Here is a 54557-nt window from a genome sequence, read left to right as displayed (position 1 = left end):
GAACGGGGCCCGGTACCCGAACACGGCCAGGGCGGAGCCCACGATCGGCCCCACGATGTTGCCGATCAGAAAGGCGGACGCGTAGGCGCCCGAGATCCTGCCGCGCATCGTGGGCGGGGACTTCCGGGCCAGGAACGCCATCGCGGACACGGTGAACAGGGTGGAGCCGATGCCGCCGATCGCGCGGAAGAGGATCAGCTGCGGGAAGGTCTGCGCGAAGGCGATCAGGAACATGGACGCGGCCACGATCAGCACGCCCGTCATGTACACGGGCGTCTCGCCGAGCCGGTTCGTCAGCTTGCCGGAGACCGGGGCGAACAGGAGGCGGGTCAGCCCGAACGCGGACACGACGGCGGCCACCCCGACGGCGGACGCGTCGAACGTCGCCGCGTACTGCGGCAGCAGCGGGGCGATGATGCCGAAGCCGATCGCGATGATGAACGCGGCGGCGACGAGGACCTTGATCTCACGGGGCAGGGGGACCCGCGAGGAGCGGGCGGACGACAACGGCATGACCGCCATCTTCGCACGGCGCCGGGTGTGCGACCCGGGGCGACGTCCGCCACGCCTCGTGGGACACTGGTGAGATGGACCACCGGTCTTCCTCCGGCCGTCGCCGGATGTTCCGCGTCTGCGCCGGCCTGCTGGCCGCTGCCGTCGGGTTGGCGGGCTGTGCACCTCACCCTGCCGCGGCGCCCGGCGACGAGTCCGGGGATCCTCCCCAGACAGCTGGCCACCCCATGACCGCCGTCGAACGCGCAAGCCTCTCTCCGTGTCGAGGCTATGGGCAGCTCCAGAGATTCAACACCGTGGAGACCAACGCGCGGGACGTCTACGGGTGGCGCCAGTTCGATCCCGTCGCGGTGGGTGACGGATCGGGTGACATCGACTGGGATGTAGATCCTTACCAGGACGAAGGCTGGCGTCTGTGGCTGTCTTCCCTCAGGTGGATCGGGCCCAGCATCGAAGCCGGCCGGGAAGGCGACGAGGAGGCCCTCGGTGTCGCTGAGCGGGTCATACGCGATTGGCGGGCTGACCACGAGGGCGGATGGGGCGGCGACCATGATGATGCGGAGGCCAACCATCATCGCATGGGGGTCCTCCTCTGCTTCCGTGAAGTGGTCGCCGACCGCGCAGCACGTTCTGCTGAACTTGCCAAGGACGGCAGTCTGCCGGAGGAGTATGCCTGGCTGGATGATCTGATCGGCCAGCACGCAGCGCAGAACATGGCGCGCTACTCGAAGCGGCACAATCACGGGTCGATGGAGAATCTGGCTCTTCTGGGCGCCGGGTGCGTTCTGGGCCGACCGGACTGGATGGAGCACGCCATGGAGCGCGCCGAAGGAGATATCCCCTTCCAGGTGGACGACCAGGGCCTCAGCAACGAAGCGGCACCGCATTACGCGCAATTCAACTATGTGCTCTTCCAAGCCATCGATGAGACGGCAGCCCGATGCGGGGTCGAATCCGGCGCCTTCGAGGATGGGGTGGAAAAAATGGGTCAAGCCCTTCCTCATATGGTTGATTCGACGGGCTCATATTGGCAATACGGGGACAGTGCAGAGTTCCCTGTCAAGCCATTCGACGGCATGAGCGATGAGCTGCGCTACGCGGCCACCGACGGGGCGGAGGGCGTCGCGTCCGCCGACCGTGTCCGTGCTTTTGACTCCGGCCCCGTATTCGGCCGGTCATCCTGGGGAACTCCCGACGACGGCTTCGCGGACGCCGCCGCGTGGATGCTGCGCACGGGCACGGGGCGGGAGACGAAGTCCCACCGCGGTGATCTGATGCAGTTCCTGTACACGGCGCGCGGTCGCCAGATCGTCGAAGACGGGGGACATCCCGGCATCGTCGAGGACAGTTGGCGACCGTGGGGTCTGGGGCCGACTGCGCACAACGTGATCCACATTCCGACGCTCGACGAGTACCCGGGCGCGGGTCCCGCCGAGCGGGGTGATGTGTGGGTGTCGTCGGATGGCTCTGCCGACGGTGCGACGGCGCGCCAGAACCTGGACGTCGGCGGGGAGCGGGCCCGTTCTGTTCTCGTGCTCACCGACCCGGACGTCGCCGTCATCGTGGATCGCACTCGCATCCTCGACGGCCGGACGGACCATGTGGTCGAGACGCTCTGGAATCTTCCGGCGGAGTTCTCGGCAGAGAGGGTCTCCGAGGACACCGTCCGGGCGGTGGACGCAGGCTCCGGCGAATCGACGACCCTGGTGCAGGTGCGCCTGGACGGTGAGCCGGTGCCGCGTGGCGGTGTGCACCTGCGACGGGGCGAGACCGACGTCGAGGGCGGCCACGCCCACCACGGATGGCACTACCCCGCAGAGCAGGAACGGGAGGAGGCGACTCAGGTCGCGTTCCGTTCGACCGGAGCCGAGTCCGCGATCGTGAGTGTGCTCGTCCCGGCCGCCGCGGGCGACGCCGTGAAGGTGGACAGTGAGAGCGCCCCCGACGGCTCCGTCATCCTCACGGTCCGGAGCGAGGATGGGCACGCCCGAGTCGCGGTGCAGCAGGACGGCACCCTCTCCCGCCTGACGTGAACCGTGCGGCCCGGGGCGGGCGACGGCCCGTGTGACAGACTGGGCCCGTGGAAATCGTGCTCATAGTCTCAGTCGTGGCCGCCCTGCTGCTGGGCGGCGTGCTCGTCGGCCTGCTGGACCGGCGCCCCGCCCCGCCGAAGGGGTCGTACCAGGAAGTGCGGGACGCGGACGACCCGCGCCCGAGCCCGCGGCACGCGGCCCCGTCGGGCTCCACCGCCGTCCTGGAACGCCCCGAGGTCGACGAGGCGCCGCCCGTCGTCGCCGAGCCGGAGCCCACCGTCGTCGAGGAGGCGGAGACCGCCCCGGCGAAGCCCGAGTACGAGCGGCCCGAGGCCGCCGGCTCGCGCCTGGCCCGCCTGCGGGCCCGCCTGCTCAAGTCCAACAACGTCTTCGGCAAGGGCCTGCTGGCGCTGCTGTCCCAGGACCGCATCGACGACGACGTGTGGGACGAGATCGAGGAGACGCTGCTGATGGCGGACCTCGGCACCGAGCCCACCCTGGAGCTCGTCGACCGCCTCAAGGCCCGCGTCACGGTCGAGGGCACGCGTGACCCCGAGCAGGTGCGCACCCTGCTGCGCGAGGAGCTCGTGGCGATGGTGGACCCCTCGATGGACCGCCGTCTCGCCGCGACCCGCAAGGGCGACCGCCCCGCCGTGACCATGGTCGTGGGCGTCAACGGCGTCGGCAAGACCACCACCGTGGGCAAGCTCGCCCGCGTGCTCGTGGCGGAGGACCGCACCGTCGTGCTCGGCGCCGCGGACACCTTCCGCGCCGCCGCCGCCGAGCAGCTCGCCACGTGGGGTGCCCGCGTGGGCGTCGAGACCGTCCGCTCCGAGAAGGAGGGCGCCGACCCGGCGTCCGTCGCCTTCGAGGCCGTGGAGCGCGGCATCGCCGAGGGCGTCGACGTCGTGCTCGTGGACACCGCGGGCCGCCTGCAGAACAAGGCCAACCTCATGGACGAGCTCGGCAAGATCAAGCGCGTCATCGAGAAGCAGGCCGAGGTGGACGAGGTCCTGCTCGTCCTCGACGCCACCACCGGCCAGAACGGCCTGACCCAGGCGAAGGTGTTCGCCGAGGTCGTGGACGTCACCGGCATCGTGCTGACCAAGCTGGACGGCACCGCCAAGGGCGGCATCGTGATCGCCATCCAGCGCCAGCTCGGCGTGCCCGTCAAGCTGATCGGCCTCGGCGAGGGCCCCGATGACCTCGCGCCGTTCACCGCCGAGGGCTTCGTGGACGCGCTGCTGGCCGACTGACCCGCCGCGCCGCGCACCGGGCCCCTTCCGACGTCGTCGGGAGGGGCCCGCTGCGTCCCCGGTCACCCCCGGCGGCGCGGCGCGTCACATTGCGTCCGATTCCGTGCGCGCCACCGTGCCGCGCCTCACGCTCCGCTACGCTCCTTGAGCAACGGTCCGATCCTGGACCGGGCGACGACGCCGGACGAACGGCGTCGACGCGGCGGGCGTCCGGCTCAGACCGAGGAGACGCCCATGAACGAGATGACCCTGGACGCCGGAACCGTGTGGATGGTGGTGAGCGCAGGCCTCGTCCTCTTGATGACACCGGGGCTCGCCTTGTTCTACGGCGGGATGACCCGCTCGAAGTCCGCGCTGAACATGATGATGATGTCCTTCGTCTCGATGGGCCTGGTCGGCGTCGTGTGGATCCTCTGGGTCTCCGGCATGACCGGCGGCGAGGGCTGGCTCGGCCTCGTCGGCAGCCCGCTGGCCGACCCCGGCCTCACCACCGCGATGGAGGAGGGCGGTCTGATCGCCGCCGGCTTCGGCGCCACCTTCGCCATCATCACGGTGGCCCTCATCTCGGGCGCGGTCGCGGACCGCGCCCGCTTCCTCACCTGGTGCGTGTTCGTGCCGGTGTGGGTGACCCTGGTCTACGCGCCGCTGGCCTACATGGTGTGGGGCGGCGGCCTGCTCGCCGAGGAGGGCGCCATCGGCTCGCGCCTCGGCGAGGCCCTGGACTTCGCCGGCGGCCTCGTGGTGCACATCAGCGCCGGCGTGGCGGCGCTCGTCCTGGCCCTGATGATGGGCAAGCGCAAGGGCTTCGGCGTGGACCCCGGCCACAAGCCGCACAACGTGCCCTTCACCATGCTGGGCGCCGCCCTGCTGTGGTTCGGCTGGTTCGGCTTCAACGGCGGCGCCGCCGGCGACACGGGCCAGCTCGGCCTGATCTGGATCAACACCCTGGCCGCCGCCGCGGCCGGCATGCTCGGCTGGGTCGTGGTGGAGTGGGTGCGCCGCGGCCGCCCGACCTCGATCGGCACCGCCTCCGGCATCGTGGCCGGCCTCGTCGGCATCACTCCGGCGTGCGCCTTCGTCAGCCCGCTCGGCGCCCTGGTGATCGGCGTGGCCTCCGGCGCGGCCAGCGCCCTGGCCGTGAACCTCAAGTACCGCCTCGGCTTCGACGACTCCCTCGACGTGGTGGGCGTGCACCTGACCGCCGGCATCCTGGGCACCGTGCTCATCGGCTTCTTCGCCCTGCCCTCCGAGGGCCCCGCGGGCCTGTTCTACGGCGGGGACGGCCGTCTGCTGCTGGCCCAGACGGTGGCCGTCGTCGTGGCCGTGGTGTTCACCGCGGTGCTCACCTTCCTCATCGCGCTCGTGCTCAAGGCCACCCTGGGCCTGCGCGTGAGCGAGGAGGACGAGGAGCGCGGCGTGGACCTCACCCTGCACGACGAGTCGGCCTACCACTACGACGTCGGCTTCGGCGGGGTGCCCGTCCCCGCCGAGGCGCGGTGAGCCGCCGCGGACGGGTGAGGCCGGTCGGTTGCTAGGCTTGGCGGGCGCCGCGGTGGATGCCGCGGCGCCCGCGACCGACCGCGTCCGGCTCAGTCGACCCCGCTTCGAAGGATCACACCCGCCGTGTTCAACTCCCTGTCCGACCGCCTCACAGCCACCTTCCGCAGCCTCAAGGGCAAGGGGCGGCTGAGCGAGGCGGACATCGACGCCACCGCACGCGAGATCCGCCGCGCCCTCCTGGACGCCGACGTCGCCGTGCCCGTGGTCCGCCAGTTCATCGCGCAGATCAAGGAGCGCGCCCTCAGCGCCGAGGTGGCCCAGGCCCTGAACCCGGGCCAGCAGGTCGTGAAGATCGTCAACGAGGAGCTCGTGGGCATCCTCGGCGGTGAGACCCGGCGCATCCAGCACGCCAAGACGGGCACCACCGTCATCATGCTCGTGGGCCTGCAGGGCGCCGGCAAGACGACCCTCGCCGGCAAGCTCGCCCACCTGCTCAAGTCCCAGGGCCACACCCCGCTGCTCGTGGCCTGCGACCTCCAGCGCCCGAACGCCGTGAAGCAGCTGCAGGTCGGCGGCGAGCGCGCCGGCGTCCCGGTCTACGCGCCGCACCCCGGCGTCTCCTCCGAGTTCGAGGCCGCCTCCGGCGACCCGGTGCAGGTGGCCCGCGACGGCGTCGCCGAGGCCAACACGAAGTACCACGACGTGGTCATCATCGACACCGCGGGCCGCCTCGGCGTGGACGCCGAGCTCATGCAGCAGGCCGCAGACATCCGCGCCGCCGTGGACCCGGACGAGGTGCTCTTCGTCATCGACGCGATGATCGGCCAGGACGCCGTGGCCACGGCCCAGGCGTTCAACGAGGGCGTCGGCTTCACCGGCGTCGTGCTCACCAAGCTCGACGGCGACGCGCGCGGCGGCGCCGCGCTGTCCGTCCGCCACGTGACCGGCAAGCCGATCATGTTCGCCTCCACGGGCGAGGGCCTGAAGGACTTCGAGGTCTTCCACCCGGACCGCATGGCCTCGCGCATCCTCGACATGGGCGACGTGCTCTCCCTGATCGAGCAGGCCGAGCAGAACTGGGACCGCACCGAGGCCGAGAAGATGGCCCGCAAGTTCGCGGACCAGGAGGACTTCACCCTCGACGACTTCCTCGCCCAGATGCAGCAGCTCAAGAAGATGGGCTCGCTGAAGAAGATGCTCATGATGATGCCGGGCGCCCAGGGCATGCGGCAGCAGCTTGAGCAGTTCGACGAGTCGTCGATCGGCCGCGTCGAGGCGATCATCCACTCGATGACCCCGCACGAGCGCGTGGCCCCCAAGATCATCAACGGCTCGCGCCGTGCCCGCATCGCCCGCGGCTCGGGCGTGAGCGTGTCCGAGGTCAACGGCCTGCTCGAGCGCTTCGCCGAGGCGCAGAAGATGATGAAGCGCATGGCCGCCGGCGGTGGCATCCCGGGCATGCCCGGGATGCCGGGCGGCGCCTCCCGCAAGACGAAGGGCAAGGGCAAGAACGCGAAGCGCGATCGCGTGAAGTCCGGCAACCCGGCCAAGGCCGCGGCCGAGCGCAAGGCGATCGAGGAGCGGCGCGCCCGCGCCGCCCAGGCGCAGGCCGGGGCGGTGTTCGGCCGCGACGGCGCGGGCATGGAGGGCTTCGACCCGTCCACCCTCAACCTGCCGGCGGGCTTCGAGAAGTACCTCAAGGACCGCTGAGCCGCCCGCTGCTCGGTCGCGGCGCGCCGGGTGTGCACCGGCCCGCCCGATCTGGCAGAATGGCACGGTACTGAGCGTGAGCCCGGACGACCCTCTATCCTCCGCTGCGCTCCGTTCCGTGTGCCAGGTCGTCGACGCCCGCTGCCCCCACGCGGCGTCGTGCCCCGGCCCCCCAGATCCACTGAAGGAGAACCACACTCGTGGCTGTCAAGATTCGTCTGAAGCGGTTCGGCAAGATCCGCGCCCCGTTCTACCGCGTCGTCGTCATGGACTCGCGCACCCGCCGCGATGGCCGTGCCATCGAGGAGATCGGCAAGTACCACCCCACCGAGGAGCCCTCGTTCATCGAGATCGACTCGGAGCGCGCCCAGTACTGGCTCTCCGTCGGCGCCCAGCCGACCGAGCAGGTCGCCGCGCTGCTGAAGGTCACCGGTGACTGGCAGAAGTTCAAGGGCGAGTCGGGCGCCGAGGGCACCCTGAAGTCCAAGTCCGAGAAGGAGGCCTTCGTGGCCCCCGAGAAGGGCTCGGTCATCCTGCCGGAGGAGCCGAAGCAGGAGGAGGCCCCGGCCGAGTCCGAGCAGGCCGCCGAGGCTCCGGCCGAGGAGGCCGCTGAGGCGCCGGCCGAGGACGCCGAGAAGTCCGAGTGACCATGCTGACCGAGGCCCTCGAGCACCTGGTGCGCGGCATCGTGGACACGCCCGAGGCGGTCCGCGTGGACGCCCGCTCCCAGCGGCGCGGCGACATGCTGGAGGTCCGCGTGGCCCCCGAGGACCTGGGTCGCGTGATCGGCCGCCAGGGTCGCACCGCCACCGCGCTGCGCACCGTGCTGGACGGCCTGGCCGGCCACCCCGTCCGCGTGGACGTGGTGGAGACCGACCGCCGCTCCTGACGGCCCGTGACGCACGGCCCGGTGGAACAAGCAGATCCTCGTGGTCGGCTTCGCGGAGTCGCCGGACCGCAACGTCGCCGAGACCCTGCGCGGCGCCCAGCTGTTCGCCGTTCCGGCCGTGCCCGAGGAGTCCGACGAGTGGTACGAGGAGGACCTCGTGGACCTCGAGGTGCGGGTCGAGGGCGAGCGCGTCGGCGTCGTCACGGCCCTGACCACCGGGGCGGTCCAGGATCTGCTGCACGTCGCGTTGGACGGCGTCGAGGAGGAGGCCCTGGTGCCCTTCGTCGAGGAGATCGTCCCGGAGATCGACTCCGAGGCCGGCGTGCTCGTGCTGACCCCGCCGCCGGGGCTGCTCGAGCTCGCCACCGGCGAGGACGAGGGCGCCGTAGACGGGCCCGCCGATGCGGATGCGGAGGACTGAGCGGTGCGCTTCGACGTCGTCACGATCTTCCCCGAGTACCTCGCGGTGCTCGACGTCTCGCTGCTGGGCCGTGCCCGCCGCGAGGGCCTCGTGGACGTGCACGTCCACGACCTGCGCGACTTCACCGTCGACCGGCACCGCACCGTGGACGACACGCCCTACGGCGGCGGCGCCGGCATGGTGATGAAACCGGAGCCGTGGGCGCTCGCGCTCGAGCACGTGGCGGCCCAGGGGCCCGTGTCACCGGCCCCCGCCGAGTCGTCGTCGGCGGAGCCGGGGGACCGCCCCGTGCTGCTCGTGCCGACGCCCTCGGGGGAGCGCTTCACCCAGCGGTTCGCCCGGGAACTGGCGGGCCGGGAGCACGTGGCGATCGCGTGCGGCCGCTACGAGGGGATCGACGAGCGCGTCTTCGGCTGGGCCGAGGAGCTCTTCGAGGTGCGGCTGGTCTCGCTGGGCGACTACGTGCTCAACGGCGGCGAGGTCGCGGCGCTGGCGATGATCGAGGCCGTCGGCCGCCTCGTGCCGGGCGTCGTGGGCAACCCGGCCTCGCTCGTCGAGGAGTCCCACGAGGACGGCCTGCTGGAGTACCCGGTCTACACCAAGCCCGCGGACTGGCGGGGCCGTGCGGTGCCGCCCGTGCTGCTCTCGGGCGACCACGGCAAGGTCGCGGCCTGGCGTCGGGCCCAGCAGGAGGAGCGCACGCGCGAGCGGCGACCGGACCTGTGGGCGGCGTACGACTCCGAGGACTGACCCGCCGCGCCCGACGGGCCGGAGGGGCGTCGCGGCGTCATCGGCTGTGGCATAATGGATCCTCGTGTCCGCCGGACGCCCGACCTGCCACAGGGGGCGCGCGTCAACGGATCGGACCCCGGGACCGCACCCCACGTGCGGAGCCCGGCCCTCGGCTCGGGACCCGGCCCCCTCGTCATGCGGACGTGGACGGGCCGTGCGCCCGCATACCACGCGGTTGACCTGTGGCATCCGCCAGGAGAGACGACATGCACATTCTCGACTCGTTCGACAAGAAGACGCTGCGCGACGACATCCCGGAGTTCGCCCCCGGCGACACCGTCAAGGTGCACGTGAACATCATCGAGGGCAAGACTGCCCGCGTCCAGGTGTTCCAGGGCTACGTCATGGGCCGTCAGGGCTACGGCGTGCGCGAGACCTTCCGCGTCCGCAAGGTGTCCTTCGGCATCGGCGTGGAGCGCGTGTTCCCGGTGCACTCCCCGGTCATCGACAAGATCGAGGTCGTCACCAAGGGCGACGTGCGCCGCGCGAAGCTGTACTACATGCGCGACCGCCACGGCAAGGCCGCCCGCATCCGCGAGAAGCGCGCCGACGCCAAGTGATCATCCCGGTCGGCCCCGCCGACCGGTGATCGACCCATGCGCACCTCGGAGCCCCGTGACCCCCGCCGGTCACGGGGCTCCGTCGCGTCCGGGGCCGGCTCCTCCTCGGGCCCGACGGCGGCCCCCGCCTCCGGCACGAGCCGCTGGTGGGCGTGGCTCGGCCTGACCGTGGTGGCCGCCGTCGTGGTGGCCGCGGTGCTGCGAGCCCTCACCGGCCCCGTCTACCTCATCCCCTCCGGGTCGATGGAGCCGACCCTGCAGCCCGGCGACCGCGTGCGGGTGGACGCCGCCGCGGCCGGCGGGCAGGGCCTGCACCACGGCGACGTGGTGGTGTTCGACGGCGCCGGCAGCCTGGCGCCGTACCGTTCGGCCGGATCGCTCGAGCGCGGCCTCGAGGACGTCGCCCGGTGGTGGGGCGTCGGCGCGGCCGAGGACGTCTTCGTCAAGCGCGTGCTGGCCCTGCCGGGGGACCGCCTCGAGTGCTGCGCCCCGGACGGCCGGCTGCTGCGCAACGGCGAGCCGCTGGACGAGCCGTATCTCGGCAGGCCCGTGACCGCAGACGAGCCGGCCGCGGCGGGGACCTGGTCCTTCGAGGTGCCCGACGGGCGCATGGTCGTCCTGGGCGACCACCGCGCCGCCTCCCGGGACTCCCGCGCACTGCTGGGCGCCCCCGGCGGCGGGCTGATCCCGCTCGAGCGGGTCGAGGGCCGGGCCGCGGAGATCGTGTGGCCCCTGTCCCGCCGCGGGACCATGGACGCCCCCTCCGGGGACACGCCGTGACGGGGCGCCGCACCGCGCTGATCGCGGCCGCCGTGACCGTACTCGCCTGCGTGCTGGCGTGGGCCTTCCTGGCGCGCATGTACGCCATCCCGTCCTCGTCCATGGAGCCCGGGCTGCGGGCCGGCGACCGCGTGGTCGCCACGCTGCTCACCCCGGATCCGTTCCCGGTGCGCCGCGGTGACGTGGTGGTGTTCGAAGACACGAAGGGCTGGCTGCCCGGGGGCGGCCACGTGATCAAGCGGGCCGTCGGGCTGCCGGGGGACATCGTCTCCTGGACACCCGGCGAGGAGACGCTGCGCGTGAACGGGGTGCCCGTGGAGGAGCCGTACCTCGCGCCGGGGGAGACGCCCGCGCAGGAGGCGTTCGAGGTGACCGTGCCTGCGGGGCGACTGTGGGTGCTCGGTGACCATCGCTCGGCGTCGGCGGACTCCCGCGCGCACCGCGCCGGGCCCGGGGGCGGGTTCGTGGCCCTCGACGACGTGGTGGGCCGCGCCCGGTTCGTGGTCTGGCCGCTGGACCGGATCGGCGGCGCCGGCACCGACCCCGACGCGTTCGCCACCGTGCCGGACGCGCCCGCGCCGGAGGCTCGCACGTGACCGCCCGCCGGGGCGGTGGCCGGCCGACGGTGCGCGCCGGCCTGGACGTCGAGGCGGGGCTGGCCGCGCCGGCCCTCGCCGCGCGGGGAGCGGACCGGGTGCTGGTGGCGGGCATGGACGAGGTGGGCCGGGGCGCGCTGGCCGGGCCCGTCGTCGTCGGGGTGTGCGCCGCGTGGCTGCCCGCCGCGGGGCAGATCCCTCCGGTGCGCGACTCCAAGGCGCTCACGGACCGACGCCGGCGCGCCCTGGTCCCGCAGATCGAGGACTGGGCGGCCGGGGTGGCGCTGGGCGAGGCCGGCCCCGCGGAGATCGACGCGCTGGGGATCTCGGCGGCCCTCGGCCTCGCCGGGCGACGGGCGTGGGCGGCGCTGTGCGCCGCGGTGGGGCAGGAGCCGGTCGCCCTCGTGCTCGACGGCCGGGACGACTGGCTGAGCCGCTCCGATCCCGACGCCGGCCCCGCGCCCGCGCCGCGCCCGCTGCCGCCCGAGCCCACGATGCTGGTGCGGGCCGAGGACCGGTGCGCGACGGTGGCGGCCGCGTCGATCGCCGCGAAGGTGGCCCGCGACGACGTCATGATCGCCCTCGACGCGGCGCACCCGGGGTACGGATGGGCCGGGAACAAGGGGTACGGCTCAGCCGCGCACCGGGCCGCCCTGGCCGAGCGCGGGGCGAGCGAGCAGCACCGGCGCAGCTGGAACCTCGGGCTGCCGGGCGCGCCCGCGCAGGCGCCGCCCACGCTGTTCGACTGAGCCCCCGGGGCCGGGCGAGGCCGCCCGTTCGACGTGCGACCCCCGGACGGGGGAGGATGGAGGCCGTGCGTGCCCGGACTGTCGCGGGTGCGCGGCGAACACTGAGGAGGCATGTCATGAGCGCAGACGACGTCGAGGACTTCGAGGCCGAGGCCGAGCTGCTGCTCTACCGCGAATACCGGGACGTGGTGGGCCTGTTCCGCTACGTCGTGGAGACCGAGCGGCGCTTCTACCTCGCCAACGACGTGCGGCTGACGCCCCGCCAGGCGGACGGGGACGTGTTCTTCGAGATCCTGCTCGAGGACGCCTGGGTGTGGGACGTGTACCGCACGCAGCGGTTCATCAAGCGCGTGAAGGTGCTGACCTTCAAGGACGTGAACATCGAGGAGCTGCCCACCGAGGACCTGACGGTCCCGCCGGACGGCCAGCTGCCGAGCTGACCCACCCCTGAGCGGTCCAGAGGACGGGACGCAGACGTCCACTCCTGCACAGGCGTCCGGCCCCGCACAATCCCCGCCGCCGCCCACCCCGCGGCCTCGCCCGGGACCACCCTGGTGCCCAGGAGGTGGTCGGGATGACGGGGACCGCGGAACAGATCGGGGCGCAGCCGCCCGGAGAGAGGCGCGCCAGCCGCGCGCACACGGCGCTGGGCCGGTTCGGTGAGGACGCCGCCGCGCGCTGGCTCGCCGAGCGCGGCTACGTGATCGCCGACCGCAACTGGCGGGGCGAGGCCGGAGAGCTGGACATCGTGGCCCACCACGCCGGCTGGTGGGTGGGCGTCGAGGTGAAGACCCGCTCGGGCCTGGCCTTCGGCGACCCGTTCGAGTCGATCGACCGGCGCAAGCTCACCCGGCTGCACCGCCTCACCGCGGCGTGGGTGCGGGCCCACGCCGCGGACCGCCGGGGCACGCCCTGGCGCGTCGACGCCGTCGCCGTGCTGGTGCCGCGCACGGGAGGGATCCGCTTCGACCTGCTGCAGGACGTGCGGCCGTGAGCGGCATCGGACGCACCCGCTCCATCACGCTGGCGGGTCTGCGCGGGGAGGTCGTGCACGTCGAGGCGGACATCGCCCAGTCCCTGCCCGGGTTCACCCTCCTCGGCCTGCCGGACCAGGCGCTGCAGGAGAGCCGGGACCGCATCCGCTCCGCCGCGCGCAACGCCGGACTGCCCCTGACCCGGCGGCACCTGACCGTGAACCTGCTGCCGGCGGGGGTGCACAAGCGGGGCGCCTGCCACGACCTGGCGATCGTCCTGGCGGCCTACGCCGCGGACGGGCGGGTGCGGAACGTCGAGGGGCCCGTGTTCCTGGCCGAGCTCGGCCTCGACGGCGCCCTGCACCGCTCGCCGGAGACCGTGGCGATGGTGATGGCCGCCGTCGACGCGGGGTGCTCCGAGATCGTCGTCGCCGAGGACGCGGAGGCCGAGGCCCGACTGGTCCCCGGCGCCGAGGTCCGCGGCTTCGCCCATCTGCACGACGTCATCCGCGCCTTCGGCGGGGAACCGGACGGAGAGGCGCCCCGCCGCCCGGCCCGACGGGAGGTGACAGCCCCGGAACCGGAGCCGGCCCGTGCGGTGCCCGACCTCGCCGAGGTCGCCGGGCAGGCCGAGGCCCGGTTCGCCCTCGAGGTCGCAGCCGCCGGCGCCCACCACCTGCTGCTCATGGGCGCCCCGGGGGCGGGCAAGACCATGCTGGCCGAGCGCCTGCCCGGAATCCTGCCGCCCCTGGACCGGCGCACCGCGCTCGAGTGCGCCGCCCTGCGCTCCCTCCGCGGCGGCGCCGCCCGTGTCCGGCGCAGGGGCGGGACGGCCCAGGGGTTCGACGGTGACATCGACCGGACCCCGCCGTTCGAGGCACCCCACCACTCGGCGTCCCGCTCGGCCCTCGTGGGCGGCGGCAGCGGCCTCGCCCGGCCGGGAGCGGCCTCCCTCGCCCACGGCGGCGTGCTGTTCCTGGACGAGGCCCCCGAGTTCGAACGACGCACCCTCGAGGCGCTGCGCCAGCCCCTCGAGTCCGGGGAGGTGCTGCTGCACCGGGCCCTCGGCGCCGTCGTCTACCCGGCCCGGTTCCAGCTCGTGCTGGCCGCCAACCCCTGCCCGTGCGGCAAGGGCGGCGGCACGGGCGTCGAGTGCCGGTGCAGCGTGCCCGAACGCCGCCGCTACGCCCAGCGGCTCTCCGGACCGCTGCTGGACCGTGTCGACCTGCAGGTCACCGTGCGGCCCGTCGACGCGCGGCAGCTCACGGGGGCGCCCGCCTCCGAGACCACCTCGCAGGTGGCCGCCCGGGTCGCCGCGGCCGCCGACCGCCAGGCCCAACGCTGGGCCACCGCCGCAGAGCGCGGGCTCGTCCCGTCCGGGCTGCGCCGCAACGCGCACGTCCCCGCCGCGGTGCTGCGGCACGGCCCGTACGCCGTGCCCCGGGCGGCCCGCCGGCCCGCGGACGACGCCGTCGACCAGGGCCTGCTGAGCGCGCGCGGCCACGCCCGCGTCCTCCGCCTCGCCTGGACCCTGGCGGACCTGCGCGGCGCCGAACGGCCCGCACCCGAGGACACCGACGTGGCACTCACGCTGCGCCACCAGAACGAGGAGGACGCATGACCACCCACGTCACCCCGGCGGCAGACCACGTCCCCGTCGCCGGGCCGCGCCGGCCGGACGCCGCCCGGCTCGCCCGCGCCGCCCTGACCCGGCTGGTCGAGCCCGGGGACGCGCTCGCGGTGCAGACCGTCACGGCGCTGGGGCCGGAGCGGGCGCTCGCCCTGCTCACGGGCCGGGAGACGATCCAGCCCGCCGAACGCGATCTGCTCGCCGATCACGCCGGCACGCCCGACACGCTGCCCCGGCGCTGGGCCGCGGGCCTGGCCCGCTGGGCGCCCCGGGCCGCCCGACTGGAGCCGGAGCGCGACCTCGTGACTCTGCACCGGCTCGGGGGAGGCCTGCTGATCCCCGAGGACGACGCCTGGCCCGCCGCCCTGGCGGACCTGGGCGAGGAGGCGCCTCTGGGCCTGTGGTTCCGCGGCTCCGGAACGCTGCCTCCCGCGGACCGGATGCTCGCCGTCGTCGGCAGCCGGGAGGCGACCGCGTACGGGCGGACGGTGACCGCCCGCTGTGCCGCCCACGCCGTCCAGCAGGGCGCGTGCGTGATCTCCGGCGGCGCGTACGGCATCGACGGCGCCGCCCACCGGGCCGCGCTGCAGGCGCTCGCCGCACCGGGAGACGCGGCGGATCGCGACGGCGTCCCGCCCACGGTGGCGGTGCTGGCCGGCGGCCTCGACCGGTTCTACCCGGCCGGCCACGAGGACCTGCTCCGCGCGGTGATGGCCGCCGGGCTGCTCGTGTCCGAGATGCCGCCCGGGGCGAGCCCCACGCGCTACCGGTTTCTGCAGCGCAACCGAGTCATCGCCGCGCTCGCGGGGGCCGTGCTGGTGGTCGAGGCGCGCTGGCGGTCGGGAGCGCAGAACACGGCGGGCCACGCGTTCGGCCTCGGCCGCGAGGTGGGCGTCGTCCCCGGCCCCGTGACCTCGCCCAGCTCCGCCGGCTGCCACCGTCTGCTGCAGGAGAGCCCCGCCCGTCTCGTCACCACCGAGCAGGAGGCCCTTGCCCTGCTCGGTCAGGGGCCCGCCCGGAGCGGCGGCGCGGGTGGGCCGTCGTCCACCCGGGCAGCTCCCGAGCCTGCCGCGCGGCCCACCGACGGGCTCACGATGGAGGAGGCCCTCGTCCACGAGGCGCTGCCCCTGCGCCAGGCGGTGCCCGTCGACCGGATCACCGTCAGCGCCGGGCTCGCGCTGCCCACCGTCCTGGCCTGTCTGTCCCGGCTGCAGCGGGCGGGCCTGGCCGAACGGGTCGAGGACCGGTGGCGGCGCGCATGACCTCCGGCCGCGTCGCCCGGGGCGCGGATGGCAGAGTGGGGGGATGGCCCCGTCGTCCTCCGTCCGTCCCGCCCCGGCCCCGCGCGCCCCCTCGCCCCGGGACACGGCCTGGCTCGAGGCGTTCGAGGAGCACCTGCGCCACGAGCGGAACCGCAGCCCCCAGACCGTGCGCGCGTACCTCGCCGATCTGCATTCCCTCATCGACTACGTCGCCGGCACAGCCGCCACCGCGGGGACGCCCCCCGTGGACGACGATGCTCCCGCTCGCCACGGGCCCAGCGCACCGGACGTCCTCCCCGAGCTGGACATCGAGGACCTGCGCGGCTGGTTGGCGGACATGAGCGGGTCCGGCCTCGCCCGCGCGACCCTGGCCCGCCGGGTGGCCGCCGTCCGCACCTTCACGGCCTGGCTGCGCCGCGAGGGCCTGCGCTCCGACGACCCCGCCCTGCGGCTGCGCTCGCCCCGGCCCGAGGGGACGCTGCCCCACGTGCTCCAGGAGCAGCAGGCGACCCGGCTCCTCGCGGCCGCCCAGGAGCGTGTGGACGCGGCCGCCGCGGGCGACGACCCCGCCGCCCACGCGCTGGCCCTGCGGGACGCCGCCCTGCTCGAGCTGCTCTACGCCACGGGCGCCCGGGTGGCCGAACTCTCCGCCCTGGACGTGGACGACCTCGAGGCCGGCCGCGGCGTCGTCCGGCTGACCGGCAAGGGAGACCGGCAGCGCACCGTCCCCTACGGCACACCCGCGGGCCGCGCCCTCCAGGCGTGGCAGCGGCTCGGTCGCCCCCGCCTGGCCCGGCCGGACTCCGGCCCCGCCCTCTTCCTCGGCGCACGCGGCGGCCGGCTGGGGGTGCGCCAGGCGCGCACCGTCGTCGACCGGGCGCTCGAGGGCCTGGGGGACACCGCGGCCCGCGGGCCGCACGCGCTGCGCCACACGGCCGCGACCCACCTCCTCGACGGCGGCGCCGACCTGCGCAGCGTGCAGGAGCTGCTGGGCCATGCATCCCTGCGCACCACGCAGGTCTACACGCACGTCTCGATCGATCGCCTCCGCGAGGGCTACCGGCAGGCCCACCCACGCGCCTGACGCCTCCCCGGAGCGCCCCCGGCCCCTCCACTGCGCCACCGCGACACGCGCGGCGGCGCACCGCCTCGTTGCCGGCCCGGCATCCCTGGTGCACAATGGCCCCAGGATCCACCGGAGCCGCGACGTGGTCGTAGGGGAAGACGCACCGCATCGCACCCCCGGAGGCATCCATGACCAGCACCCAAACCCGCGGCGTGGTCCACATCCTCTCCGCCCCCACCGCCCTCTGCCCCCACGTGGAGTGGGCGCTGAGCTCCGTGCTCGGCCCCGCGACCTCGGTGGAGTGGGAGGGTCAGCCGGTCGCGCCCGGCCAGCACCGCGCCGAGGTGCACTGGACGGCGCCCGCCGGCACTGGCGCGCGTCTGGCCTCCGCCCTGCGTGGCTGGCCGCACCTGCGCTTCGAGATCACGGAGGAGCCGTCCGCCGGGGTCGACGGCTCGCGCTGGTCCCACACCCCGGACCTCGGCATCTTCCATGCCACCACGGACGTCTCCGGCAACATCATGGTCTCCGAGGACCGCATCCGGTACGCCTACGAGGCCGGCGCGGGCGACCCCAGCGTGCTGATGCACGAACTCTCCCTCGCGCTCGGCGAGGCCTGGGACGACGAGCTCGAGCCGTTCCGGCTGGCCGCCGCCCACGCCAACGTGCGCTGGCTGCACCGCGCTGTCTGAGCCTTCGCCCGGCCGGCGGCGCTCCGGCTCAGACGCTGCGGAACACGGCCACCGCGTTGTGGCCGCCGAACCCGAACGAGTTCTTCACGGCCACGCGCGGCCCCTCGGGCAGGCGGGCGGGGGAGCCGGTGACCACGTTCAGCGGGATCTCCGGGTCCTGGTGGTCCAGGTTGATGGTCACGGGCGCCTGGCCGTGGTGCACGGCGAGCACGGACAGGATCGACTCGATCGCGCCTGAGGCGCCCAGCAGGTGGCCGGTCTGGGACTTCGTGGCCGAGACCTGCACCTGGTCCAGGTGGTCGCCGAACACGGCCCGCATGGCCAGGTACTCCGGGGCGTCGCCCTTGGGTGTGGACGTCGCGTGGGCGTTCACGTGGCACACGTCCTCGGGGGTGATGTCGGCCGACCTCAGGGCGGCGCGCATCGCACGGGTCGCGCCCAGGCCCTCGGGCTCGGGCGCGGTGATGTGGTGGGAGTCGGAGCTGACGCCCGCGCCGGCCAGCTCGGCGTACACGCGGGCGCCGCGGGTCTTCGCGTGCTCCTCCGACTCGATCACCATGACGCCGGCGCCCTCGCCGAGAACGAAGCCGTCGCGGTCCACGTCGTAGGGGCGGGACGCGGCCTGCGGGTCGTCGTTGCGCTTGGACAGCGCCTGCATCGCGGCGAACGCGGCCATCGGCAGCGGGTGCACGGCGGCCTCGGCGGCGCCGCAGATCACGACGTCGGCCTGGCCGGAGCGGATGAGCAGCAGCGCGGTCTCGAGCGCCTCGGTGCCGGCGGCGCACGCGGACACCACGGTGCGGGCGCCGGCGCGGGCGCCGAACTCGAGGGAGAGCGCGCCGGCGGCGCCGTTGGGCATGAGCATCGGGACGGTCATGGGCAGCACGCGGCGCGGGCCGCGCTCGCGCAGGGTGTCCCAGCCGTCCAGGAGGGTCCACACGCCGCCGATGCCGGTGCCGAAGGCCACGGCGAGCCGGTCGCCGTCGACCTCCGCGCCCTCGAGGCCGGCGTCCTTCCAGGCCTCGCGCGCGGCGACGGTCGCCATCTGGGTGGCCGGGTCCTGGCGCTTCTGCTCCACCTTGGAGAGGACCTCGGAGGTGGGCACGGTCAGCTCGGCCGCGAAGGTGACGGGCAGCTCGTACTTCTCCACCCAGTCGTGCTCCATGGTGCGCGCACCGGAGACGCCCTGCAGGGCGTGGGACCAGAAGGTGGGCACGTCGCCGCCGATGGGCGTGGTGGCGCCGAGGCCGGTGATCACTGCGGTGCGGGTCATGGGTCTGCTGCCTCTGGGTCTCGAGTGGGGATCGGGCGGAGGGGTGTCGTCGGCACGACGCGCGGCGCGCGCCGGGGTGCCGGAAGTCGAGGGTGTCGGGCGCCGGGGGCGCTCACGCGCCCCCGGCGCTCACCGAGGGGACGGGGCGGGCCGGGCCCGCCGCCGTCGTGGGCCGATCAGGCCTGGGCGCCGTCGATGAAGTCGACGGCGTCCTGGACGGTCTTGAGGTTCTTGACCTCCTCGTCCGGGATCTTCACGCCGAACTTGTCCTCGGCGTTGACCACGATGGTCATCATCGAGATCGAGTCGATGTCCAGATCGTCCGTGAAGGACTTCTCCGGCTGCACCTCGGCGGTGTCGAGACCGGTCTCCTCGTTCACGATCTCGGCGAGGCCGGCGAGGATCTCTTCCTTGGAAGCCATGGGGCGTCTCCTTCGGTAGGGGTGTGAGGTGTACGTGGACAGTGAATCAGACGGCGCCGCCTCAGGGGAGGCGGACCACCTGGGCGCCGTAGACCAGCCCGGCGCCGAAGCCGATCTGCAGGGCCAGGCCGCCGGAGAGCTCGGGGTTCTCCTCCAGCAGACGGTGCATGGCCAGCGGGATGGACGCGGCCGACGTGTTGCCGGCGTCCGCGATGTCCCGGGCCACGACGACGGACTCCGGCAGCTTCAGCTGCTTGGCGAACTCGTCGATGATCCGCATGTTGGCCTGGTGCGGGATGAACGCGGCGAGGTCCTCGGGCTCCACGCCCGCGGCGTCGAGGGCCTCGCGGGCCACCTTCGCCATCGACCACACGGCCCAGCGGAAGACGGAGGGCCCGTCCTGGCGCAGCGTGGGCCAGAGCATCCCCTCCGCGCCGGTGATCGCCGAGGCGTCGCCCGTGGTGCGGGCGTGCTCCACGGCATCGCGCAGCTCCAGCTGCGAGTGCGTCATGGAGATCGTGGACCAGCGCTCCCCGTCCGAACCCCACACCGAGGGGGAGATGCCCGGCTCGTCCGCGGCCGACACGATCACGGCGCCCGCGCCGTCGCCCAGCAGGAAGGAGATGGAACGGTCCGTGGGATCCACGACGTCGGAGAGGCGCTCGACGCCGACCACGAGCACGTGCCGCGCGGTGCCGGAGCGCACGAGCGCGTCGGCCTGGGCCACGCCGTAGCAGTAGCCGGCGCACGCGGCGGAGACGTCGTAGGCGGGCGCCGGGGTGGCGCCGATCTCGTGCGCCACGAGGGCCGCGGCCGAGGGGGTGGCGTGCGGGAAGGTGACGGTCGAGACGATCACGGCGTCCAGGTCCGAGCCCTGCAGGCCGGCCCGCTCGAGGGCCTCCCGGGCGGCGCCCACGGCCATGACGGGCACGGTCTCCTCCGCCGTGGCGCGCTGGCGCGTGACGATGCCGGTGCGCTGGCGGATCCACTCGTCCGACGAGTCGATGGGGCCGATGAGGTCCTCGTTCGGGACCAGGTTCGCCGGGTGGTAGGCGCCCACGGCCACGATGCGGCTGGCCGCGGGGCGCTCGTGCTGCTTCAGGGTGACGGTCATGGTGCCTCTCTCTGCCGGGCGGTGCGCGGGGTTCAGGCCGAGTGCTCGGCCAGGAACGCCCGCGCGGCGTCCAGGTCCTCGGGGGTCTTCACGGCGAGCTGCGCTGTGCCCTTGAGGCCGCGCTTGGCCAGTCCGGTCAGTGTGCCACCGGGCAGCAGCTCCAGGACCCCCGTGACCTGCCGCGCGGCCATGGTCGCCATGCACAGGTCCCAGCGGACCGGGCGGGTGACCTGGTCCACGATCCGGGCGAGCACGTCCGTGCCGGACTCGACGGTCTCGCCGTCCCGGTTGGACAGCAGGGGCAGGCGCGGGTCCGAGGGGGAGAGGCCGGCGACGTGGGTCGCGAGGTCGTCCACGGCGGGGCGCATGTGCTCCGTGTGGAACGCACCGGCCACCTTGAGCGGGATCACGCGGGCGCGGGCGGGGGCGGACCCGGCGAGCGCGCCGAGGGCCTCCGCTGGGCCGGCGGCGACGATCTGGCCGGCGCCGTTGACATTGGCGGGCGTCAGGCCCGCCGCCTCGATGGCCGCGAGGACCTCGTCCTGGTCCCCGCCCACGACGGCGGCCATGCCCGTGGGCGTGGCCGCGGCGGCCCGGGCCATGCCGGTGGCGCGCACGCGCACCAGGGAGAGGGCCTCGGCGGGGGACAGCACGCCGGTGACGGCGGCCGCGGTGATCTCGCCCACGGAGTGGCCGGCCACGACGGTCGACTCCGGTGCGGCGGCATCCGCCTCGAGGGCCGCGGCGGCCACGAGGCCGGCCGCCACGATCAGCGGCTGGGCGACGGCGGTGTCCTTGATGGTCTCCTCGTCCGACTCAGTGCCGTGGCGGATCAGGTCCACGCCCGCGGCGTCGGAGAGGGATGCGAGCAGGTCGCGGGTCCCGTCCAGCTCGAGCCAGGGGGCGAGGAAGCCGGGCGTCTGGGACCCCTGTCCGGGGCACACGATGGCAAGCATTGCTCCATCGTGTCAGGATCGGCCGCCAGCCCGGGCAGATCGCGCCACGAAGCACGGCGAGTGGGTTTGGAGGGTTTCTACAAGTGGGGGGGCGCCGCCCCGGCTCAGTCCGAGCCTGTCCCGGTCGTCGGCCGCGCCCCCGCGAGCCGGCCCAGGGTGATCGCGGTCTGCAGGACGTACGCGTCGCGAGGGACCAGCGGGTCCCAGCCGGTCACCTCGGCCACCCGCTTGAGGCGGTACCGCACGGTGTTCGCGTGGACGAACAGCTCGCGGGCCGTGCCCTCGAGCGAGTGGCCCAGCGCGCCGTACGCGTCCACGGTCTCCAGCAGGGAGGTGCCGGCGTCGGCCAGGGGCGTGAACACCCCGTCCACGAGGGCCTCCCGGGCCGTGGGGTCGCCCAGCAGCGCCCGCTCGGGCAGCAGGTCCTCCGCCGGGGTGGGCCGGCTCGCCCGGGGGTGGGCGGCCGCGGCGCTGAGCCCGGCGAGGGTGTGCCGCGCCGAGACGTGCGCCGAGACCAGCGAGTCCACGACGGGTCCCACGATCACCGGTCCCGGCGCGAACCAGGGCGCGAGCGCCTCGCCCACCGCCCGCGCGTCCCGCACCGAGCCGACCACGAGGACGAGCCGTTCGGACTGCACGCCCACGAGCAGGTCGCAGTCGAGCCTCGCCGCGGCCCGCCGCAGGTCCGGGATGAACGCGGGCTTGTCCTGCCCCGGGGCGAGACCCGCCATGACCATCACGTCGTGGTCCCCACGCCAGCCCAGCGCGGTGGCCCGGTGCCGGATCTCGTCCGGGTCCTGCCCGCGCAGCACCGCGTCCAGCAGGACCGACTCGAGCCGCGAGTCCATCGCTCCGCGCATCTCCGCGGCCCGGGCGTACACGTCTGCGAGCGCGAACGCGACCTCGCGCGAGTAGTGGAGGATGTGCTCGCGGACGGGCGCCTGGTCGCGCTCGGCCAGCAGCTCCGGCACCCGCGTCTCGACGACGTCCACCATCGTCCGGATGAGCTGGAGGGCCCGCTGCAGCGAGATCGCCCGGGTGAGATCGGTGGGCGCGGGCCCGAAGACGTCCTGCAGGACGTGGCCCGTGGAGGTGGGCCGCTCGAACCACGTGAGGAAGCCCTGCAGGGCGCGCTGGGCCACGAGCCCGAGGGCGCTGCGCTCGTCCGGGGTGAGTCGGCGGTACCAGGGCAGGGTGGCGTCCAGCCGCTGCAGCACCGCCGTGTTCAGGGCCCCCAGGTGGCTCCTGAGGCGGGCCAGCCCGTCGGTGCTCACGGGGCGAGGGGCGGCGGGGCGGGGCTCGGGCATGCGCTTCATCCTAGGCGCGTGTTGTGGGGTTCCTACAGCGACGACGCCGGCCGCTCGCCTCCCTGGCGGAGGCGAGCGGCCGGCGTCGGGACGGGAGGGCGTCGGCCTCCCCGCGGCATGCGGGTCAGGCGTCGCCGCCCGCGATGCCGGTGGTGCCGGCGTTGACGTCGTCCAGGCGGTACTTCTCGTGCGCCTTCGCGGCCGTGCCCCGCTCGACCTCGCCCTCCTCCTCGAGGAGCTGCAGCGCGCGGACCACCATCGAGTGAGTGTCGATGAGGAAGTACCGACGGGCGGCGGCGCGGGTGTCCGCGAAGCCGAACTCGTCGGCGCCGAGCGCCGAGAAGCGGTTCGGCACGAACGGGCGGATCTGGTTCGTCCACGAGGTGGAGTAGTCCGAGGTGGCCACGATCGGGCCCTCGGCCCCCTGCAGCGCCTGCGTCACGTAGGGCACGCGCGGGGTGGCGGACGGGTCCTTCAGGGCGTCCTTCTCCGCCGCGACGGCGTCGCGGTACAGCTCGTTGTAGGAGGTTACCGACCACACGGAGGCGTTCACGCCCCACTCCTCGGAGAGGATCCGCTGGGCGTCGAGCGCCCACGGCACGGAGACGCCGGAGCCCAGGAGCTGGACCTTCGGGCCGTCGCCCTGGCCCTCGGAGAGACGGTAAATGCCCTTGAGCAGGCCCTCCACGTCGAGGCCCTCGGGCTCCTCGATGTGGGTGATCGGCTCGTTGTACACCGTGAGGTAGTAGATGACGTTGCGGACGTCGTCCCCGCGGTCGTGGTCGCCGTACATGTCCTCCAGGCCCTGGCGCACGATGTGGGCGATCTCGTACGAGTACGCCGGGTCGTAGTGCTTCACGGCCGGGTTCGTGGACGCCAGGACGGGGGAGTGACCGTCCATGTGCTGCGTGCCCTCGCCGGCGAGGGTGGTGCGCCCGGCGGTGGCGCCGATCATGAAGCCGCGCGCGAGCTGGTCGCCTGCGGCCCAGATGTTGTCCGCGGTCCGCTGGAAGCCGAACATCGAGTAGAAGATGTACACCGGGATCATCGGCTCGCCGTGCGTGGAGTACGCCGTGCCGATCGCGTTGAACGCCGCGGTGGCGCCGTCCTCGTTGATGCCGACGTGGTAGATCTTCCCCTGCGGGGACTCCTTGTAGGACAGGAACAGGTCCCGATCCACGGACAGGTAGTTCTGGCCCTTGGGGTTGTAGATCTTCGCGGTCGGGAAGAACGAGTCCATGCCGAAGGTGCGGGCCTCGTCCGGGATGATCGGCACGAAGCGCGGTCCCATGTTCTTGTCCCGCATCAGGTCCTTGAGCAGGCGCACGAACGCCATGGTCGTGGCGGCCTGCTGCTTGCCCGATCCCTTGCGGGCCTGCTTGTACGCGGACTCCGGGGGCAGCGGGATCGCGTGGAAGTCGCTGCGCCGCTCCGGCACGAAGCCGCCCAGCTCCTTGCGCCGCTCCATCATGTACGTGATCTCCGGGGCGTCGGCGCCCGGGTGGTAGTACGGGATGTTGTACGGGTCCTTCTCGATCTGCTCGTCCGAGATCGGGATGCGGTGGCGGTCCCGGAACACCTTGAGGTCGTCCACCGTCAGCTTCTTCATCTGGTGCGTGGCGTTGCGGCCCTCGAAGGACTTGCCCAGGCCGTAGCCCTTGATGGTGTGGGCCAGGATCACGGTGGGCTGGCCCTTGTGCTCCATGGCGGCCTTGTAGGCGGCGTAGACCTTCTTGTAGTCGTGGCCGCCGCGCTTGAGGCCCCAGATCTCGTCGTCGGTCATGTCCGCCACCATCTCCTTGGTGACGGAGGACCGGCCGAAGAAGTGGTCGCGCACGAAGCCGCCGGACTCGGCCTTGTAGGTCTGGTAGTCGCCGTCGAGCGTCTCGTTCATGATGCGCACGAGCTCGCCCTCGTCGTCGGCCTCGAGCAGCGGATCCCACTCGCGGCCCCACAGGACCTTGATGACGTTCCAGCCGGCGCCCCGGAAGTAGGACTCCAGCTCCTGGACGATCTTGCCGTTGCCGCGCACCGGCCCGTCGAGACGCTGCAGGTTGCAGTTGATCACGAAGGTGAGGTTGTCGAGCTTGTCGTTGGCCGCGACGTGCAGCTGACCGCGCGACTCGGGCTCGTCCATCTCGCCGTCGCCGAGGAAGGCCCACACGTGCTGGTCGGAGGTGTCCTTGATGCCGTTGTTGTGCAGGTACCGGTTGGTCTGCGCCTGGAAGATGGCGTTCATCGGCCCCAGGCCCATGGACACGGTGGGGTACTGCCAGAAGTGCGGCATCATCCGCGGGTGCGGATAGGAGGGCAGTGCGTGGCCCTGGCGGGACTTCTCCTGGCGGAAGCCGTCGAGGTCCTGCTCGGTCAGGCGGCCCTCGAGGAACGCGCGGGCGTAGTTGCCCGGCGAGGAGTGGCCCTGGAAGAAGATGTGGTCGCCGCCGCCCGGGTGGTCCTGGCCGCGGAAGAAGTGGTTCAGGCCCACCTCGTAGAGGGTCGCCTGGCCCGCGTAGGAGGAGATGTGGCCGCCGACGCCGACGGCGTCGCGCTGGGCGCGCTGCACGAGGGCCATGGCGTTCCACCGCAGGTAGTTGCGGTAGCGGCGCTCGAGCTCCTCGTCACCCGGATACTCCGGCTCCTGGTCCGCCGGGATCGTGTTCACGTAGTCCGTGGTGGTCACGTAGGGCAGGGCGACGGACTGGGCGCTCGCGCGCTGCATGAGGGAGCGCATGATGTACTGCGCCCGCTCCGTGCCGCGCTCCTCGATGAGTCCGTCGAGGGACTCGATCCACTCCGACGTCTCCTGGGGATCCTTGTCCGGGAGCTGGTCGGTCAGACCGCTGCGGATCTGCGAGCTCTCTTCGGCTGCGCTCACGGTGCCTCCTGGTTCTCGTGCGGAGGGGTGCTCCGCGGTGGGCTGCGGGCAGACGATCCGGTCCGGGCCCGCGACGCCGAGCCGGGCGCGTCGCCCGGAGAGTGCGTCTGTTCCTCCCCAGAGTAGACCGGAGCCGTCGCGTCCGCCCGGCCGGAGGCCCCGGAACGGCGGCGTCCACGGCGTATGGTGGTCATCATCACCCGCTCGACGGCGCGGGCCGCAGTGCCCGCCACCATCAAGGAGGACCGGACACTATGCAGGCTGGGTCGACGCCGACCTCGACGGACAGCGCCCTGCTGGCGGAGCTCGCCCTCTCGAGGGGCGACCTGGTGCAGGAGTGGGGGTACGACGACGACGTCGACTTCACCTTCCGTGACGCGCTCGAGGACGCGCTCGGCGAGGAGCTGCTGACCGAGGAGGATCAGGAGCCGGCGGACGCCGTCCTCTTCTGGTGGCGCGCGGACGACGGCGACGTCATGGATCTCGTGGACGCCCTCGTGGACGCCCAGCGGTCCCTCGATGCCGGCCCCGTCTGGATCATGACCCCCCGCAAGGGGCGCCCCGGCCACGTCAGCCCGGCGGACGTCGCCGAGGCCGCCTCCACCGCAGGCCTGCACGCCACCACCGGGGCCGGTGCCTCCGAGGACTGGGCCGCTCAGAAGCTCGTCCAGAAGCGCGGTGGCTGAGCCCCCGTCCGGCGGGACGCGGGGCGCCGACGTCGTCCCCGCGCTGCGCGACGACCACGGCCAGAGGTGGCCGTGGCCGCCGACGCGCGGGCCCGAGGACGCGGCCGCGCCGCGGGGCACGTGGCTCGTCTTCCTGCCCGGGGCGTTCACGCCGGTGTGCACGGACGAGCTCGGCTGGATCGGGGCGCTCGCCGAGGACGTGGCGGTCGACGAGGTGGCTGTCCGCGTGGTCTCCTGTGACGCCGCCCCCGTGCTGCGCCGCGTCCGCGAGGAGCTGGCGCTGCCGGAGCCGCTCACCCTGCTCTCCGACTTCTGGCCCCACGGCGCGGCCTGCCGTGCCCTCGACGTCTTCGACGCGGAGACCGGGCGGCCCCGCCGCGTCTCCGTGCTGCTCGACGCGGACGGGGTCGAGGCCGCGCGCGTGGTCGCCGCCCCGGGGCAGGCACGCACCCGGGGTGAGCACGAGGCCGCGACGCGCGACCTGCTCGTGGACCGGTAGCCTGGACGGACACCGGCACCTGTAGCTCAGTCGGTCAGAGCATCTCGTTTACACCGAGAGGGTCGGGGGTTCGAGTCCCTCCGGGTGCACCGATCGCGGGGCCGTGACATGGCGTGACGACCTGACCCGTCATGTCGCTGGCCCGCTGAGCGCGTGTGAGACCATGCTCACCATCATGAGCTCCTCGCCAGAGTCCTCGCGCGCCCCCGTTCCGCCCTCGCGGTGGGCCGAGGTGCGCTCCGGCGTCGCCGTGACGCTGGGCGCCGGCCTCGGCCTGTTCCCGCTGGGCATGGCCTTCGGGATGCTCGTGGTCCAGGCCGGGCTGCCCGCGTGGGTCGCACCCCTGTTCTCCCTGGTCGTGTTCGCCGGGTCCGTCGAGCTGCTGCTCGTCTCGCTGGTGGTGGCGGGCACGCCGCTGCTCACGATCGCCGTGACGGTGTTCCTGGTGAACTTCCGCCACGTGTTCTATGCGTTCAGCTTCCCGCTGGGCGTGGTCCGGGGGCGCCTCGCGCGGATCTACTCGATGGGTGCCCTGATCGATGAGGCCTACGCCATCGCCGCCGCCCAGCCCCGCGGCTGGACCGGCCCCCGCCTGGTGGCCATGCAGGTCGCGCTGCAGGCGTACTGGGTGCTCGGGGGCCTCGCCGGGGTGGCCGTGGCCTGGCTGCTGCCCGGGCCGGTGGAGGGCCTGGAGTTCGCGCTCGTGGCCCTCTTCATCGTGCTCGCCATGGACGCCGCCCGCACGCGGGCCCAGCTGCCCCTCGTGGTGGCGGCCGCGGTCGCCGTCGGGGTGGCCCTGCTGCTGGCACCGGCGCAGGTGCTCGTCGTCGCCTTCGCCCTCTACGCCGCGGCGCTGATCGCGTTCCACGTGCTCGCCGCGCGCGGGACCGCCCTGCCGCTGCCCGAGCCCGTGCCCGTCACCGGACCGGTGCCCGTCGTCGCCGCGGCGGGGGAGCGGGCCGGCACGGATGCCGAGTCCGGCGCCGGGGAGGCCCCTCGATGACCGGCACCGCGTACCTGGTGGCCGCGGCCGTCGTCGCGGGCCTCGTGACCTTCTGCCTGCGCGCGGTGCCGTTCGCCCTGCTGCAGCCGCTGCGGGAGTCCGTGCTCGCCGCGCGGCTGGCGGTGTGGATGCCCGCCGGCGTGCTGACCGTCCTGGCCCTGGTGATGCTGCTCGACGCCGCGGCGCTGGCCCCTGGAGAGCCCGTGGACGGGGCGCGGGTGGCCCACGCGCTGATCGCGGCGGCGGTGACAGTCGTCGTGCATCTGCTGGCCGGGCGGCGGACCCTGGTCTCGATCGCCGCCGGCACGCTGGCGTACGTGCTGTTGGTCAACCTGGCCTGACCGGCGGCGGGGCGGGTTCGCCCAGGCGTTCGGCCCATGCGCGGGTCGCCGCGGCGAGGCGCCGGCCGTAGGCGGTGACGCCGTGGGCGAGCGTCCCGGCGTTGTAGAGCGTCCCCGCCCGGGCGATCCCCTCCGCGGAGAGGTCGCCGCGCAGGTGCCCGCGCAGGATCTCCAACCCGAAGGCCAGGTTGTCCTCCGGCTCCCACAGACGAAACCCGCGCTCGGCTGCCTGCGCGAAGTACGGCGGCCACGTGATCTGCGCGGGCCCCACCCCGTTCGACGTCTCCCCCTGTGCCACCCGGGCCACGAGCTCCTCGTAGCGCTCCCGGGTCACGGTGACGTCCGTCCCGCGCGGGGCGCTGTGCACGCCGCCGGCGTCGTGCCCGAAGACGTTCCGGCCGCCGGACTCGAGCTCGGCCAGGGCCGCCGCCACCGGGAGGGGCACGTCCGCCCGGCGTGCGGCGGCCACGATCGCCGCGGCGTTGTCGAGGTGCCGGCCGAGCGTCGCCGTCGGGTCGGACGAGCGGTCGCGGGCGGAGCGGCGGGTGAGGAGGTCGCGGAGCAGGCCCATCGGCCCACCCTCCCGCAACGCGGGTTGAGTTGTCGCGGGTGACGGGCCCGCGCACCCGCGACAACTCAACCCGGGATGCGGGGCAGGGGCCGGGCGGCGGCGCGTCGTCGGCGTCCGGGGCGCACTAGGGTGGAGCGCATGTCCGCGACCCCCCTCGGCTTCTGGAAGCTGCCCGCACGTCCCGACGGCGCCGCCCGTCACCTCGCCGTCATCACCGGGGGCGAGGCGCAGCAGACCATGCTCTTCCTCCAGGACGGGCAATGGTCCATCCTCGCCCTCTTCCAGGACGAGCTGGCCGGCAAGGCCGCCGCCCGCACCCTGGACGCGCTCCTGCAGTCCGTCACCTGTCTGCGCATGGGCGGCCGTGACGTCCTCGACGGTGCCGACACCCCGCGGCCCGGTATCGAGTGGGCCGGCTACGACCGCGAGTTCGAGGAGGCCGACGTGGCCGAGCAGCGCGACGTCGAGCCGCGCGGCCGGATCTGGATCCTCCCCGCCACGGACGGCGCCTCCGTCGGCCTCAAGCTTCCCGGGCACCGCCGGTACGACGACGCCGTCGCCCAGTTCGCCGACGTCGACGCGGCGCGTGCCGCCGTCGCGGCGATCGACGAGCTCCTGGGCGTCGGCCCGCGCGGCTGAGCCGGCCGGCGTTCGTCGGCCCGGGGTCGTGACCGTTCGCCTCCCAGGGTTCACCTGCTGTTCACCCGGCTGCGCTGCCGGGCCCGGCTTCCTCGTCCGCCGCCCACCCATAATGGTGTGAAGAGCACAGGCCGCGGCCCGCCTCCGTCGTACCGAGGAGGGGACGGGCGGGCACGGTGACGCACCCAGTGAAGGAGACGGTCCATGGAGCTGCTGCAGCCCGACGCCCCCCGCGAGAACCTGCGCGAGTTCATCGACAAGCTGCGCGACGGCGGCTACACCGTCTCGGACGGCCACACCAACGATCCCGACCTGATCGATCCGCAGGGCCGTGCCGTGGAGACGTGGAAAGAGGACTACCCGTACGAGACGCGCATGACGCGCGAGGAGTACGAGCTGGAGAAGTACCGCCTGCAGATCGAACTGCTCAAGCTGCAGTACTGGGGCGAGGACACCGGCCAGCGCCACATCATCGTCTTCGAGGGCCGCGACGCCGCCGGCAAGGGCGGCACCATCAAGCGCTTCACCGAGCACATGAACCCCCGCACCGCCCGCGTCGTGGCCCTCAACAAGCCCTCGGACCGCGAGCTCGGCCAGTGGTACTTCCAGCGCTACATCCAGCACTTCCCCACGGCGGGCGAGATCGTGCTGTTCGACCGCTCGTGGTACAACCGCGCCGGCGTCGAGCGCGTGATGGGCTTCGCCACGGACGAGCAGTACCGCCGCTTCATGAACCAGGTGCCGCTGTTCGAGAAGATGCTCGTGGACGACGGCATCCACCTCACCAAGTTCTGGTTCTCCGTGACACAGACCGAGCAGCGCACGCGCTTCGCGATCCGCCAGATCGACCCGGTCCGCCAGTGGAAGCTCTCGCCCATGGACCTCGAGTCCCTGGACCGCTGGGAGGCGTACACGGAGGCCAAGGAGGCCATGTTCCTCCACACGGACACGGACCACGCCCCGTGGATCTCCATCCGCTCCAACGACAAGAAGCGGGCCCGCCTCAACGCGATGCGCTACTTCCTGTCCCAGTTCGAGTACGAGGGCAAGGACCACGAGGTCGTCGGCACCCCGGACCCGCTGATCGTGCGCCGCGGCCGCGACGCCGTGGGGGACTGACCGCGGTCGACGTAGGCTGGGGGCGGGTCCGTGTCCGGCACGGCCCGTCCCACCGTCCGAGCCACAGGAGGCCCCCGCGATGACCGAGCAGACCACCACCGTCCCCGTCGGCGCCGCCGACATCGGCGTCACGGGCCTGGCGGTGATGGGCGCGAACCTCGCGCGCAACTTCGCCCGCCACGGCTACACGGTGGCCCTGCACAACCGCAGCCGGGCCCGCACGGACCAGCTCGTGGCCGAGCACGGTGACGAGGGCGCGTTCGTGGCGACGGAGACGCTCGCCGAGCTCGTGCAGTCCCTCGCCGTGCCGCGCCGGGTGCTCATCATGGTCAAGGCGGGCGCCCCCGTGGACGCCGTCATCGACCAACTCGTCCCCCTGCTGGACGAGGGCGACATCGTCATCGACGCCGGCAACTCCCATTTCGAGGACACCCGCCGCCGCGAGGCGGCCCTCGCCGAGAAGGGCCTGCACTTCGTGGGCGTCGGTGTCTCCGGCGGCGAGGAGGGTGCCCTGCACGGTCCGGCGATCATGCCCGGCGGTCCGGAGAAGTCCTACGAGGCCCTCGGCCCGATGCTCGAGAAGATCGCCGCGCAGTTTGAGGGGGAGCCGTGCTGCGCCTGGGTCGGCACGGACGGCGCCGGCCACTACGTGAAGATGGTCCACAACGGCATCGAGTACGCGGACATGCAGGTCATCGGCGAGGCCTACGACCTGCTGCGCCGTGTGGGCGGCCTCGAGCCCGCCGAGCAGGCCGAGGTGTTCACGGCGTGGAACCAGACCGACCTGGCCTCCTACCTCATCGAGATCACGGCCGAGGTGCTCGCGCAGGTGGACGCGGCCACGGGCCGCCCGCTCGTGGACGTGATCGTGGACGAGGCCGGGCAGAAGGGCACCGGCCGCTGGACCGCGATCTCGGGTCTCGACGTCGGCTCCCCGGTGGCCGCGATCGCCGAGTCCGTCTTCGCCCGCTCGCTGTCCTCTCAGCGCGCGGTGCGCCAGGTCGCCCGTGAGACCCTCGCGGCCGGCGTCGACGAGGAGGCGCAGCGCGCCCCGCAGGACACGGACACGTTCGTGGAGGACGTGCGCCAGGCGCTGTTCGCCTCCAAGCTCGTGGCCTACGCGCAGGGCATGGACATGCTCGCCGCCGCCGCCGAGGAGTACGGCTGGTCGCTGGACCTGGGCACCATCGCCTCGCTGTGGCGGGACGGCTGCATCATCCGCGCCGACCTGCTCGACGTGATCATGCAGGCCTTCGGCGGCCGCGACACCTCCCGCCACCCGGCGCCGGGCACCCGCGCCCCCGGCCAGCCGCTCAACCTGCTCTTCGCCCCCGAGTTCGCCCAGGCGATCGCCGAGGCCCTGCCGGCCTGGCGCCGCGTGGTCGGCACCGCCGTCGCCGCGGGCGTGCCGGTGCCGGTGTTCTCCTCGGCCCTGGCGTACTACGACGGCCTGCGGGCCGACCGCCTGCCGGCCGCCCTCGTGCAGGGCCAGCGCGATTTCTTCGGCGCCCACACCTACCTGCGCGTCGATCGCGAAGGCTCCTTCCACACGCTGTGGTCCGGCGACCGCACCGAGGTGGACGGCGAGGGCGTGCCCGTCGTCATGCCGCAGCCGACCGAGGGCGACCCCACGCAGGACTGACCCGGCGGGGGCCCGGCCCTCAGATCCAGAGGGCCGGGTCCACGTACTCCGCGGGGTCCACGAGCGGCTTGCCCTCGGCCGGGCCCTTGCGCGGGCGCACGGTGGCCGGCACGCCGGTGGCGATCGCGTCGGCGGGGGTGTCCTTCACGACGACGGCGTTGGCGCCCACCGCCGTCCCCTCCCCGATCTCGACGGGCCCGAGGATCTTGGCACCGGCCCCCACGACGACGCCGTCGCGTAACGTGGGGTGCCGCTTCACCTTGGCCAGGGAGCGGCCGCCGAGGGTGACCCCGTGGTACAGCATCACGTCGTCGCCGATCTCCGCGGTCTCGCCGATCACGACGCCCATGCCGTGGTCGATGAAGAACCGGCGACCGATCGAGGCGCCGGGGTGGATCTCGATGCCCGTGGCCGCGCGCGTGACCTGCGAGAGCACGCGGGCGGGCATCTTCAACCGGTCGTGCCGCCACATCCGGTGCGCGACGCGGTGCGCCCACACGGCGTGCAGACCCGAGTAGACGAGGGCCACCTCGAGGTCACCGCGCGCCGCCGGGTCATGGCTGCGGACGGTCGCGATGTCTTCCTTGATGCGGGAGAACAGTCCCACGGGCGGCCCCTTCGGGTCGGTGCGGTCGGTGAGCGGGCGGCGGTCAGCCGCGGATGTCCTCGAAGAGGGCGGTGGAGATGTAGCGCTCGCCGAAGTCACACACGATGGCGACGATCAGCTTGCCCTCGGACTCGGGCTTGGCGGCCTCCTTGAGAGCGGCCGAGATGATCGCGCCGGTGGAGATGCCGCCGAGGATGCCCTCCTCGGTCCCGAGCCGACGGGCGGTCTCGATGGACTCCTCGAAGGTGGCCGGGTAGACCTCGTCGTAGAGGTCGGTGTCCAGGATCTCCGGCACGAAGTTCGCGCCGATGCCCTGGATCTTGTGCGGGCCGGCCTGGCCGCCGGAGAGGATGGGGGAGTCGGCCGGCTCGACGGCGATGAGCTTCACGTCCGGCTTCTGCTCGCGCAGGTACCGGCCCGCGCCCGTGATGGTGCCGCCGGTGCCGACGCCGGCGATGAACACATCCACGGCGCCCTCGGACGCGTCCCAGATCTCCGGGCCGGTGCCCGTGTAGTGGGCCTGGATGTTGGCCTGGTTCGCGAACTGCTGGGCCCAGATGGAGTTCGGGGTGCTGCGGACGATCTCCTGGGCGCGCTCGAGGGCGCCGCGCATGCCGTCTGCACCGGGGGTCAGCACGATCTCGGCGCCGAACGCCTTGAGCATCACGCGGCGCTCGGTGGACATGGTCTCGGGCATGGTCAGGATCACGCGGTAGCCGCGCGCCGCGCCGACCATGGCCAGGGCGATGCCGGTGTTGCCGGAGGTGCCCTCCACGATGGTGCCGCCGGGGGTCAGCTCGCCGGCCGCCTCCGCGGCGTCGACGATGGCGGTGCCGATGCGGTCCTTCACCGAGTTGGCCGGGTTGTAGAACTCGACCTTCACGGCGACGTCGCCGGGCAGGTCCTTCGCGAGGCGGTTCAGCCGGACCAGGGGCGTGTTGCCGACCGCCTGGGTGATGTCGTCGAGGATGCGGGCCATGGTGATACCTCCGGTGGTGGTGCGCCTCGGGGCGCGGGCGATCTAGTGGGTGTTCCTGCGTCAGGCTATCGAGCCGCGGCGCCGCTCAGGCGTCCACGAGCCACGCGGAGTAGTTCCGGCGCACCTTCGCGAGCTTCGGATCGATGACCACACGGCAGTATCCGTTGGAACGGCGCCGCGCATAGAAGTCCTGGTGAATGTCCTCGGCCGGGTGCCACGCGGACGCCGGCTCGACGCGTGTGACGATGGGGCTGTCATAGTTCGCCTGCGCCCGGGCGATCTCGTCCGCGAAGAACCGGGTCTCGGCCTCGTCATGGGCGAAGACGGCCGATCGGTACTGGGTGCCGACGTCGGCCCCCTGGCGGTTCAACGACGTGGGGTCGTGGCTGGTGAAGAACAGGTCCATGATCACCTCGGGCGGCACGACGGCGGCGTCGAAGCGCACGCGGACCGCTTCGGCGTGGCCGGTGGTCCCGGTGCACACGGACTCGTAGCTCGGGGCGGGGTCGTCGCCTCCGGTGTAGCCGGACTCGACGGCGAGCACGCCCCGCACGCGACGGTAGACGGCGTCGAGGCACCAGAAGCAGCCGCCGGCGAGCGTCAGCTCGCGGACGTCGGCGGGCGCGTCGGAGGCGCCGAGGGGCTCGGTACGGGGGGAGTCGGTCATGGCAGGCACAGCAACGCGGCCCGCGCTTTTCATTCCCGACGTCGCCGCGCCGTGCCCTCACCCAGGGCAGCCGGGTCGTGCGTGCCCGGGCCGGGTGGGCCATCATGGCCGGTATGACCGTGTCCCGTCCCACCGTCCCCGCCTCGCCGGAGCACGCCCTGGCCCCGCCGACGCTCGGGCAGGTCCTCGAGGTCGTCCAGGGGCTGTGGCCGCGGGAGCTGGCGGAGCCGTGGGACGCCGTCGGGCCGGTGGCCGGGCGCCCGGAGGCCCCGGTGCGGACCGTCCTGTGGGCGCTGGACCCGGTGCAGGCCGTGGCCGACGAGGCCGTCGCCCGCGGGGCCGACCTCGTGGTCACCCACCACCCGCTCCTGCTGCGCGGGACCTCGTCCGTGGCCGCCGTCGGGCATGCCGCCGCCGCGAAGGGCCGCCTGCTGCACACCCTGATCGAGCACCGCGTCGCCCTGCTGGCCGCGCACACCAACGCCGACGCCGTCGTGGGCGGCGTCTCGGACGTGCTGGCCCGTGCCGTCGGCGTCATCGGAGCGCTCTCGCCCCTGACGACCTCCGCCGCCGGCACCGGGGCCGAAGGCATCGGCCGGGTGGGCGACCTGCCTGAGGAGACCGACCTGGCCGCCTTCGCCCGGGCCGTGCACGCGGCGCTGCCCGCCACGGCCGGTGGCGTGCGCGTGGCGGGCGACCCCGCCCAGCGCATCCGCCGCGTCGCCGTGTGCGGCGGTGCCGGAGACAGCCTCTTCGACGCGGTCCGCGCGTCCGGCGCGGACGTCTACGTGACCGCCGATCTGCGCCACCACCCGGCCTCGGAGGCCCGGGAGACGGCCGCGCCGGGGGAGGGACGTCCCGCGCTCGTGGACGTCTCGCACTGGGCGAGCGAGTCCCTATGGCTCGAGCACGGCGCCCGCGCCCTGGAGGCCGCCCTGGCGGAGCGGGGACTGGGCGTCACCACCCTGTTCTCAGATCACCGCAGCGACCCCTGGGACTTCCTGGTCGGGGGAGAGCGGGCCGACGAGGGGAGTCACGCATGAGTGAGGTCACCGCACCGCCGGCCGTCCAGGCCCGGCTGCTGGAGCTGCAGGAGCTCGACACGGCCCTGGACCAGGCCCGCGCCGCCGTCCGTCGGCTCAAGGCGGACCCGGAGCACGCCCGGCTGCGCGCCCGCGCGCTGGAACTCGAGGAGGCGTTGCCCGGCCTCGAGGATGCCGCCCGCACCGCCGACCGGGCGGGAGCCGAGGCCACCGAGAAGGCCGCCGCCACCCGCGCCCGTCGGGACCGGACCCGGGAGCGGCTCGAAGCGGGCCAGGGCGGGTCCAAGGAGCTGCAGGCCATGCAGCACGAGGACGACACGCTCACCGCACTGCTCGATGACCACGAGGCCGCGGCGCTCGAGGCCATGGAGGCCGCCGACGCCGCCGAGTCCCGGCTCGCGAAGGGCCACGCCGCTCTGGAGCAGGCACGGGCCGAGGTCGAGGCCCGCGCGGCGGAGGTGCGCCGCGAGGGGCAGGCCGTGACCCAGCGTGGCCGGGACCTCATCCAGCGCCGGGCGGCGTTGGCCGCGGAGTTTCCCGCGTCGTTGCTGGCCCTGTACGAGCAGGCGCGGGAGCGCAACGGCGGCATCGGCGCGGCCCGGCTCGTCGGGAACCGGTCCGCGGCCGCGGGCACGGAGCTGTCGCCCGCGGAGGTCGCGCGCATCCGGGCCCTCCCGCCGGCCGCCGTCGCCCGCTGCCCCGAGTCCGGCGCCATCCTCATCCGGGACTGACCCCGGGCCCCGCCCCCGGCGCGATCAGTAGAGTGGGGGGCCGCGTCGGACGGCGCGACCACGGACACGAGGAGGCGCACGGTGAGCGGACGAGTCCTGCAGGTGGAGGCCGACGGCGGGTCGCGGGGCAACCCCGGCGTCGCCGGCTATGGTGCCCTGGTGCGCGACCCGGCCACGGGCGAGATCCTCCGGACCGACGCCGCCCCGCTGGGGAAGGCGTCGAACAACGTGGCCGAGTACTCCGGGCTCGTGGCCGGGCTGCGGATGGCCCGGGACCTCGACCCCGAGGCGCGGGTGCACGTGCTGATGGACTCCAAGCTCGTGGTGGAGCAGATGTCCGGGCGGTGGAAGATCAAGCACGAGGACATGCGGCGCCTCGCGGCCGAGGCCCGGTCCGTGCTGCCCCCCGAGCGCGTCACCTACGAATGGATCCCGCGCAACCGGAACAAGGACGCCGACCGCCTCTCCAACGAGGCCATGGACGCCGGCGCGCGGGGCGGCCAATGGGACGCGGGCGCGTCCGAGGTGCCGGTCGCGGCCCCCGCGGCCGCGGGGTCGACCGCCGCGGAGGCGTCCACGACCCCCGCATCGGCGGTGGCCGGGTCCGGCCTCGACGCGGACGCGGACGTCCGGGCCGTGGAGGCGGACGGGCCCGACGCCGTCGCCTCGCCGGAGGGTGCGACCCCGGCGCCCGCGCCCACGGGCCGGCTGCACCACGTGGAGATCTGGGTCGCCGACCTCGCGGCGGCCGAGGCGAGCCTCGGCTGGCTGTTCGGCGAGCTCGGCTACGTGCCGGGCGAGGGGTGGGCCGAGGGCCGGACGTACCAGGGCGCGGGGGAATACCTCGTGCTCGAGGCCGGGCCCGACGTCGCCGCGGGCGCCCACGAGCGCACCCGCCCGGGCCTGAACCACCTGGCCTTCCGGGCCGGGTCGCGCTCCCGCGTGGACGAGCTCACCGCCGCCGCGCGCGGCCGGGGGTTTCGCCTGCTCTTCGAGGACCGCCACCCGCACGCCGGGGGAGCGGACCACTACGCCGCCTACCTCGAGACCGCGGACGGCTTCGAGGTGGAGCTGGTGGCCGTCGAGGACTGAGGCTGCGTCCGGGCAGGGCGCGCCTCGTCCGGGATCATCCCTCGGGCAGGATCACCCGCAGCGCGCCGGGCTTGCCGCCGGACGGCCGGGCCAGCTCGACCTCCCAGCCGGGGCCGTCCCCGGCCCGTGCGACCACGTCCGCGACGCGGTCCAGCGTCGAGGTCTCCCGCGCCCCCGCCTCCAGGAGCGCGCGGGCCACGAGGCCGCGGGTGTGCTTGGCGAAGTGCGAGACGACGGTCCGCTCGCCGTCGCGCAGCTGGAACACGTCGACCGCGAGGGTCCGCTCCGCCGGTGCCCGCCACTGGGCCGCGTAGCCACCGGAGCGGCAGTCGACGACGGGCCCGCTGTCCCGTGCGGCGAGCGCGTCGAGGGCGGGGGTCAGGACGGGGCGCCAGTGCGCGGCCAGCCCGGGCAGCCCCGGCAGCTTCGCGCCGACGGACAGCCGGAAGGCGGGGATCCGGTCCGCCAGCGCGGTGGCGCCGAACAGCGCGGAGAAGACCAGCACGGACAAGCGGGCGCGGCGCTTCGCCGCCGCCGACAGCGAGGCGTGGTCGAGCGCGTCGAAGAGCACGCCCGTGAACACCCGGTGACCGGGCGCGGCGGGGGCGACGGCCAGGCGCGTGTTCGCCTCGACCTCGCCGGCGAGCGACGCCCCGACGCCGAGGGTCGTCAGGGCATCCGGGGCGGCCGAGACCGCGGCGAGCCGCGTGAGCAGGTCCGCGCGGGCGCCCGTCACCGCGGCGTCGTCGGCCAGGGCGAGGGCGTCGAGGTCGAGCGGGGCCCCGGAGCGGGGTGCGGTCTTGCCCTCGGAGGGCGGCAGCAGGATCAGCACCGGGCCAGCCTAGCCAGGCGCCCCGGGCCGACGTCGTCGTCCGGACCTGGCACAGTGGTGGGGTCCGCACAGCCGCCCCGCATACCAGGAGTCGCCCGATGACCGCCATGAACGTGTTCGGCGTGGTGTACCCGTTCGTCCTGCTCGTGATCGCGGCCGCCGTGTGGCTCGGGGTCCGCTCCAGCGGGCGGGAGCGCACGCATGCCTCGGCCGTGGAGCAGCGCCTGCGGGAGCGCACCTTCACGGGGCAGGACCGGGTGACGCTCGAATGGCCGCGGGATCGGCGACGCCCGAGCCTGGCGAAGGTCGTCTCGATCGGCGAGTCGTACGGGTACCGCCTGCTGGACAAGAGGGAGCGCGAGCACGTGGTGGAGCTCGAGTTCGAGCGGATCCTCGACGACGAGGGGTTCTGACCCCCGCCGGGGGCCGTGAGGCGGGACGGACCGGCTGTAAGCCGGGTTCTGTGCCTCGCGCGCGTTGCCCCGCGCGAGGTGACGGCCATCCATCTGGGCCCGCCATCGCTGACGGGCTCGAGCGGCCAACCCGGACGCTGGGGCGAGCAGCCCTCGTGACGCGTCCTGTTCGGCCTTGCACCGGATGGGGTTTACCGAGCCGGCCCCGTCACCGGGGCCGCTGGTGGTCTCTTACACCACCCTTTCACCCTTACCGCCGCGCACACGGCGCGGAGGCGGTCTTCTCTCTGTGGCACTGGCCCGCGGGTCGCCCCGGGTGGATGTTGTCCACCATCCTGCTCTGCGGTGCCCGGACTTTCCTCGCACCCCCGCAGGGGCACGCGGCCGTCCGCCGATCCGTCCCGACCGACCAGTCTACGCCCCGCCGAGGCCGCGGGGGCGCTCCGGACGTGTCCTCACTTAGAATGGAGGCGTCCGCCGACAACGAGGTCGGGGGATGGGGCCTGCCCAGGACGGCCCCGCCAGGTTTCAAGGAAGGACTCCCGTGGCAGACACCGCCTCGACCCAGACCCCCGAGTGGAACACGCAGCAGAAGCTCGCGGAGAAGATGGTCCCCCTGCTGGGCACCCTGTACCGCGAGCACAACGTGGTCACCTCGATCTACGGGCGCTCCCTCGTGAACCGCGGCGTGATCGACATCATCAAGGCCCACCGCTATGCCCGCCGCGTGCAGCAGGCTCCGCTGAGCGTCGAGTCCACCTACCCCCTGGTCGAGGCCATGGCTGCGATGGACCTGGGCGCCGCCACCATCGACCTGGCCGAGCTGGCCGCCAAGCAGAAGGCCTCGGGGCAGGACGTCCAGGCCTTCCTGGACGCCGAGCTCGCCGAGGTCAAGGGCAAGGCCGGCGAGGGCCTGGGCGAGACCCAGGACGTCGTGCTCTACGGCTTCGGTCGCATCGGCCGCCTGCTGGCCCGCATCCTCCTCGACCACGCCGGCGGTGGCTCCAAGCTGCGCCTGCGTGCCGTCGTCGTGCGCAAGAACTCGGAGGACGACCTGATCAAGCGCGCCTCCCTGCTGCGCCGCGACTCGATCCACGGCCCGTTCGACGGGACGATCGTGGTGGACGAGGACCGCGACGTGATCACCGCCAACGGCACTGAGATCCAGGTCATCTATTCGAACGACCCGACCACGGTGGACTACACCTCCTACGGCATCAAGGACGCGCTGGTCGTCGACAACACCGGACGCTGGCGCGACGACGAGGGCCTGTCCCAGCACCTGCAGGCCCAGGGCGCCGCGAAGGTCCTGCTGACCGCCCCGGGCAAGGGCGAGATGAAGAACATCGTGTACGGCGTGAACTCGGACGACATCACGCCCGAGGACACCATCATCTCGGCGGCCTCCTGCACCACCAACGGGATCACCCCGGTGCTCAAGGTCATCCAGGACGACTACGGCATCGACCACGGCCACGTGGAGACCGTGCACGCCTACACCAACGACCAGAACCTCGTGGACAACTTCCACAAGGGCGCCCGTCGTGGCCGTGCCGCCGGCATGAATATGGTGCTCACCGAGACCGGCGCCGCCAAGGCCGTGGCCAAGGCCCTGCCCGAGCTCAAGGGCAAGCTCTCCGGCAACGCCATCCGCGTCCCCACCCCGGACGTGTCCATGGCCATCCTGAACCTGGAGCTGACCAAGCCCACCTCGGTGGAGGAGCTCAACGCCCGCCTGAAGCAGGAGTCCCTCACCGGCCCCCTGCGCGGCCAGGTCGGCTACGTGGACTCCCCGGAGGTCGTGTCCACCGACTTCGTCGGCTCGGACCGCGCCGGCGTCGTGGACGGCCTGGCGACCCTCGTGAACAACGACGGCAAGAACGCCATCCTCTACGTCTGGTACGACAACGAGTACGGCTACTCGCACCAGGTGATCCGCGTGGTGGAGAAGATGGCGGGCCAGCAGGTCCCCGCCTTCCCGCAGGCCTGACCCGCCGACGACCGACGGCCCGTCCCCGCGGAGGGGACGGGCCGTCGTCGTGTGCCGACCGGGTCGGACGTCGAGCCGAGGCTCAGTCCTCCTTGGGCCCGTGGTCGCCGTCGGGGCCGTGCTCGTGGTCCGCGTGGTCGTCGGCGTCGTGGCCGAAGGGGTCCTCGTCGGTACCGGGCAGCCACGTCACACCGGGCACGTTCAGACGCTCGGCCCGCTGCGCGCGCTTCCAGCGCCGCTGCCACTTGCCCTCGAGCCGGTTCACGTAGAGGGTGCCGTTGAGGTGGTCGTACTCGTGCTGCATGATGCGCGCGAACCAGCCCTCGGCCTCGAACTCGAACATCTCACCGTCCACGCGCTGGCCGGACAGGCGCACGCGGGTCGGGCGCTGCAGGGGGAAGCCGAGCCCGGGCACCGAGAGGCAGCCCTCGGTGTGCTCGTCCGGGTGCGGGTCCTCCCGCGGGGCCTTGTCCAGGTGGGTCAGCACGGGGTTGATCACGTGGCCCACGTTCGGCGCGTCGCCGGAGTCCGGGAACGTCCACGTGAAGATCCGCAGCCCGACCCCGACCTGCGGGGCGGCCAGGCCCACGCCGTGCGCGGCGTCCTGCGTGACGTACATGTCCTCGATCAGCTCGCGGATCTCGTCGTCGATCACCTCCACCTCGGCCGCGCGCCGGTGCAGCACGGGCTCGCCGTAGACGGTGATGGGACGGATGGAGGCCATGGCACTGCGCTTCCCGGCCCGGGCTGCGGGCCTGCGTGGGTAGGGGGACGGGGGAGTCCCCAGCCTACCGCCGGCGACACCACGACGACGGCGGTCATTCCGCGGCAAGGGCCTCCAGCGCCTCCGGGTCCAGCAGCGTCACCCGCGGGCCCTCGATGGCGATCAGTCCGTCGTCGGCGAGACGGCGCAGCCCGCGGCTGAACGCCTCGGGGGTGGTGCCCAGCAGCGAGGCGACGTCCTTCTTCGGCGCGGCCAGCACCACGACGAGGTCGGCCTCGTCCCGGAGGGCAGGCAGGCCGAGCAGATGTCCGGCGATCCGTGCGGTGACAGGCTGATGCTCCCGGGCCAGCCGTTGTTCCGCCTCGGCCAGGCGGACGGCCAGCGTCCGCATCACGCGTCCCCCGATGCCCGGATGCTGGGCCAGGAGTCGGGCGACCTCGGCGTGGGAGAAGGTGCACAGGCGGGTCGCGGCCACGGCGCGCGCCCCGTGCCGGGCCGGCTCGCCCGTGAGGAACTCGTGCTCGCCCACGGAGTCCCCGGGCTCGACCATCCGCACCACGCGTTCCCGGCCGGTCGCTGAGCCGAGCGTCAGCGCCAGGCGGCCGCTGTGCACGACGCACAGGCGGTCCGTGCGGTCACCGGCCAGGTGCAGGGCATCGCCGGCCTCGAGCACGAGCGGCCGCGCCAGGGCGGAGACCCGGCGCAGCTGCTCCAGATCCAGCCCGGTGAACAGCGGGACCCGGGCCGCGCACGGCTCTGGTTCGTCCATGGGGGCGAGGGGCAGGTCCATACGCACGCCATCAGCCTCCCACACGGCGGCTTGACCGCGGTCAAGGCGGGCCCGCCGTCCCCTTCGTAGCGTCAGTGACATCCCCGGAGGCCGGGGATCGGACCGGGCACCCGCCCGTCCGCTCAGCCTCATCGGCGGCCGCGCCGGTGACGACCCACAGGAGTGACCATGACCGCCACCACGCACACCCTGCTCCGCGCCGAGGGCTTCAGCTGCCCCTCGTGCGTCCGGAAGATCGAGAAGGCCCTCGACGCCCTGCCCGGCGTGACCGGCGCGCAGGTCCACTTCGAGACCCAGCGCATCGAGGTCGACCACGACCCGCAGACCACCACTGCCCAGGACCTCGTCGAGGCCGTCGCCAAGGTCGGCTACACCGCCCGGCCGTCGGCCTTCTGACACCGCCCCGCCCCCGACGAACGGAGTCCGCCATGTCCACCCCCGCCGTCACACGTCCGGGCCGCCCTCGTGCCCGGTTCGCGTTGTCCCGCCGCTGGCGGCGCCCCGTGGTGGCCGGCCTGCTGATCGCCGTCTCGCTCGTGCTGGCGCCCGAGCAGCTGGCCCACGGGACCGGACACCTCGTGGCGGCGGGCCTGATGCTCGCCGCCGCCGTCGTGGCCGGCCTGCCGATCGCGCGCGACGCGATCGCCGCCCTGCGGGTGAAGACCGTCGGCATCGACCTGCTCGTCGCCACCGCCGCGATCGGCGCGTCACTGCTCGGCAATTTCTGGGAGGCCGCCGCCGTGACCTTCCTCTTCGCCCTCGGCCACGCCCTCGAGGACGCGACCCTGTCTCAGACTCGCTCGGCGCTCGCGGACCTCGTCTCCACGGCGCCCGAGACCGCCGTCGTCGTGGACGCAGACGGGACCCAGCGCACCGTGCCTGCCCACGAGGTGGCCCCCGGCGCGACCGTCCTCGTCAAGGCCGGCGCTCGGGTGCCGGTGGACGGCGTGGTGCTCACCGGGGTCGGCGCCGTGGACGAGGCATCCATCACGGGCGAGTCCATCCCGGCGGAGAAGACCGACGGTGACGCCATGTACGCGGGCACCGTCGCCACGGCCGGCCTGCTGCAGGTGCAGGCCCGGGGCGTCGGCGCCGACACCACGCTGGCGCGCATCATCCACCGCGTCGAGGCGGCGCAGGAGGCCCGTGCGCGGACCCAGCAGTTCATGGACCGCTTCTCCCGCTGGTACACCCCGGCGATCATGGTGCTGGCCTTCGCGACCGGCCTGATCACGCGGGACGTCCCCCTGGCCCTGACCCTGCTGGTCATCGGCTGCCCGGGCGCCCTCGTGATCTCCATCCCGGTCGCGATCGTGGCAGGGATCGGCCGCGGCGCCAAGGACGGCGTGCTCATCAAGGGAGGGGAGTTCCTTGAGCGCTCCGCGAAGGTCGACGCCGTCGCCGTCGACAAGACCGGCACCCTCACGTCGGGCACCCCCGAGCTGACAGACGTCGTCGCGTTCGAGCCCGGGGCCGAGGACGAGGTGCTGCGCTGGGCCGCACGGCTCGAGGCGGCCTCGGACCACCCGCTGGCCGCGCCGGTCGTCGCGGCGGGCCGGGACCGCGGCCTGCTGGACGGCCCGCTGGCCACGGATGTGGACGTCGTCCTCGGCCGCGGGCTCACCGGAGAGGTGGACGGCCGCGTCGTCGCCGTGGGCAACGTGGCGATGCTGCGCGAGCGCGGCGTGGATCCGGCCGCGACCGACCGGGTCGAGACCGTCGCGGCCGAGCTCGCGGAGGCGGGCCGGACCCCGGCGGCGGTCGTCGTCGACGGCATCCCGCTCGGCGTCCTCGCCATCGCAGACACCCTCCGGCCCGAGGCCGCGGGCATGATCCGGGCGCTGCACGGGATCGGCGTCCGCGAGGTCGTGATGCTGACCGGCGACCAGCCCGGCGTCGCGCAGGCCGTGGCCCGGCAGGTGGGCGTCGACGACGTGCGGGCGGGCCTGCTGCCCCAGGACAAGCTCGAGGCGATCGAGGCCCTGCAGGCCGAGGGCCGCGTCGTCGCGATGGTCGGTGACGGCGTCAACGACGCCCCGGCCCTGGCGACGGCGGACATCGGCGTGGCCATGGGCGCGGCCGGCTCCGGTGTGGCCATCGAGACCGCGGACATCGCCCTGATGGGCGACCGGCTCGAGCGGCTGCCGCAGGCGCTCGATCTGGCCCGGCGCACGGTGCGGGTGATGCGGCAGAACATCGCGATCTCCCTCGTCACCGTCGCGGCCCTGCTGGCCGGCGTCTTCACCGGCGGCGTCACGATGGCCGTCGGCATGCTCGTGCACGAGGCGTCCGTGCTGCTGGTCATCGTGAACGCGATGCGCCTGCTGCGGCGCCGCGATTAGCCCAGGTCCACGACCTCGAATTCGAGCAGGTCGGCGCCCGTGGCGACCGGCGCCGGGCGGCCGCCCTGCTCGGCGGCGTGAGCGGCGGGCATGCGCCCGTCCCGCCAGCGCCGGAAGTCCTCCTCCGACGCCCACGTCGTGACCACGAAGTAGCGGTCCTCGCCCGCAGTGGGCCGGAGCAGCTGGAAGCCCTCGAAGCCCGGCTCCTGGTCCACCGCGTGCTTGCGGGCGGCGAACCGCTTCTCGAGCTCCGGGCCGGCGCCCTCGGGGACGCTGATGGCGTTGATCTTCACGACGGACACGGGGAGGCCTCCTCGCCGGTGCGGGTGCGGCGTCGGGTCGACGCCCTCACCGGCCGACTCTACGCCCGGCAGCGGATGAGGAGTCCGTCGAACGGTTGATGCCCGGCGGCGTCGCCCCTGCGACGCTGAGCCGTGGAACCGGCCGCCGTGGGACCTCGGGCGGTCCCGCTCGCCATCATCGGCGACCTGCACTTGGACCTCACTGACGCGCAGTGAGTGAACAGCCTCTATGCCGTGCTGCTGGCCGCCCTGTTGCTCTCCACCGGCAACCTCGCGGACCGATGGGGTCGCAAGCGGCTCTTCCTCACCGGGTCCGCGCTGATCGCCCCGTATCCGCGCCGCCCTGCGGCACAACACCCCCTTTGTTGCTACCGTTTCGGTGTCCACTTCCACGCAACAGCGGGTGTCCGAGGTCGGTTGCTCCCCTTGGCATCGCACCGCAGATTGGTCGCCATGAACGACATGCACTCGCTGGGCCGACTGATCGCCCCAGCCCAGGAGCGGAACGGCTGGTCCCTCAGCGACCTCGCCGCCCGCGCCGACCGCGCGGGGTACGACATGAGCCACGCCAGCTTCGCGCGGCTCAAGTCCACCCCGGTCACCTCGATCAAGGGCGAGAACATCACGATGCTCGCGCTCGTGCTGAGGGTGCCCGTGGCCCACGTGGTCACCGCAGCGCTGGAGTCCATAGGAGTGGAGCTCGACTCGGCTCTTCACCCGTCGGTCCTCGACGTCGTTCAGGAATCCCCTGACCTATCGACGTATGACCAGGAGCTGCTCGCTGCAGTCCTGCGGGTCATGCTCGACCGACGTAGGACGGACCACCATGACGAGCGCGACCACGCAGACCAGGATCAGGACCGCGAGCGCGGCACGGCCGAGCGCGGGGGAGCGCGCGGCGGTGACGCTGGCGCTGAACAAAAGACCGCGGCGGCCGACGCGCCGGCCGACTTCGATCTGGCAGCACACCCCGACTTCGAGCTGACCCGCGACCGGCAGGCCCGGGAGTGGGGCGACGTCGGCGAGGAGAACCAGGACCCCGGCGACGAGGCCGGCGCATGAGCGCCAACACGAACTTCTTCACGTCGCAGCAGCCCGCCGCGGTCTTCAAGCTCAAGGTGCTGGAGGACTACCTCACACCGTGGGCCATGAAGGTTGCTAGCAAGGCCCCTCGGGAGGTGGCCTATGTCGATGGCTACGCCGGCGCGGGGCAGTACGACGACGCGCACAAGGGGTCGCCGCTCTACGCGGTGGACATCGCACGCAAGCTTGCAGCGCAGAACCGCATCATGCACATCCACCTCGTGGAGCGAGATAGGGCTCATGCGGAGACCCTCCGGCACGCGGTCGCCGCGCAGGGGCAGGGGGCCGGTCCCGTCTATCTGCACCACGGCGCCGTGGAGGAGCAGATCGACGCGATCCTCAACGACATCGGCACCCGCCCAGCTCTGTTCTTTCTCGACCCGTTCGGCACGGCCCTGCCGTACGACGTCGTCGCCTCGAAGCTGCTCCTGCGGCCAGCGCGGTCGACCGAGGTCCTCTTGAACTTCAGTCTCTCCACCGTGTGGCGCATCGGAGGGATCGTCCGGAAGGGAGCCTCCGCCTCAAGTGGCGAGACCGTCACCCTCCTCCGCGGTGACCGTTTTCTTGGTGGGCCGTGGTGGCGGGAGGTCTTCGCTGAGGCTCGGCGGCAGGCTGACGTGAGTGGCGACAGCTCCTCCGCCGCTACAGCCGCCTCCTACGTGGCGCGCGAGTACATGCAGCGCATGACCGGAGAGACCGCCCACAACGTCATCTCCGTCCCAATCCGCCGGACCCCGTCTGAGGGGCCGATCTTCACGCTGATGCTCTTCTACCAGCACTTCGCTGCGCCCATGCTCTTCGCTGACGCCGCGGCTCGGGCTCACAGGAAGTGGCGGCAGGTCAACTCCGAGAACTACTACCAGGGACTGCTCGACGACACCCAGGGGTCGCTCTTCGACCTGCAGGAGACGTTCGACCAGCAGGTGGTCGCAGAGCAGACCGACGTCAGAAACCGGGCCATCGCCGCTATCCAGACGAGGCTCTCGTCTCACCTCGGTCAAGGCCAGGCGGTGCGGATCTGCGACGACGTGCCCCACTGGCTAGGCGAACACCTCGGCACGGCAGGCGCCTCAGAGGTACGGCAGGCCATCAAGAATCTCCAGAAGGCCGGGATCACCCAGGGCTACACCAAAGACATGGTGGATGGGCGCGCGGTCATCCTGCCAGCGCGGCGCGGGAGGTAGGCATCTCGTCCCAGGTGCGCCCCTCCAAGAGCCGCCCGTTGGCCTTAGGCGTCCGCCCACCCCACTGCTTGAAGAAGAACGCCACGTCGGCAGACACGCATTGGTCGCGGATGTCCTCCACCCAGGCCTGGTCCATGGGGCGATGGTTCGCACCAGACTCGCCGCCCGCGATGACCCAGTCGATGCCGGCCAAATCCAGATCCCGCAGGGGTCCGATGAGGGGCTCGCAGGAGAGGAACCGGACCGCTGCCGGCACCTCGCGGAGATGGTCGATGCGGCCCGTCACAGTCTCGTCCTCCACGGAGACGCCCATCCACAAGTTGGCCGGCCAGTCGAGGCGATCGGCTAGACGGGCCATCCGCAGTGAGCGCTTCGTCAGCGCCTGATATGTGTGCTGCGGCGTCTCGCGCATGACGTCGAAGATGTCCCGGATGAACCCCAACGGAACTTTGGCGTGGAAGAGATCGCTCATGGAGTTCACGAACACCACGCGCGGGGCCTTCCACGAGCGGGGCTGGCCCAGGGCCTTCGGATGGAGGGTGACGCCAAACCCGGGGCCGGACGTCACCGGGTTCCCATCGTTCTGGTACTTCTCAGCACCCATCGCCTTGAGCCGCTTGGCTAAGGTCAGCGCGTAGCAGTTGTCGCAGCCGGCCGCCACGCGGTCGCAACCGGTCACGGGGTTCCACGTCACCTCGGTCCACTCAATCGCTGAGGTGTTCGCCATCGCGATCGCTCCTTCCCTGGAAGACCTGCTCCAGTCGAACAGATGTTCGACCCTTTGTCACGCAGGCGCGCTCAGTCCACCACAGTCCAGCTCGTGCTCACCCATACCGTGTCCGTCCCCACAACGACGATGGTCGCATGTTCCACCCCTGGCGGGCGCTGCGCACGCTGACGTACGTCGTCGTGGTCTGGGCCCGCCCACACCCGACGGCGCCAGCCGCGACCGATGGCGCGACGGTGATCTGGCTCGACCCCCGCATGACGCAGGCCGAGCGGCGGTGCGCGCTCACCCACGAGCTCGTGCACCTCGAGCACGGCCACCGCGGCTGCCAGCCGCCGGCCGTCGAGCACGCCGTACGCGCGGCCGCGGCCCGGCAGCTGATTACGCTCGAGCAGCTCGCCGACGCCCTGCCTTGGTCCATGAGCCTGGACGAGCTCGCCGACGAACTGTGGGTGACCCCGCTCGTGCTTACCGACCGACTGGCCGGCCTCACCCGGACCGAGCGGGAGCATCTCGCCGCGTTGGCCACCGAGCACTCTGCCTGAGCGCCTGCTAGGCGGGGGCCATCGGCTAGGTCAGAATCAAGGCAACGCGCCGCGCAGGGCGCACCACCAAGGAGGGCGACATGGCGAAGACGACCAAGTACACGGCGGAAGTGTCAGAGGGGCGAGACGAGCTGCTCGACGGCAAGACGATCGCACGCCTACGCACCATCGCAGTGAAGAACCAGCGCGGCGAGACCGTACGGGAGCTCAAGGCCGCGGACAACGACGAGGACGTGCGCGCGAAGCTGCGCGCCGCGGGCTACACCCTCAAGGACTGGGCCGGCGGCACTACGCCCGCCACCCTGGAGCGTGGGCGCAACCCGCTCGTCGCGGGCTGCCTCTGGCCCCTCGTGGCCGTGATGGCACTGCTCGCGTGGGCAATCTTCTCTGCCTTCAGCAACGCCAGCCCTGACGAGCCGGAGGAGTGGGACGCGAAGATTGCCTGCCAGACCCTCGTCAAGGAGAAGCTGCGCGCCCCCAGCACCGCCAAGTTCTCCCGCGAGACGGCATCCGGGGGGCCGAAGGCATGGACAGTGACCGGAGCGGTCGAAGCGGAGAACGCGTTGGGCGGCACGGTTGGGCACCGGTACTCCTGCTCGGTGACCTTTACCGGCGACGACGAGTACCGCGGAACGGCCACCATCACGGACCGCTGATCCCACGTACTACGTCCACCCCCGGGCGTACCGTCCCGACATGACCACCACCACCCAGGCGCCCGCGTGCGCCGGCCACCTGTCCGTTCGTGACCACATGGCGCTGCAGCTGTGGGGGCGGCGGTGGCGGCACGGGGCCGCGCGTGACCGGGCCGCTGAGCATCTGGTCGGGTTGCAGGGCACGGCGCTGGCGATGCGCGTGGCCACGCTCGCCGAGGACCCGGTGGCGATCGCCGCCTACCCGGTGATCACGCGGCGGGCCCGGGAGGCTCGGCAGACCCGCGAGCGCGCGGTACGGGTGCCAGCTGCTTAACGTGTCCGCCCCCTCGGGGAGCGTGGAGGCCGCGAAGGGAAGCGCAAGAGAGGCCCCGTCCAGCAGCCAGCTGGACGGGGCCTCTCGCTGCGCCAGGGGTCAGGCGCCGGGGGGAGGCTCCCAGCCGATCGCGTCGACCGCGGCACGCTGGGCGTCCAGCAGCAGGTGCGCGTACACGCGGGAGGTGGTCTGCAGCGACTCGTGACCGAGGCGGTGCTGGACGACCTGTGCGGGGACCCCATCCATGAGGGCCCACGAGGCGAACGTGTGCCGCAGGCTGTGCGGGGTCAGGTGCTTGGCGATCCCGGCGGCCGCGAGCGCCGGCTTCCAGTGGCGCTCGACGAAGTTCGTGCGGTGGATGACGCCGCCGCCGGGGGCGGTCAGGAGGAACTCGTCGGCGGCACGGCCGGCGGCCAATGGCTCGAGTGTTTCGACGGCCCAGTCGGGGAGCATGATCGTGCGGCGGCCGCGGGCGGTCTTGGGGACGCCGAGGACGGCGCCCTCCTTGCCCTTCTTCCAGGCGCGGCGCACGTGGATGACGCTGGCTGCGACGTCGAGGTCGCGGACCTGCAGGGCGGTGGCCTCGCCCCAGCGGGCGCCGGTGACGAGCAGGACGATCAGCAGCGGCTGGTACGACTCGGATATGGCTGCGTAGAAGCGCGCCCACTCGGCTCGGCTGAAGATGCCGCGCTCCTCCTCGACGTCGTCGTCGGGCAGGTCGGCGCCGCGCGCGGGGTTGGCTGGCAGGATGCCCTCCTGGACGGCGAGGCCGAGGACCGCGGAGAGCAGGGCGTGCGCGTTGCGGACCGTCTTCGGAGACACCGTGGCCAGCGGCGGCTCGGGCCGCGGGGGAGTGGCGGCCGCGGCGCGGGCGGCGGCCGCGCGCCAGCGGGCCGTGGGCTGCTGCAGCTGCCACCGGATCCACTCGGCCACCGTGCGGCGGTCGATCATGTCCACGGGCAGCTCGCCGAGGCGGGGCAGGAACGTGCGCGCGGCCTCTGCCTCGTACCCGGCCAGGGTGCCCGGGGTGCAGCGGAGCCCGCGGTGCTCGATGTACCGCGGGAAGAACTCGGCGAGCGTGGGCATGCCCGGGGCACTGTCCACCTGGGCCTCGAGGATCCGGCGGGCCACCGTGGGCCCCTGCCGCGGGTCCTCCACGATCGCCTTGACGCGCTGGGCGCCGGCCTCGCGGGCGAGGGCCGGCAGCCACTGGAACCGGCCGGCCTCGTAGAAGCCGACCCGGTACGTGGTCCGGCCGGCCTTGTTCGTGCGCGTCTGGATGGTAGCCAACGCATCTCTCCTGGTGCTCTCCGATGATGTGCGTACCCCGTGGGGACCGAGCACTACCCAACAGCACTACCAAGACGAGATAAGGCCCGGAATCATCCGCATGATTCCGGGCCTTACGGTGGGGTGAGCGACGGGGATTGAACCCGCGACCTTCTGGACCACAACCAGACGCTCTGCCGACTGAGCTACGCCCACCATGCCTGCTCCACACGGACGGATCCGCGCGGCGCAGCGGGGTCCACAGTACACGAGATCCCGCGCAGCGCCGAATCGGGGCGGCGAGGCCGGGGTGCCGGCTCAGGCCTGCGCCCCGGACACCACCTCCGCAATGGCGCGGGCCTCCTCCGTGGTGGGGCCGGGGGCGGGGGCCATGACGGCGGCCCGGTAGTAGCGCAGCTCGGTGATGGAGTCCTTGATGTCCCCGAGAGCGCGGTGGCCCCCGGTCTTGGCGGGGGCCTGGTAGTAGGCGCGCGGGTACCAGCGCCGGGCCAGCTCCTTCACGGTGGACACGTCCACGATCCGGTAGTGCAGATGGTCGACGACGGCGGGCATGTAGCGGGCGAGGAACAGCTTGTCCTGGCCCACCGTGTTGCCGGCCAGCAGGCCCTTGCCGGCCGGCACGCGGGCCGCGATGTACTCGAGGACGCGCGCTGCGGCGTCGTCGAGCTCGAGGCCCTCCGCCAGCTCCGGCAGCAGGCCGGAGGTGGTGTGCATGTCCCGGACGAACGGGTCCATCTGCTCGAGGGCCGCCGCGGAGGGACGGATCACCAGGTCGATGCCCTCGTCCAGGATGTTCAGCTCGGCGTCCGTGATGAGCACCGCCACCTCGACGAGCTCGTCGACCTGGGGGTGCAGGCCGGTCATCTCGCAGTCGATCCAGACCAGGGGGGCGCTCTCCGGCGCGGGGGTGCTCGTCTCGCTCATGCCCCCAGGCTACTCGCGTGTCACGATGGTAGATTCGAGCGAGCCGCGCCCTCGCGCGCCCTCGCAGGACCGCACGGAAGGACCCGTCGCATGAGCGTGTCGACCCCGCGTCCGTCCGGGTCCACGGCCCACCGGCCGGAGTACGTCGGCGTCGGCGGCCTCCGCGCGGACCCCCAGGTCGCCGGCGCGGACTGGTGGCCCATCCTGGTGGGGACCCTCGGCTCCCTCCTCCTGGTGGTGGGCTCGTACTCCGTCGGCTGGCTGGCCTCGGCCTCCCCGATCAACCGCTGGCAGTGGCTGATCCCGTGGCGCACCCAGGAGACCGGCGTGCTCGCCGGCACAGCGCTCCTCACCCTCGGCTGCTGGGTGATGTTCTGGGCCTGGCTGCGCCTGGGCCAGACGATCCGCCCCTTCGGTCGCGGCGCCCTGCGCACGGTCAACCTCGCCACCGTCCTGTGGTGCCTGCCCCAGGTCGTGGCCCTGCCGATCTTCAGCCGGGACATCTTCGCCTACGTGGGACAGGGCCGTCTCATGGAGGCGGGGCAGGACCCCTACGTGGACACGATCTCCTCGCTGTCCAACTGGTTCCAGCTCGGAGCGGACGCCACCTGGGCGGACTCCGAGACCCCGTACGGTCCGATCTTCCTCTGGATCGAGCAGGCCGTCGTCGCGATCTCGGGGGACATGAACCCGGACCTGGCGATCTTCCTGTTCCGCCTGGTGGCGGTGGCCGGCGTCGCGCTGATCATGGTCTTCGTGCCGTTGCTGGCCCGCCGGCTGGGCGTCAACGGTGCGTGGGCGCAGTGGATCAGCGTCGCCAACCCGCTCTTCACCATCAGCTTCGTCGCGTCCGGGCACAACGACGCCCTCATGGTCGGCCTCGCCCTGGCCGGCACGTGGTGCGCGCTGCGCGCCGGGCATCCGCTCCGCCCCCAGCGGCCCGGGCAGTCCGTCGCGTGGGGGGTGGCCGGCGTCGTGCTGGTCACCCTGTCCCTGGGCATCAAGCCCATCACGCTCGTGCTGCTCCCGTTCATCGGCCTGCTGTGGGCCGGCCCGACGGCCCGATGGCCGCGCCGGTTCGCCTTCTGGGCCCTCACCGCCGGGATCTCCTTCGGCCTCATGGCCCTGGTGGGGGTGCTCAACGGCTTCGGCTTCGGCTGGGTGGCCGTCATGGTCGGCACGGGCACGGGCACCGTGCCGTGGGGGCCGATCGGCATGCTGTCCCTCATCACGGTGGGGGCGAGCGAGCTCTTCGGACAGGGGGCGGACGTGCAGGCCGTCGAGGGCGTGTACAAGACCGCCGGACGCGCGCTCTCGGTGCTCATCGTGCTGGCCCTGATGTTCCTCGGCCGCCAGGACCGCGTGATGACGCGCATGACCTGGGCGTTCACCGCGCTGGTGATCCTCTCGCCCATCATCCAGCCCTGGTACCTGCTGTGGCTGCTGCCGTTCTTCGCCGTGCTCGGCATCCGGGACAACTGGCAGATCAAGTGGGTCGTGTTCACGGTCGGCTACTTCCTGGCGTTCGGCGCCGCGGACCAGCTCTTCACCTGGCAGTTCCTGGACATCGCGGACCAGGTCAAGGCCGTGTCCCTGATCGTCTCCGCCGTGTGTCTGCTGTGGATCCTCGTCGTGGACCGCCGCACCAGCCGGTTCGTGAAGGACCACTGGCACGTGCGCCCCGCCGTACGCGCCGGCCTGGCCCGGCTCCGTGGCGCCCCTCGACCCGCGGAGCCGGCGGAGTGAGGCCCGCCGCCTCCGCGACGACCGGCGCCCGAGGGCCCCGTCCGAGCCGCGTGACGGCGCAGCCCGAGCCGGAGGCGGCCGTCCGCCGGGGCACGTGGGCGTCCGTGCTCATCACGGTGGGCTCCTGGGGCGTGGGGTGGCTGCCGATGACGCCCGACTCGGTGTTCTCCGGCACCACCCTGCTCAACCCGCTGCGGGTCTACCTTCCCGGCGTGCTGCTCAGCACCGTGCTGCTGGCCGCCGGCTCGCTGCTCCTCGTCCGATCCTGGCTCGAGCTGGGGCGCGCGCTGCGGGGCCGCTGGGAGGAGCACGGCCGCCTGGTGGCCCGGGCCGCCTGGTGGTGGTCCGCCCCGCTGATGCTCGCGCTGCCGATCTTCTCCCGCGATGTGTTCTCCTACCTCCAGCAGGGCCGGCTCCTCGCGTCGGGTCTCGACCCGTATTCCCAGGGCGTGTCCGCCCTGCCCGGCTGGTTCATGCAGGGAGCGGACTCCATCTGGGCCGAGTCCCCGTCCCCCTACGGGCCGCTGTTCCTGCTGTTCGCCGAGACGACGTGGCGGGCCACGGGCGGCAACATCGAGCTCTCCGTCACGGCGTTCCGGCTCCTGGCGCTCGCGGGCCTGGCGCTGTGCCTGTGGGCGGTGCCGCGGCTGGCCGCCGTCGCGGGCCGATGCGGGGTGTGGGCCACGTGGGTGGCCGTGGCGAACCCACTGTTCCTGCTCTACATGATCGCCGGCGCCCACAACGACGCGCTGATGTCGGGGCTGATGCTCGCGGGCATCCTGCTCATGGTCCGCCCGCCCCGCCGCCGCGTGCATGCGCTGTGGGGGATCGTGCTGATCGCCCTGTCCGTTGCGATCAAGCCCCTGACAGCTTTGGTGCTGCCCTTCGTGGCCCTGCTCCTGCCCACCGGCTGGGCCCGGTTCCGCGCGGCCGATCCGCGCCTGCGCCGGCGGGACCGGCTCGGCCCGTGGTTCACGACGGCGGTGATCTCCCTGGCCGTCCTCACGATCCTCGGCGCCGGCTCCGGCCTCTGGTTCGGCTGGGTCCCGGCCATGCTCACGAGCGGGGACGCGGCGTTCCCGTATGCCCCCGTGGGCCTGCTCGGCCTGCTGCTCGGCGCGGTCGTCGAAGCCGTGACGCCCCTGGGGGCGCGCGACGTGGCCGCGGCCTTCTACACCGCGATGACGGTGTCGGCCCTCGGCTTCACGGCCTGGCTGGCCCTGCGCCGCCGGCCCCTGGACCCGGTGTTCAGCGCGGCGGCCGTGCTCGTGGTGGCCGTCGCCACCGCCCCGATCGTCCAGCCGTGGTACCTGCTCTGGGTCCTGCCGCTGCTGGCGTGCGCCCTCCGCCCGCTGCCGTGGGGCGCCGACCATCCCCGCTGGCTCGGGTGGGTCACCGCGCTCGCGGTCCTGTTGCTCACCGGCGTCGGCGTGGTGGACCAGCTCTCCGTGGCGCAGTGGCTGCCGGTCCTGGCCGTCCGCGTGTTCACCCTGGTCCTGATGCTCGCGGGGATCGGATGGATCATCCACCGCGATCCCGTCACCGCGCCCCTGTTCCCCGGGCGGCGGCGTCCTCCCCTGGAGGTGGTCGAGCCGCGGGCCGCGGCGGCGTCGCCGACGCCTCCGGAGGCGGGCGTGCCGCCGGACGCGCCGCCCGACGGGCCGCCGTCGACCGCCGGCACACGGGCGAGCAGCAGCAGGGGCGTGC

At 73.2% G+C, this 54557-nt stretch carries 56 protein-coding genes, 2 tRNA genes, 1 other RNA gene and 2 pseudogenes (1 of these 61 running past the window's edge); 41 read left to right on the top strand and 20 right to left on the bottom strand.

The genetic code is table 11. The features are described 5' to 3' along the window. Positions 1-513: the start of an MFS transporter gene (locus QL983_RS00590; protein WP_206481482.1), read on the bottom strand. It extends 792 nt beyond the left edge of the window; 513 of the gene's 1305 nt are visible here — the first part of the coding sequence; it begins with the start codon at positions 511-513; its stop codon lies off the left edge, out of view. Positions 514-809: 296 nt separating this feature from the next. Between QL983_RS00590 and QL983_RS00585 the strand changes: the two genes are divergently transcribed. From QL983_RS00585 to QL983_RS00500, 18 genes and pseudogenes are all read left to right on the top strand, one after another. Further along, entirely contained in the window at positions 810-2546 is a 1737-nt protein-coding gene (locus QL983_RS00585) for an alginate lyase family protein (RefSeq protein WP_185194693.1), read from the top strand. Positions 2547-2593: 47 nt separating this feature from the next. Continuing rightward, positions 2594-3802 carry a signal recognition particle-docking protein FtsY gene (gene ftsY / locus QL983_RS00580; protein WP_181816366.1) on the top strand — a complete coding sequence of 403 codons (1209 nt, stop codon included), beginning with the start codon at positions 2594-2596 and terminating at the stop codon, positions 3800-3802. Positions 3803-4045: 243 nt separating this feature from the next. Further along, positions 4046-5302 (top strand): ammonium transporter, encoded by a 1257-nt coding sequence (locus QL983_RS00575; protein WP_230277847.1) that lies wholly within the window; start codon positions 4046-4048, stop codon positions 5300-5302. Between the two features lie 123 nt (positions 5303-5425). Then, positions 5426-7012: a signal recognition particle protein gene (ffh, locus tag QL983_RS00570; protein ID WP_060973685.1), complete on the top strand. Its 1587-nt coding sequence runs from the start codon at positions 5426-5428 to the stop codon at positions 7010-7012. A 200-nt stretch (positions 7013-7212) separates the two neighbouring features. Then, entirely contained in the window at positions 7213-7659 is a 447-nt protein-coding gene (rpsP, locus tag QL983_RS00565) for a 30S ribosomal protein S16 (protein ID WP_020628324.1), read from the top strand. A 2-nt stretch (positions 7660-7661) separates the two neighbouring features. Next, positions 7662-7901 carry an RNA-binding protein gene (locus QL983_RS00560; protein WP_029248213.1) on the top strand — a complete coding sequence of 80 codons (240 nt, stop codon included), beginning with the start codon at positions 7662-7664 and terminating at the stop codon, positions 7899-7901. Between the two features lie 31 nt (positions 7902-7932). Further along, positions 7933-8322 (top strand): annotated as a pseudogene (gene rimM, locus QL983_RS00555) (ribosome maturation factor RimM); the annotation flags it as partial. 3 nt (positions 8323-8325) lie between these two features. Continuing rightward, entirely contained in the window at positions 8326-9072 is a 747-nt protein-coding gene (trmD, locus tag QL983_RS00550) for a tRNA (guanosine(37)-N1)-methyltransferase TrmD (protein WP_036312840.1), read from the top strand. Between the two features lie 248 nt (positions 9073-9320). Then, positions 9321-9674 (top strand): 50S ribosomal protein L19, encoded by a 354-nt coding sequence (rplS, locus tag QL983_RS00545; RefSeq protein WP_002853821.1) that lies wholly within the window; start codon positions 9321-9323, stop codon positions 9672-9674. 36 nt (positions 9675-9710) lie between these two features. Continuing rightward, a complete protein-coding gene (lepB, locus tag QL983_RS00540) occupies positions 9711-10454 on the top strand; it encodes a signal peptidase I (protein WP_036312835.1) in 744 nt (247 codons plus the stop codon). Then, positions 10451-11050, top strand: coding sequence for a signal peptidase I (gene lepB / locus QL983_RS00535; RefSeq protein ID WP_036312832.1), 600 nt, complete (start codon positions 10451-10453; stop codon positions 11048-11050). Before lepB (QL983_RS00540) ends, lepB (QL983_RS00535) begins: the two co-directional genes overlap by 4 nt. Then, positions 11047-11799 (top strand): ribonuclease HII, encoded by a 753-nt coding sequence (locus QL983_RS00530; RefSeq protein WP_036312829.1) that lies wholly within the window; start codon positions 11047-11049, stop codon positions 11797-11799. Before lepB (QL983_RS00535) ends, QL983_RS00530 begins: the two co-directional genes overlap by 4 nt. Before the next feature lie 116 nt (positions 11800-11915). Then, entirely contained in the window at positions 11916-12239 is a 324-nt protein-coding gene (locus QL983_RS00525; protein WP_002853817.1) for a DUF2469 domain-containing protein, read from the top strand. 134 nt (positions 12240-12373) lie between these two features. Next, the gene (locus QL983_RS00520; protein ID WP_036312824.1) at positions 12374-12793 is read left to right on the top strand and encodes a YraN family protein; all 420 of its coding nucleotides are present in this window, start codon (positions 12374-12376) and stop codon (positions 12791-12793) included. Further along, complete coding sequence (locus QL983_RS00515; RefSeq protein ID WP_206482145.1) at positions 12790-14394, top strand: YifB family Mg chelatase-like AAA ATPase; 1605 nt, start codon at positions 12790-12792, stop codon at positions 14392-14394. The genes QL983_RS00520 and QL983_RS00515 overlap by 4 nt, the downstream gene beginning before the upstream one ends. Beyond that, a complete protein-coding gene (locus tag QL983_RS00510) occupies positions 14391-15665 on the top strand; it encodes a DNA-processing protein DprA (RefSeq protein ID WP_020624515.1) in 1275 nt (424 codons plus the stop codon). The genes QL983_RS00515 and QL983_RS00510 overlap by 4 nt, the downstream gene beginning before the upstream one ends. A gap of 43 nt (positions 15666-15708) precedes the next feature. Then, positions 15709-16749 carry a tyrosine recombinase XerC gene (locus tag QL983_RS00505; RefSeq protein WP_020624514.1) on the top strand — a complete coding sequence of 347 codons (1041 nt, stop codon included), beginning with the start codon at positions 15709-15711 and terminating at the stop codon, positions 16747-16749. Positions 16750-16919: 170 nt separating this feature from the next. After that, a complete protein-coding gene (locus tag QL983_RS00500; RefSeq protein WP_020624513.1) occupies positions 16920-17423 on the top strand; it encodes a DUF3145 domain-containing protein in 504 nt (167 codons plus the stop codon). A gap of 28 nt (positions 17424-17451) precedes the next feature. Here QL983_RS00500 and fabF read toward each other — a convergent pair whose 3' ends face one another. The 6 genes from fabF to aceE all read right to left on the bottom strand — a co-directional run bounded on the left by fabF (position 17452) and on the right by aceE (position 25370). Then, a complete protein-coding gene (gene fabF / locus QL983_RS00495) occupies positions 17452-18696 on the bottom strand; it encodes a beta-ketoacyl-ACP synthase II (RefSeq protein WP_020624512.1) in 1245 nt (414 codons plus the stop codon). Between the two features lie 176 nt (positions 18697-18872). Beyond that, positions 18873-19118, bottom strand: a complete 246-nt coding sequence (locus QL983_RS00490) for an acyl carrier protein (RefSeq protein WP_010078906.1) — start codon at positions 19116-19118, stop codon at positions 18873-18875. A gap of 61 nt (positions 19119-19179) precedes the next feature. Next, positions 19180-20232, bottom strand: coding sequence for a beta-ketoacyl-ACP synthase III (locus QL983_RS00485; protein ID WP_060974029.1), 1053 nt, complete (start codon positions 20230-20232; stop codon positions 19180-19182). 32 nt (positions 20233-20264) lie between these two features. Next, on the bottom strand, positions 20265-21188 hold the full coding sequence (locus QL983_RS00480) for an ACP S-malonyltransferase (protein WP_036340154.1): 924 nt from the start codon (positions 21186-21188) through the stop codon (positions 20265-20267). A 104-nt stretch (positions 21189-21292) separates the two neighbouring features. Next, a complete protein-coding gene (locus QL983_RS00475) occupies positions 21293-22495 on the bottom strand; it encodes a PucR family transcriptional regulator (protein WP_060974030.1) in 1203 nt (400 codons plus the stop codon). A gap of 124 nt (positions 22496-22619) precedes the next feature. Then, positions 22620-25370, bottom strand: a complete 2751-nt coding sequence (gene aceE, locus QL983_RS00470; RefSeq protein WP_185194697.1) for a pyruvate dehydrogenase (acetyl-transferring), homodimeric type — start codon at positions 25368-25370, stop codon at positions 22620-22622. Between the two features lie 254 nt (positions 25371-25624). Here aceE and QL983_RS00465 point away from each other — a divergent pair, with 254 nt between their 5' ends. The 5 genes from QL983_RS00465 to QL983_RS00445 all read left to right on the top strand — a co-directional run bounded on the left by QL983_RS00465 (position 25625) and on the right by QL983_RS00445 (position 27899). Beyond that, positions 25625-26056: a DUF3052 domain-containing protein gene (locus tag QL983_RS00465; RefSeq protein WP_049159217.1), complete on the top strand. Its 432-nt coding sequence runs from the start codon at positions 25625-25627 to the stop codon at positions 26054-26056. Beyond that, the gene (locus QL983_RS00460) at positions 26049-26555 is read left to right on the top strand and encodes a redoxin domain-containing protein (protein ID WP_060974032.1); all 507 of its coding nucleotides are present in this window, start codon (positions 26049-26051) and stop codon (positions 26553-26555) included. Before QL983_RS00465 ends, QL983_RS00460 begins: the two co-directional genes overlap by 8 nt. A gap of 15 nt (positions 26556-26570) precedes the next feature. Beyond that, positions 26571-26644: transfer RNA gene (locus QL983_RS00455), tRNA-Val, on the top strand. A gap of 86 nt (positions 26645-26730) precedes the next feature. Further along, positions 26731-27558, top strand: a complete 828-nt coding sequence (locus tag QL983_RS00450) for an AzlC family ABC transporter permease (RefSeq protein WP_230297483.1) — start codon at positions 26731-26733, stop codon at positions 27556-27558. After that, positions 27555-27899, top strand: a complete 345-nt coding sequence (locus tag QL983_RS00445) for an AzlD domain-containing protein (RefSeq protein ID WP_144825290.1) — start codon at positions 27555-27557, stop codon at positions 27897-27899. The genes QL983_RS00450 and QL983_RS00445 overlap by 4 nt, the downstream gene beginning before the upstream one ends. Here QL983_RS00445 and QL983_RS00440 read toward each other — a convergent pair. Continuing rightward, the gene (locus QL983_RS00440; RefSeq protein WP_144879151.1) at positions 27886-28470 is read right to left on the bottom strand and encodes a hypothetical protein; all 585 of its coding nucleotides are present in this window, start codon (positions 28468-28470) and stop codon (positions 27886-27888) included. The genes QL983_RS00445 and QL983_RS00440 overlap by 14 nt on opposite strands. A gap of 138 nt (positions 28471-28608) precedes the next feature. On the opposite strand from QL983_RS00440, the gene QL983_RS00435 reads away from it, so the two are divergent. The 3 genes from QL983_RS00435 to gndA all read left to right on the top strand — a co-directional run bounded on the left by QL983_RS00435 (position 28609) and on the right by gndA (position 31870). Continuing rightward, positions 28609-29109: a hypothetical protein gene (locus QL983_RS00435; RefSeq protein WP_036312781.1), complete on the top strand. Its 501-nt coding sequence runs from the start codon at positions 28609-28611 to the stop codon at positions 29107-29109. A 204-nt stretch (positions 29110-29313) separates the two neighbouring features. Further along, positions 29314-30228, top strand: a complete 915-nt coding sequence (gene ppk2, locus QL983_RS00430) for a polyphosphate kinase 2 (RefSeq protein WP_036340172.1) — start codon at positions 29314-29316, stop codon at positions 30226-30228. Positions 30229-30307: 79 nt separating this feature from the next. Beyond that, entirely contained in the window at positions 30308-31870 is a 1563-nt protein-coding gene (gene gndA / locus QL983_RS00425; RefSeq protein WP_230297484.1) for an NADP-dependent phosphogluconate dehydrogenase, read from the top strand. Between the two features lie 19 nt (positions 31871-31889). Here gndA and epsC read toward each other — a convergent pair whose 3' ends face one another. The 3 genes from epsC to msrA all read right to left on the bottom strand — a co-directional run bounded on the left by epsC (position 31890) and on the right by msrA (position 34123). Then, a complete protein-coding gene (gene epsC / locus QL983_RS00420; RefSeq protein ID WP_020624780.1) occupies positions 31890-32477 on the bottom strand; it encodes a serine O-acetyltransferase EpsC in 588 nt (195 codons plus the stop codon). Between the two features lie 43 nt (positions 32478-32520). Further along, positions 32521-33456: a cysteine synthase A gene (cysK, locus tag QL983_RS00415; RefSeq protein ID WP_002856838.1), complete on the bottom strand. Its 936-nt coding sequence runs from the start codon at positions 33454-33456 to the stop codon at positions 32521-32523. 85 nt (positions 33457-33541) lie between these two features. Continuing rightward, positions 33542-34123: a peptide-methionine (S)-S-oxide reductase MsrA gene (gene msrA, locus QL983_RS00410; protein WP_069941180.1), complete on the bottom strand. Its 582-nt coding sequence runs from the start codon at positions 34121-34123 to the stop codon at positions 33542-33544. 113 nt (positions 34124-34236) lie between these two features. Here msrA and QL983_RS00405 point away from each other — a divergent pair, with 113 nt between their 5' ends. The 3 genes from QL983_RS00405 to QL983_RS00395 all read left to right on the top strand — a co-directional run bounded on the left by QL983_RS00405 (position 34237) and on the right by QL983_RS00395 (position 36989). Then, positions 34237-35166, top strand: coding sequence for a Nif3-like dinuclear metal center hexameric protein (locus QL983_RS00405; RefSeq protein WP_060974037.1), 930 nt, complete (start codon positions 34237-34239; stop codon positions 35164-35166). Next, positions 35163-35897: a DNA-binding protein gene (locus QL983_RS00400; RefSeq protein ID WP_060974038.1), complete on the top strand. Its 735-nt coding sequence runs from the start codon at positions 35163-35165 to the stop codon at positions 35895-35897. Before QL983_RS00405 ends, QL983_RS00400 begins: the two co-directional genes overlap by 4 nt. An 81-nt stretch (positions 35898-35978) precedes the next feature. Next, positions 35979-36989, top strand: a complete 1011-nt coding sequence (locus tag QL983_RS00395) for a reverse transcriptase-like protein (RefSeq protein ID WP_060974039.1) — start codon at positions 35979-35981, stop codon at positions 36987-36989. A gap of 34 nt (positions 36990-37023) precedes the next feature. Here the strand turns inward: QL983_RS00395 and QL983_RS00390 are convergent, their stop codons facing one another. Beyond that, a complete protein-coding gene (locus tag QL983_RS00390) occupies positions 37024-37821 on the bottom strand; it encodes a peroxide stress protein YaaA (protein ID WP_060974040.1) in 798 nt (265 codons plus the stop codon). Between the two features lie 98 nt (positions 37822-37919). Here QL983_RS00390 and QL983_RS00385 point away from each other — a divergent pair, with 98 nt between their 5' ends. Further along, on the top strand, positions 37920-38234 hold the full coding sequence (locus tag QL983_RS00385) for a hypothetical protein (RefSeq protein ID WP_060974041.1): 315 nt from the start codon (positions 37920-37922) through the stop codon (positions 38232-38234). Between the two features lie 21 nt (positions 38235-38255). Here the strand turns inward: QL983_RS00385 and rnpB are convergent. After that, positions 38256-38634, bottom strand: an RNA gene (gene rnpB, locus QL983_RS00380) — RNase P RNA component class A. A gap of 144 nt (positions 38635-38778) precedes the next feature. Here rnpB and QL983_RS00375 point away from each other — a divergent pair. Continuing rightward, complete coding sequence (locus QL983_RS00375) at positions 38779-40224, top strand: glyceraldehyde-3-phosphate dehydrogenase (RefSeq protein WP_060974042.1); 1446 nt, start codon at positions 38779-38781, stop codon at positions 40222-40224. 82 nt (positions 40225-40306) lie between these two features. Here the strand turns inward: QL983_RS00375 and def are convergent, their stop codons facing one another. After that, positions 40307-40948 (bottom strand): peptide deformylase, encoded by a 642-nt coding sequence (gene def, locus QL983_RS00370; RefSeq protein ID WP_060974043.1) that lies wholly within the window; start codon positions 40946-40948, stop codon positions 40307-40309. Positions 40949-41042: 94 nt separating this feature from the next. Further along, complete coding sequence (locus QL983_RS00365; RefSeq protein WP_230297486.1) at positions 41043-41717, bottom strand: Crp/Fnr family transcriptional regulator; 675 nt, start codon at positions 41715-41717, stop codon at positions 41043-41045. Between the two features lie 189 nt (positions 41718-41906). Between QL983_RS00365 and QL983_RS00360 the strand changes: the two genes are divergently transcribed. Beyond that, on the top strand, positions 41907-42134 hold the full coding sequence (locus QL983_RS00360) for a heavy metal-associated domain-containing protein (RefSeq protein ID WP_010078881.1): 228 nt from the start codon (positions 41907-41909) through the stop codon (positions 42132-42134). 32 nt (positions 42135-42166) lie between these two features. Further along, the gene (locus QL983_RS00355) at positions 42167-44080 is read left to right on the top strand and encodes a cation-translocating P-type ATPase (RefSeq protein ID WP_060974045.1); all 1914 of its coding nucleotides are present in this window, start codon (positions 42167-42169) and stop codon (positions 44078-44080) included. Here the strand turns inward: QL983_RS00355 and QL983_RS00350 are convergent. Continuing rightward, complete coding sequence (locus QL983_RS00350) at positions 44077-44382, bottom strand: antibiotic biosynthesis monooxygenase (protein WP_044659105.1); 306 nt, start codon at positions 44380-44382, stop codon at positions 44077-44079. The genes QL983_RS00355 and QL983_RS00350 overlap by 4 nt on opposite strands. A gap of 132 nt (positions 44383-44514) precedes the next feature. On the opposite strand from QL983_RS00350, the pseudogene QL983_RS00345 reads away from it, so the two are divergent. The 3 genes and pseudogenes from QL983_RS00345 to tcmP all read left to right on the top strand — a co-directional run. Further along, positions 44515-44694: pseudogene (locus QL983_RS00345) on the top strand (hypothetical protein); the annotation flags it as partial. A gap of 141 nt (positions 44695-44835) precedes the next feature. Then, the gene (locus QL983_RS00340; protein ID WP_095346892.1) at positions 44836-45444 is read left to right on the top strand and encodes a hypothetical protein; all 609 of its coding nucleotides are present in this window, start codon (positions 44836-44838) and stop codon (positions 45442-45444) included. After that, positions 45441-46649, top strand: coding sequence for a three-Cys-motif partner protein TcmP (gene tcmP, locus QL983_RS00335; RefSeq protein ID WP_095346851.1), 1209 nt, complete (start codon positions 45441-45443; stop codon positions 46647-46649). Before QL983_RS00340 ends, tcmP begins: the two co-directional genes overlap by 4 nt. Here tcmP and QL983_RS00330 read toward each other — a convergent pair. After that, entirely contained in the window at positions 46621-47376 is a 756-nt protein-coding gene (locus QL983_RS00330; RefSeq protein ID WP_010078876.1) for a phage Gp37/Gp68 family protein, read from the bottom strand. The genes tcmP and QL983_RS00330 overlap by 29 nt on opposite strands. Before the next feature lie 137 nt (positions 47377-47513). On the opposite strand from QL983_RS00330, the gene QL983_RS00325 reads away from it, so the two are divergent. From QL983_RS00325 to QL983_RS00315, 3 genes are all read left to right on the top strand, one after another. Beyond that, complete coding sequence (locus QL983_RS00325; protein ID WP_134417058.1) at positions 47514-47921, top strand: ImmA/IrrE family metallo-endopeptidase; 408 nt, start codon at positions 47514-47516, stop codon at positions 47919-47921. A gap of 80 nt (positions 47922-48001) precedes the next feature. Continuing rightward, positions 48002-48577: a hypothetical protein gene (locus QL983_RS00320; RefSeq protein ID WP_095346850.1), complete on the top strand. Its 576-nt coding sequence runs from the start codon at positions 48002-48004 to the stop codon at positions 48575-48577. Between the two features lie 40 nt (positions 48578-48617). Then, complete coding sequence (locus QL983_RS00315) at positions 48618-48890, top strand: DUF3263 domain-containing protein (protein ID WP_010078873.1); 273 nt, start codon at positions 48618-48620, stop codon at positions 48888-48890. A 99-nt stretch (positions 48891-48989) separates the two neighbouring features. Here the strand turns inward: QL983_RS00315 and QL983_RS00310 are convergent, their stop codons facing one another. The 3 genes from QL983_RS00310 to orn all read right to left on the bottom strand — a co-directional run bounded on the left by QL983_RS00310 (position 48990) and on the right by orn (position 51104). Then, positions 48990-50180: a site-specific integrase gene (locus QL983_RS00310; protein WP_010078872.1), complete on the bottom strand. Its 1191-nt coding sequence runs from the start codon at positions 50178-50180 to the stop codon at positions 48990-48992. A 119-nt stretch (positions 50181-50299) separates the two neighbouring features. Continuing rightward, positions 50300-50375: transfer RNA gene (locus QL983_RS00305), tRNA-His, on the bottom strand. A gap of 102 nt (positions 50376-50477) precedes the next feature. Next, positions 50478-51104 carry an oligoribonuclease gene (orn, locus tag QL983_RS00300; RefSeq protein WP_002857127.1) on the bottom strand — a complete coding sequence of 209 codons (627 nt, stop codon included), beginning with the start codon at positions 51102-51104 and terminating at the stop codon, positions 50478-50480. A 90-nt stretch (positions 51105-51194) separates the two neighbouring features. On the opposite strand from orn, the gene mptB (QL983_RS00295) reads away from it, so the two are divergent. Together mptB (QL983_RS00295) and mptB (QL983_RS00290) are read left to right on the top strand one after the other, a co-directional pair. Beyond that, a complete protein-coding gene (gene mptB, locus QL983_RS00295; RefSeq protein WP_061867779.1) occupies positions 51195-52850 on the top strand; it encodes a polyprenol phosphomannose-dependent alpha 1,6 mannosyltransferase MptB in 1656 nt (551 codons plus the stop codon). Between the two features lie 50 nt (positions 52851-52900). Beyond that, positions 52901-54557: polyprenol phosphomannose-dependent alpha 1,6 mannosyltransferase MptB (mptB, locus tag QL983_RS00290; protein WP_290150966.1), on the top strand; the 1657-nt coding region annotated here is incomplete at its 3' end.

The sequence above is a fragment of the Micrococcus sp. APC 4021 genome (assembly GCF_030407635.1).
Taxonomy (GTDB): domain Bacteria; phylum Actinomycetota; class Actinomycetes; order Actinomycetales; family Micrococcaceae; genus Micrococcus; species Micrococcus luteus.
This window is presented reverse-complemented; position numbering and strand designations above follow the sequence as displayed.

Excerpts from the sequence above, each read along its gene's own strand:
- QL983_RS00575 (WP_230277847.1), top strand. The coding sequence starts at position 4,046 with ATGACCCTGGACGCCGGAACCGTGTGGATGGTGGTGAGCGCAGGCCTC.
- QL983_RS00560 (WP_029248213.1), top strand. The coding sequence starts at position 7,662 with ATGCTGACCGAGGCCCTCGAGCACCTGGTGCGCGGCATCGTGGACACG.
- rplS (WP_002853821.1), top strand. The coding sequence starts at position 9,321 with ATGCACATTCTCGACTCGTTCGACAAGAAGACGCTGCGCGACGACATC.
- lepB (WP_036312835.1), top strand. The coding sequence starts at position 9,711 with ATGCGCACCTCGGAGCCCCGTGACCCCCGCCGGTCACGGGGCTCCGTC.
- QL983_RS00525 (WP_002853817.1), top strand. The coding sequence starts at position 11,916 with ATGAGCGCAGACGACGTCGAGGACTTCGAGGCCGAGGCCGAGCTGCTG.
- QL983_RS00520 (WP_036312824.1), top strand. The coding sequence starts at position 12,374 with ATGACGGGGACCGCGGAACAGATCGGGGCGCAGCCGCCCGGAGAGAGG.
- QL983_RS00510 (WP_020624515.1), top strand. The coding sequence starts at position 14,391 with ATGACCACCCACGTCACCCCGGCGGCAGACCACGTCCCCGTCGCCGGG.
- QL983_RS00505 (WP_020624514.1), top strand. The coding sequence starts at position 15,709 with ATGGCCCCGTCGTCCTCCGTCCGTCCCGCCCCGGCCCCGCGCGCCCCC.
- QL983_RS00500 (WP_020624513.1), top strand. The coding sequence starts at position 16,920 with ATGACCAGCACCCAAACCCGCGGCGTGGTCCACATCCTCTCCGCCCCC.
- fabF (WP_020624512.1), bottom strand. The coding sequence starts at position 18,696 with ATGACCCGCACCGCAGTGATCACCGGCCTCGGCGCCACCACGCCCATC.
- QL983_RS00490 (WP_010078906.1), bottom strand. The coding sequence starts at position 19,118 with ATGGCTTCCAAGGAAGAGATCCTCGCCGGCCTCGCCGAGATCGTGAAC.
- QL983_RS00485 (WP_060974029.1), bottom strand. The coding sequence starts at position 20,232 with ATGACCGTCACCCTGAAGCAGCACGAGCGCCCCGCGGCCAGCCGCATC.
- QL983_RS00480 (WP_036340154.1), bottom strand. The coding sequence starts at position 21,188 with ATGCTTGCCATCGTGTGCCCCGGACAGGGGTCCCAGACGCCCGGCTTC.
- QL983_RS00475 (WP_060974030.1), bottom strand. The coding sequence starts at position 22,495 with ATGCCCGAGCCCCGCCCCGCCGCCCCTCGCCCCGTGAGCACCGACGGG.
- QL983_RS00465 (WP_049159217.1), top strand. The coding sequence starts at position 25,625 with ATGCAGGCTGGGTCGACGCCGACCTCGACGGACAGCGCCCTGCTGGCG.
- QL983_RS00450 (WP_230297483.1), top strand. The coding sequence starts at position 26,731 with ATGAGCTCCTCGCCAGAGTCCTCGCGCGCCCCCGTTCCGCCCTCGCGG.
- QL983_RS00445 (WP_144825290.1), top strand. The coding sequence starts at position 27,555 with ATGACCGGCACCGCGTACCTGGTGGCCGCGGCCGTCGTCGCGGGCCTC.
- QL983_RS00440 (WP_144879151.1), bottom strand. The coding sequence starts at position 28,470 with ATGGGCCTGCTCCGCGACCTCCTCACCCGCCGCTCCGCCCGCGACCGC.
- QL983_RS00435 (WP_036312781.1), top strand. The coding sequence starts at position 28,609 with ATGTCCGCGACCCCCCTCGGCTTCTGGAAGCTGCCCGCACGTCCCGAC.
- ppk2 (WP_036340172.1), top strand. The coding sequence starts at position 29,314 with ATGGAGCTGCTGCAGCCCGACGCCCCCCGCGAGAACCTGCGCGAGTTC.
- gndA (WP_230297484.1), top strand. The coding sequence starts at position 30,308 with ATGACCGAGCAGACCACCACCGTCCCCGTCGGCGCCGCCGACATCGGC.
- cysK (WP_002856838.1), bottom strand. The coding sequence starts at position 33,456 with ATGGCCCGCATCCTCGACGACATCACCCAGGCGGTCGGCAACACGCCC.
- msrA (WP_069941180.1), bottom strand. The coding sequence starts at position 34,123 with ATGACCGACTCCCCCCGTACCGAGCCCCTCGGCGCCTCCGACGCGCCC.
- QL983_RS00405 (WP_060974037.1), top strand. The coding sequence starts at position 34,237 with ATGACCGTGTCCCGTCCCACCGTCCCCGCCTCGCCGGAGCACGCCCTG.
- QL983_RS00400 (WP_060974038.1), top strand. The coding sequence starts at position 35,163 with ATGAGTGAGGTCACCGCACCGCCGGCCGTCCAGGCCCGGCTGCTGGAG.
- QL983_RS00385 (WP_060974041.1), top strand. The coding sequence starts at position 37,920 with ATGACCGCCATGAACGTGTTCGGCGTGGTGTACCCGTTCGTCCTGCTC.
- def (WP_060974043.1), bottom strand. The coding sequence starts at position 40,948 with ATGGCCTCCATCCGTCCCATCACCGTCTACGGCGAGCCCGTGCTGCAC.
- QL983_RS00365 (WP_230297486.1), bottom strand. The coding sequence starts at position 41,717 with ATGGACGAACCAGAGCCGTGCGCGGCCCGGGTCCCGCTGTTCACCGGG.
- QL983_RS00360 (WP_010078881.1), top strand. The coding sequence starts at position 41,907 with ATGACCGCCACCACGCACACCCTGCTCCGCGCCGAGGGCTTCAGCTGC.
- QL983_RS00355 (WP_060974045.1), top strand. The coding sequence starts at position 42,167 with ATGTCCACCCCCGCCGTCACACGTCCGGGCCGCCCTCGTGCCCGGTTC.
- QL983_RS00340 (WP_095346892.1), top strand. The coding sequence starts at position 44,836 with ATGAACGACATGCACTCGCTGGGCCGACTGATCGCCCCAGCCCAGGAG.
- tcmP (WP_095346851.1), top strand. The coding sequence starts at position 45,441 with ATGAGCGCCAACACGAACTTCTTCACGTCGCAGCAGCCCGCCGCGGTC.
- QL983_RS00330 (WP_010078876.1), bottom strand. The coding sequence starts at position 47,376 with ATGGCGAACACCTCAGCGATTGAGTGGACCGAGGTGACGTGGAACCCC.
- QL983_RS00325 (WP_134417058.1), top strand. The coding sequence starts at position 47,514 with ATGTTCCACCCCTGGCGGGCGCTGCGCACGCTGACGTACGTCGTCGTG.
- QL983_RS00320 (WP_095346850.1), top strand. The coding sequence starts at position 48,002 with ATGGCGAAGACGACCAAGTACACGGCGGAAGTGTCAGAGGGGCGAGAC.
- QL983_RS00315 (WP_010078873.1), top strand. The coding sequence starts at position 48,618 with ATGACCACCACCACCCAGGCGCCCGCGTGCGCCGGCCACCTGTCCGTT.
- orn (WP_002857127.1), bottom strand. The coding sequence starts at position 51,104 with ATGAGCGAGACGAGCACCCCCGCGCCGGAGAGCGCCCCCCTGGTCTGG.
- mptB (WP_061867779.1), top strand. The coding sequence starts at position 51,195 with ATGAGCGTGTCGACCCCGCGTCCGTCCGGGTCCACGGCCCACCGGCCG.